Origin of the sequence: Marinobacterium sp. LSUCC0821, assembly GCF_012848475.1 — a bacterium.
Lineage (GTDB): Bacteria > Pseudomonadota > Gammaproteobacteria > Pseudomonadales > Balneatricaceae > Marinobacterium_E.
Map to the genome: position 1 here is coordinate 1,124,428 of NZ_CP051666.1, position 57,671 is coordinate 1,182,098.

52 protein-coding genes (2 of these 52 only partly in view) are annotated in these 57,671 nt (G+C 47.0%); 26 read left to right on the forward strand and 26 right to left on the reverse strand.

What is annotated here, in order from left to right:
* On the reverse strand, positions 1-8,318 hold the 5' portion of the coding sequence (locus tag HH196_RS05330; RefSeq protein WP_169451126.1) for an autotransporter-associated beta strand repeat-containing protein. It extends 7,687 nt beyond the left edge of the window; 8,318 of the gene's 16,005 nt are visible here — the first part of the coding sequence; its start codon is at positions 8,316-8,318; its stop codon lies off the left edge, out of view.
* Positions 8,319-8,353: 35 nt separating this feature from the next.
* The gene (locus HH196_RS05335) at positions 8,354-10,015 is read right to left on the reverse strand and encodes a ShlB/FhaC/HecB family hemolysin secretion/activation protein (RefSeq protein ID WP_211160823.1); all 1,662 of its coding nucleotides are present in this window, start codon (positions 10,013-10,015) and stop codon (positions 8,354-8,356) included.
* 168 nt (positions 10,016-10,183) lie between these two features.
* Between HH196_RS05335 and HH196_RS05340 the strand changes: the two genes are divergently transcribed.
* On the forward strand, positions 10,184-11,989 hold the full coding sequence (locus tag HH196_RS05340; protein ID WP_169451128.1) for a sensor histidine kinase KdpD: 1,806 nt from the start codon (positions 10,184-10,186) through the stop codon (positions 11,987-11,989).
* A 2-nt stretch (positions 11,990-11,991) separates the two neighbouring features.
* Positions 11,992-12,687, forward strand: a complete 696-nt coding sequence (locus tag HH196_RS05345) for a response regulator transcription factor (protein WP_169451129.1) — start codon at positions 11,992-11,994, stop codon at positions 12,685-12,687.
* On the opposite strand, the gene HH196_RS05350 is transcribed toward HH196_RS05345, so the two are convergent.
* The gene (locus HH196_RS05350; RefSeq protein ID WP_169451130.1) at positions 12,688-13,314 is read right to left on the reverse strand and encodes a transaldolase family protein; all 627 of its coding nucleotides are present in this window, start codon (positions 13,312-13,314) and stop codon (positions 12,688-12,690) included.
* A gap of 72 nt (positions 13,315-13,386) precedes the next feature.
* Here HH196_RS05350 and HH196_RS05355 point away from each other — a divergent pair, with 72 nt between their 5' ends.
* The 7 genes from HH196_RS05355 to HH196_RS05385 all read left to right on the forward strand — a co-directional run bounded on the left by HH196_RS05355 (position 13,387) and on the right by HH196_RS05385 (position 17,931).
* Positions 13,387-14,325 (forward strand): carbohydrate kinase, encoded by a 939-nt coding sequence (locus tag HH196_RS05355; protein WP_169451131.1) that lies wholly within the window; start codon positions 13,387-13,389, stop codon positions 14,323-14,325.
* 59 nt (positions 14,326-14,384) lie between these two features.
* Positions 14,385-15,365, forward strand: a complete 981-nt coding sequence (dusA, locus tag HH196_RS05360; protein WP_169451132.1) for a tRNA dihydrouridine(20/20a) synthase DusA — start codon at positions 14,385-14,387, stop codon at positions 15,363-15,365.
* Positions 15,366-15,402: 37 nt separating this feature from the next.
* The gene (gene tal, locus HH196_RS05365; RefSeq protein ID WP_169451133.1) at positions 15,403-16,356 is read left to right on the forward strand and encodes a transaldolase; all 954 of its coding nucleotides are present in this window, start codon (positions 15,403-15,405) and stop codon (positions 16,354-16,356) included.
* A gap of 198 nt (positions 16,357-16,554) precedes the next feature.
* Entirely contained in the window at positions 16,555-16,947 is a 393-nt protein-coding gene (gene tusD, locus HH196_RS05370; RefSeq protein ID WP_169451134.1) for a sulfurtransferase complex subunit TusD, read from the forward strand.
* Between the two features lie 3 nt (positions 16,948-16,950).
* The gene (gene tusC, locus HH196_RS05375) at positions 16,951-17,307 is read left to right on the forward strand and encodes a sulfurtransferase complex subunit TusC (RefSeq protein WP_169451135.1); all 357 of its coding nucleotides are present in this window, start codon (positions 16,951-16,953) and stop codon (positions 17,305-17,307) included.
* A complete protein-coding gene (gene tusB / locus HH196_RS05380) occupies positions 17,300-17,590 on the forward strand; it encodes a sulfurtransferase complex subunit TusB (protein WP_169451136.1) in 291 nt (96 codons plus the stop codon). Before tusC ends, tusB begins: the two co-directional genes overlap by 8 nt.
* Positions 17,590-17,931, forward strand: coding sequence for a TusE/DsrC/DsvC family sulfur relay protein (locus HH196_RS05385; RefSeq protein WP_169451137.1), 342 nt, complete (start codon positions 17,590-17,592; stop codon positions 17,929-17,931). The genes tusB and HH196_RS05385 overlap by 1 nt, the downstream gene beginning before the upstream one ends.
* 50 nt (positions 17,932-17,981) lie before the next feature.
* Here HH196_RS05385 and HH196_RS05390 read toward each other — a convergent pair whose 3' ends face one another.
* From HH196_RS05390 to HH196_RS05445, 12 genes are all read right to left on the reverse strand, one after another.
* A complete protein-coding gene (locus HH196_RS05390; protein WP_169451138.1) occupies positions 17,982-18,761 on the reverse strand; it encodes a TatD family hydrolase in 780 nt (259 codons plus the stop codon).
* Positions 18,762-18,802: 41 nt separating this feature from the next.
* Positions 18,803-19,153 (reverse strand): PilZ domain-containing protein, encoded by a 351-nt coding sequence (locus HH196_RS05395; RefSeq protein ID WP_169451139.1) that lies wholly within the window; start codon positions 19,151-19,153, stop codon positions 18,803-18,805.
* A 36-nt stretch (positions 19,154-19,189) separates the two neighbouring features.
* The gene (locus tag HH196_RS05400; protein WP_169451140.1) at positions 19,190-20,179 is read right to left on the reverse strand and encodes a DNA polymerase III subunit delta'; all 990 of its coding nucleotides are present in this window, start codon (positions 20,177-20,179) and stop codon (positions 19,190-19,192) included.
* Positions 20,176-20,802 carry a dTMP kinase gene (gene tmk, locus HH196_RS05405; protein ID WP_169451141.1) on the reverse strand — a complete coding sequence of 209 codons (627 nt, stop codon included), beginning with the start codon at positions 20,800-20,802 and terminating at the stop codon, positions 20,176-20,178. Before tmk ends, HH196_RS05400 begins: the two co-directional genes overlap by 4 nt.
* Positions 20,802-21,845, reverse strand: coding sequence for an endolytic transglycosylase MltG (mltG, locus tag HH196_RS05410; RefSeq protein WP_169451142.1), 1,044 nt, complete (start codon positions 21,843-21,845; stop codon positions 20,802-20,804). Before mltG ends, tmk begins: the two co-directional genes overlap by 1 nt.
* 117 nt (positions 21,846-21,962) lie before the next feature.
* Positions 21,963-23,201, reverse strand: a complete 1,239-nt coding sequence (fabF, locus tag HH196_RS05415; protein ID WP_169451143.1) for a beta-ketoacyl-ACP synthase II — start codon at positions 23,199-23,201, stop codon at positions 21,963-21,965.
* A gap of 83 nt (positions 23,202-23,284) precedes the next feature.
* Positions 23,285-23,518 carry an acyl carrier protein gene (gene acpP, locus HH196_RS05420; protein WP_169451144.1) on the reverse strand — a complete coding sequence of 78 codons (234 nt, stop codon included), beginning with the start codon at positions 23,516-23,518 and terminating at the stop codon, positions 23,285-23,287.
* A gap of 161 nt (positions 23,519-23,679) precedes the next feature.
* The gene (gene fabG, locus HH196_RS05425; protein ID WP_169451145.1) at positions 23,680-24,423 is read right to left on the reverse strand and encodes a 3-oxoacyl-ACP reductase FabG; all 744 of its coding nucleotides are present in this window, start codon (positions 24,421-24,423) and stop codon (positions 23,680-23,682) included.
* Positions 24,424-24,432: 9 nt separating this feature from the next.
* Positions 24,433-25,374, reverse strand: a complete 942-nt coding sequence (gene fabD, locus HH196_RS05430) for an ACP S-malonyltransferase (RefSeq protein WP_169451146.1) — start codon at positions 25,372-25,374, stop codon at positions 24,433-24,435.
* Between the two features lie 82 nt (positions 25,375-25,456).
* Positions 25,457-26,470: a phosphate acyltransferase PlsX gene (plsX, locus tag HH196_RS05435; RefSeq protein ID WP_169451147.1), complete on the reverse strand. Its 1,014-nt coding sequence runs from the start codon at positions 26,468-26,470 to the stop codon at positions 25,457-25,459.
* Between the two features lie 9 nt (positions 26,471-26,479).
* Positions 26,480-26,659: a 50S ribosomal protein L32 gene (gene rpmF / locus HH196_RS05440; protein ID WP_169451148.1), complete on the reverse strand. Its 180-nt coding sequence runs from the start codon at positions 26,657-26,659 to the stop codon at positions 26,480-26,482.
* A 34-nt stretch (positions 26,660-26,693) separates the two neighbouring features.
* On the reverse strand, positions 26,694-27,110 hold the full coding sequence (locus tag HH196_RS05445) for a YceD family protein (protein WP_248276900.1): 417 nt from the start codon (positions 27,108-27,110) through the stop codon (positions 26,694-26,696).
* Positions 27,111-27,344: 234 nt separating this feature from the next.
* On the opposite strand from HH196_RS05445, the gene HH196_RS05450 reads away from it, so the two are divergent.
* Positions 27,345-27,941, forward strand: a complete 597-nt coding sequence (locus tag HH196_RS05450) for a nucleoside triphosphate pyrophosphatase (RefSeq protein WP_169451150.1) — start codon at positions 27,345-27,347, stop codon at positions 27,939-27,941.
* A 20-nt stretch (positions 27,942-27,961) separates the two neighbouring features.
* On the opposite strand, the gene sppA is transcribed toward HH196_RS05450, so the two are convergent.
* Entirely contained in the window at positions 27,962-29,020 is a 1,059-nt protein-coding gene (sppA, locus tag HH196_RS05455; RefSeq protein ID WP_169451151.1) for a signal peptide peptidase SppA, read from the reverse strand.
* Positions 29,021-29,674, reverse strand: a complete 654-nt coding sequence (locus HH196_RS05460; protein WP_248276901.1) for an HAD family hydrolase — start codon at positions 29,672-29,674, stop codon at positions 29,021-29,023. It lies immediately after the preceding gene.
* On the opposite strand from HH196_RS05460, the gene HH196_RS05465 reads away from it, so the two are divergent.
* Positions 29,675-30,361, forward strand: coding sequence for a lytic transglycosylase domain-containing protein (locus tag HH196_RS05465; RefSeq protein ID WP_248276915.1), 687 nt, complete (start codon positions 29,675-29,677; stop codon positions 30,359-30,361).
* A 579-nt stretch (positions 30,362-30,940) separates the two neighbouring features.
* On the opposite strand, the gene rraA is transcribed toward HH196_RS05465, so the two are convergent.
* The 4 genes from rraA to ppsA form a co-directional block, all read right to left on the reverse strand.
* On the reverse strand, positions 30,941-31,426 hold the full coding sequence (rraA, locus tag HH196_RS05470) for a ribonuclease E activity regulator RraA (protein ID WP_169451153.1): 486 nt from the start codon (positions 31,424-31,426) through the stop codon (positions 30,941-30,943).
* Between the two features lie 40 nt (positions 31,427-31,466).
* Positions 31,467-34,517 (reverse strand): FAD-binding and (Fe-S)-binding domain-containing protein, encoded by a 3,051-nt coding sequence (locus HH196_RS05475; RefSeq protein ID WP_169451154.1) that lies wholly within the window; start codon positions 34,515-34,517, stop codon positions 31,467-31,469.
* 109 nt (positions 34,518-34,626) lie between these two features.
* Positions 34,627-35,484: a S1 RNA-binding domain-containing protein gene (locus HH196_RS05480; protein WP_248276902.1), complete on the reverse strand. Its 858-nt coding sequence runs from the start codon at positions 35,482-35,484 to the stop codon at positions 34,627-34,629.
* 88 nt (positions 35,485-35,572) lie between these two features.
* The gene (gene ppsA, locus HH196_RS05485; protein ID WP_169451155.1) at positions 35,573-37,942 is read right to left on the reverse strand and encodes a phosphoenolpyruvate synthase; all 2,370 of its coding nucleotides are present in this window, start codon (positions 37,940-37,942) and stop codon (positions 35,573-35,575) included.
* 164 nt (positions 37,943-38,106) lie between these two features.
* Between ppsA and HH196_RS05490 the strand changes: the two genes are divergently transcribed.
* Together HH196_RS05490 and HH196_RS05495 are read left to right on the forward strand one after the other, a co-directional pair.
* Complete coding sequence (locus HH196_RS05490) at positions 38,107-38,925, forward strand: pyruvate, water dikinase regulatory protein (RefSeq protein ID WP_169451156.1); 819 nt, start codon at positions 38,107-38,109, stop codon at positions 38,923-38,925.
* 31 nt (positions 38,926-38,956) lie between these two features.
* Positions 38,957-39,505: a hydrolase gene (locus HH196_RS05495; RefSeq protein ID WP_169451157.1), complete on the forward strand. Its 549-nt coding sequence runs from the start codon at positions 38,957-38,959 to the stop codon at positions 39,503-39,505.
* Here the strand turns inward: HH196_RS05495 and HH196_RS05500 are convergent.
* A complete protein-coding gene (locus tag HH196_RS05500; protein ID WP_169451158.1) occupies positions 39,502-40,704 on the reverse strand; it encodes a YihY family inner membrane protein in 1,203 nt (400 codons plus the stop codon). The two genes, HH196_RS05495 and HH196_RS05500, sit on opposite strands and share 4 nt — an antisense overlap.
* A 78-nt stretch (positions 40,705-40,782) precedes the next feature.
* Here HH196_RS05500 and arsC point away from each other — a divergent pair, with 78 nt between their 5' ends.
* The 4 genes from arsC to HH196_RS05520 are packed head-to-tail and all read left to right on the forward strand — an operon-like array spanning position 40,783 to position 43,748.
* Positions 40,783-41,130 (forward strand): arsenate reductase (glutaredoxin), encoded by a 348-nt coding sequence (arsC, locus tag HH196_RS05505; RefSeq protein WP_169451159.1) that lies wholly within the window; start codon positions 40,783-40,785, stop codon positions 41,128-41,130.
* On the forward strand, positions 41,130-41,723 hold the full coding sequence (wrbA, locus tag HH196_RS05510) for an NAD(P)H:quinone oxidoreductase (RefSeq protein WP_169451160.1): 594 nt from the start codon (positions 41,130-41,132) through the stop codon (positions 41,721-41,723). The genes arsC and wrbA overlap by 1 nt, the downstream gene beginning before the upstream one ends.
* 9 nt (positions 41,724-41,732) lie before the next feature.
* Positions 41,733-42,101 carry a DUF2069 domain-containing protein gene (locus HH196_RS05515; RefSeq protein WP_169451161.1) on the forward strand — a complete coding sequence of 123 codons (369 nt, stop codon included), beginning with the start codon at positions 41,733-41,735 and terminating at the stop codon, positions 42,099-42,101.
* A complete protein-coding gene (locus tag HH196_RS05520) occupies positions 42,102-43,748 on the forward strand; it encodes a SufS family cysteine desulfurase (protein WP_169451162.1) in 1,647 nt (548 codons plus the stop codon).
* Here HH196_RS05520 and dnaQ read toward each other — a convergent pair.
* Genes dnaQ through HH196_RS05535 form a run of 3 tightly spaced genes read right to left on the reverse strand, consistent with a single transcriptional unit; the run spans position 43,743 to position 45,654 of the window.
* Entirely contained in the window at positions 43,743-44,450 is a 708-nt protein-coding gene (gene dnaQ / locus HH196_RS05525; protein WP_169451163.1) for a DNA polymerase III subunit epsilon, read from the reverse strand. The genes HH196_RS05520 and dnaQ overlap by 6 nt on opposite strands.
* Positions 44,447-44,884 (reverse strand): ribonuclease HI, encoded by a 438-nt coding sequence (rnhA, locus tag HH196_RS05530; RefSeq protein WP_169451164.1) that lies wholly within the window; start codon positions 44,882-44,884, stop codon positions 44,447-44,449. Before rnhA ends, dnaQ begins: the two co-directional genes overlap by 4 nt.
* Positions 44,881-45,654: a class I SAM-dependent methyltransferase gene (locus tag HH196_RS05535; RefSeq protein WP_169451165.1), complete on the reverse strand. Its 774-nt coding sequence runs from the start codon at positions 45,652-45,654 to the stop codon at positions 44,881-44,883. The genes rnhA and HH196_RS05535 overlap by 4 nt, the downstream gene beginning before the upstream one ends.
* 76 nt (positions 45,655-45,730) lie before the next feature.
* Here HH196_RS05535 and gloB point away from each other — a divergent pair, with 76 nt between their 5' ends.
* The 9 genes from gloB (at position 45,731) to ahpF (ending at position 56,379) form a co-directional block, all read left to right on the forward strand.
* Entirely contained in the window at positions 45,731-46,504 is a 774-nt protein-coding gene (gene gloB / locus HH196_RS05540; RefSeq protein WP_169451166.1) for a hydroxyacylglutathione hydrolase, read from the forward strand.
* A 113-nt stretch (positions 46,505-46,617) separates the two neighbouring features.
* Positions 46,618-48,210 carry a LysM peptidoglycan-binding domain-containing protein gene (locus HH196_RS05545; protein WP_169451167.1) on the forward strand — a complete coding sequence of 531 codons (1,593 nt, stop codon included), beginning with the start codon at positions 46,618-46,620 and terminating at the stop codon, positions 48,208-48,210.
* Complete coding sequence (locus HH196_RS05550) at positions 48,210-48,449, forward strand: hypothetical protein (RefSeq protein WP_169451168.1); 240 nt, start codon at positions 48,210-48,212, stop codon at positions 48,447-48,449. Before HH196_RS05545 ends, HH196_RS05550 begins: the two co-directional genes overlap by 1 nt.
* Positions 48,450-48,553: 104 nt before the next feature.
* Entirely contained in the window at positions 48,554-50,341 is a 1,788-nt protein-coding gene (locus HH196_RS05555; RefSeq protein WP_248276903.1) for an extracellular solute-binding protein, read from the forward strand.
* Positions 50,342-50,351: 10 nt separating this feature from the next.
* Positions 50,352-51,443 (forward strand): microcin C ABC transporter permease YejB, encoded by a 1,092-nt coding sequence (locus HH196_RS05560; protein WP_169451169.1) that lies wholly within the window; start codon positions 50,352-50,354, stop codon positions 51,441-51,443.
* Positions 51,444-52,463, forward strand: coding sequence for an ABC transporter permease (locus HH196_RS05565; protein WP_169451170.1), 1,020 nt, complete (start codon positions 51,444-51,446; stop codon positions 52,461-52,463). It begins immediately after the preceding gene.
* Positions 52,463-54,067: an ABC transporter ATP-binding protein gene (locus HH196_RS05570; RefSeq protein WP_169451171.1), complete on the forward strand. Its 1,605-nt coding sequence runs from the start codon at positions 52,463-52,465 to the stop codon at positions 54,065-54,067. Before HH196_RS05565 ends, HH196_RS05570 begins: the two co-directional genes overlap by 1 nt.
* A gap of 104 nt (positions 54,068-54,171) precedes the next feature.
* The gene (gene ahpC / locus HH196_RS05575) at positions 54,172-54,738 is read left to right on the forward strand and encodes an alkyl hydroperoxide reductase subunit C (protein ID WP_169451172.1); all 567 of its coding nucleotides are present in this window, start codon (positions 54,172-54,174) and stop codon (positions 54,736-54,738) included.
* 93 nt (positions 54,739-54,831) lie between these two features.
* Positions 54,832-56,379 carry an alkyl hydroperoxide reductase subunit F gene (ahpF, locus tag HH196_RS05580; protein WP_169451173.1) on the forward strand — a complete coding sequence of 516 codons (1,548 nt, stop codon included), beginning with the start codon at positions 54,832-54,834 and terminating at the stop codon, positions 56,377-56,379.
* Positions 56,380-56,448: 69 nt separating this feature from the next.
* Here ahpF and HH196_RS05585 read toward each other — a convergent pair whose 3' ends face one another.
* On the reverse strand, positions 56,449-57,671 hold the 3' portion of the coding sequence (locus HH196_RS05585) for a SurA N-terminal domain-containing protein (RefSeq protein ID WP_169451174.1). The gene runs 631 nt beyond the window's last position; the window shows 1,223 of its 1,854 coding nt (coding positions 632-1,854); the start codon falls outside the window, past its right edge — the gene reads right to left on this strand; it ends in the stop codon at positions 56,449-56,451.

A 57,671-nucleotide genomic window follows, 5' to 3' on the forward strand; every position in this document is an offset into this window, starting at 1 on the left:
TTTGCTGTAGTCGATGTGGACTGTATCAATAAGTTTTTATTAACGGCGCTAGTGGTGTTAATAAAGCCGTAGTAGTTATCTGTAGTACCTGTAATGTCAATCGCGGTAGCTGCTGAACTATCAGACTGGATAACCATGTTATCTGAAATATAGAGTGCATATGTCGCAGAGGTAGTAGCATCAATATCGATTGCGCCAGGTCCGCTATCGATAATGTTATTACCTGTAGTGTAGATAGCATGACCGCTAGATGAGAGTCCTGTTAATGTCAGGTCACCATAAGAAATCAAAGAAGCATTTGTTAATTGAATACCGGTAGCACTAGCATCGGCTTTACCACCAGTTACAGTCAGAGAGCCGCCAGCTGTTGGATCTGTTAGATCATTTCCAGCAACAAGTGAACCACTTACATAAGCACCATAATTACCAACAGCTACTATATTAATATTTCCAGCAGTTGATTGGATTTTATGAATTGTTGATAGATTGGCTCCCCAGCCTGCAGACGAAGTACCATTAACATCAATACTCCCTGCAACCGATATTTGGTAATTCTCTTCAATCAATACACCGTTTGATGTCGAATGAGCACCGGTTGCTACGCCATTGAGTGAAAGATTACCAGTTGCGGTAATGCTACTAGTTCGGCTACTCCAACCCCATATTTCAACACCAACATTGTAATCTGAACTATCAGAGCCACCCACGCCATAAATAGATATATCATTACCGGTAAGGTCAGCAATATCTAAAACAACACCTTGAGCCGTAGTTGTGCTCTTACCTCTAATAAGAATATCGCCTGTCCCGGTGTTTACAGAGGTAAATTCATCAAGCTCAACACCGCGGTCACTATGTATTGAATAGTTATCAGGAATATTGTCCCCAGCTACTCCTCCATTGGCTCCATCATCAAGACCACCACCGATAACTAACTGGCCGCCATTTGTAGTAATAGAGTCCCAACCTGAAGGCGTAGTATTAACATTATCTTCATGACCTACACGAACATAGCCATCGGAATTGTTATCACTACCACTCCAATAGATCACATCTCCACCATTGGTGGTAATCGATGTACCTACTGAAGGGCTGTTATATTGATTTATATCGCCACTGGCTTTGACAAGAATATTTCCAGATATACCGCCAGAGCTGGTATTTAGATCCGCCTTAATCGCAATATCACCACCATAGATGGTTAACGGACCGGAAATATCAATACCATTTTCGATATGGACAATCCGAGTCATCCCATCTTTACCTAGCGTCAACCCACCGAGTGATTGATGGTTTTTGATAACGAGGTGATAGAAGTCATCAGTGCTGGTTGTAAAGCTATAATCAGACCCGTCTGACACACCATTCCAATCAAACGCGACTGCACCTGAACTACCATTTGCTCCGCCAATCATGTAATTGCCGAAGTCGGTACCGAAAGGCTTAAAGGTTAGGTGACCAGTGGTTGTAAGCGTTGTGAATGCACTTGTCCGATTCGAAGTCAGGGCACCATCGAATGCTAACTCATCAGAAATAAAGGTAATGTCACCTGAACCATTTGATATATCTATTGAGTCGCTATAGGCAGTTCGAATTGAAGTTGAACCAACTAATAAAATATCGCCGTTATTCGAAGTAATATCTGCGGATACTTTTACGATACCCCCATAGACATTCAAATCCCCAGCAATATCAATATCTGATCCCAGCGTAAGCTCTGAGCTATTGCCAGAGATTCCAATCGTTAAACCACTCAGTTTATTAGTGGTATCAAAGATCCAATTTGAGGTATCTACTGCACTAGTAAATGCTGCATCTTCTGGGCGGACAATCAGGATACCCGGGCCAACATAAGTGGTTTGGTTTGTTGGCGCGGTATTGTTTTGGAGAATCAGAGTACCACCCAGGATAGAGGTTGTACCTGTATGAGTGTTGTCGCCAGAAAGCGTTAGATCCCCAGTTCCAGAGGCCTTAACAACGTCACCGCTTCCACTAATATCGCCTGTGTAGGTGTAGGCATCACTGCGGTTGAAAATTACCAAACCGTTATTCGATAGATTACCAGCTAAAGCGCCCGTTGATGAACCATCACCTACTTCTAAGACAGCTTTGACCGTTTGTGTAAATACACCTTGCCCTGGACTTGCAGACGATGTGGTATCGATCGAAGTACTTGTAAGAGTCGTACCGCCGGAGTAATCAATCGAGCCCGTAAATTGAGTTTTAGAGGCTATGTAAAGCTGATCAATATTGTATCCGTCATTTCCAACCAACTCATCAGTTGCGATGCCTAAATATGGAGTTTCATTTGCTAGATCGACACCCAGCGCATTGGTATGACTAGCATAGGCTGTGCCTGTTGTATGAGGGCTAGATATATCAATTGCTGCTTCGACATCCGAACCAGATTGCTTAAGCTTTACAAAAACACCTTTAGTGTGCGTGCCGTCATATTGTTGAACTTGAAAGGTTGCTGTATTCGTAGAATCATCGTATTCAGTAAGATATATGCCTGCTTCAAGCGCTACTGAACCGATTCGTTTACCATCCATTCTTGAGCCAGCTAATCGATCTAATAACTCCTTAACGGTGATATTTGAAGCAATCGTTGTCCAATCAGTTGTTAGGAAACCTGTGTTATTTCCCGCAGTAGAAGTGTCAGGGTTCGGCGTCGAATCACCCCATAAAAGATAACGCGTACCAATGATTTCAACCGAACCAGCGCCTGTTATCGCATAATCAATCTCTTGATCTTTAGCTAGGTTGTAAACGAGTTTAAGGTTGTTGATAACTGAGCCAGAACCAAGTGAGCCGGTAGTACCGCCGTCACCCACTTGGAGAATACTATCACCACTGCTACCACCGGTACTTAGAGTGGTGTTTCTGTAGGTATTATCTGCAGCGAAAAGAAGCGTACCGCCACTGAACTTTGTAATGTCATTAGATCCCAAATTGATTGGATCCATGACGTTAATATCACCACGGGTATCAAATTTAAGATCAAAAGCACCTGAAATAGCATTACCAGATGCAACATCTAAAGTTAGTGTTCCTGCTGTAGCTTCAATCTGCGAGTTTGCAAGAAGAGTGATAGCGCCTGTAATTGTGTTATCACCAGAGATGTTACGAATAGCACCGTCTAAGCCACCTTCACCCGAGATTGAAATAGCATCAGCAAGCGTAATATCGCCAGATATCTCCAGGCGACCATTAGCTCCAACAGCCACCCCGCCAGCTGAGGTACCTAGAGCACTACTGTTTGATGCACCAAGTACACCGGCAGTAATAGTAGTAGTACCCGTGTAGGTGTTTACTCCACTGAGTAATAGCGATCCTAGACCCAGCTTTTCTACTGAACTTGCCGAAGAGATGATGCCCGATAATGTACTTGATCCAGTTGTATTGAACTTAACCGAGCCAGCCGCGATGTTAGCCGATGACTTCAGATCTAAATCATCACCATTAAAGGTTAACAAGCCTGCCGTTGTTACAGATGAGCCATCCCAACCAAAATAAGCTGTCTGTGCATCTGTATAGAAGCCCAAGCCTTTACTACCAGCTTGCCCACGATTACCCGTAATAGTTATCGCGCCGGTTTGCGAGTAGATCTTATTACTATCAACAGCTGTATCAAAGTTAATACCGAAGTCACTTGCAGACGAACCGCTAGCGTACGCATTACCGACAATATTGACGGCTCCACTATCAGTATAGATAGAGTTACCACGATGGATGTTGATACCCGCGGAGAATGTGCTATTCGAATAGGCACCACCCAGACCAGTAATCGCAACAGTACCAGCATGACTTGAGGTAATAGTGGTTCCTGTTAAGAGCTCTACACCCAAACTATGATGGGTAGCACCAGTTTGCTGGCCAGCACCCTTAATAACGATATTACCGCCCGCTGAAGTACCACCTGCGTTAAGAGTGGATAGATCTAGAAGAACACCACGAGCATAGAATCCAAATCCAGCACTGTTTGCATTTCCGTACGCGTAGCCATTGCCTGAAGTCCCGCCAGCTAGCGTGATATCACCGCCACTAGTTGTAATGTCTGAGCTGTAGACCTTAATTGCACCGGACTCATTACCGTCGTGATCAGAATTAAGCAGTACAGCACCACCTGACAGGGTTAAATCTGCCGCATTTATAAAGATGCTGTCTGAAGCATAAAAAGATAAATTTGAACTGGTCGTGATTGAAACATCTGCAAATGTATCAATGCTTGAACCATAAATAGTTATTGGTCCAGCAATAGTAATTGCCGAGGCAATATCCACATCAACATCAGTTGTACCGTCAGCACTTGATGCTGCTTTACCTACCGTTAGCCCCGATAAAGTAGAGCTAAAGTTAGAAGAACTAAGCGATACAGCCAAGGCAAAGTCTGAAGAGTGCGGCATGATCGATGCAGCACCAGATGTGTTGTACCGAACCGTCAATGTTGAAGGCAATACGTCAGTAACCAGAGACAGATTGCCTGTAGCGCTAGTTACGGCACTTCCTGATAGAGACCCTAAAACAATCTGATTACTTGCTGACCCTGCATCAATAATGCCTAGTGAACCGTTATTGAAGGCAATATTTCCACCACTACTCAGCAACCTGAGATCACCTACATAGCTACTGTAACCTATACGCGCATCACCGCTAGCCGCACCGTAGTTAGAAAGGGTTATACCGCCCCCATTCGAAGCGACAAAACTAACTACACCCATGTAATTAGCGCCCCAACTAGTACCCTGGGTCGAATCGAAATTAGCGTTTATTGCAGTTGAACTTGTATTAGTTGAAATAGCTGTAAAAGATGATTCAAAACCAGAATTTTGGCCGTGCATACCAAACACACCTGCTCGTGCACCACCAACAGCTTCACCTACAAGATTAATTTTACCTGAGCCTGCGTTGAGTGATACGGCTGCACCGGTGGTAATACCACCAAAGGTAGCGGCAGAAGAGCCATCTAATCCAGCACGACCGAAGATGGCAATATCACCTCCTGCCGTCGTGATACTTGTATCTTCTAGGTAAACACCGGTATCGAAGCTACCAACTCCACTGAGTGAGTAGCGATCGTCTGGATCTGTATCTGTTCCAGCTACTGCAAAACCATCACCGACCGTAATCGTATCACCTGCAGATGTTGTCCAGGTGGTAGCAGCACCACCACCTAACCAGACGCTACCACCGTTAGTAGTAATGCTAGAGTTTTTGTATAGGAAGATAGAACCAGTATGTGTAGAACTATCACTGTTCGACCAGAGAATGACGTTGCCACCATCTGTCGTTAAATCAGTGTCAACTCCGATTGTCAGATCAGATGTAGCTTTTAGAAGAATATCTCCTGCAGCACCCGCAGTTGAAGCAGATAAATCGGCTGAAAGTGTAATGTTATCGCCAAAAACTTTTACATTTCCTAGAGTAGTTATGTTGGATCCAATAACCTGATCCCCTGAACTGCTATCATTACCTACTGTTAGTGAACTAAGAGGCGTTACGGCCCCAACTACATCATTAAAATTAACGACTCCACCGTTATCAGAAATTGCAGATAAACTATAATCTCCATCGACTTTACCGTTAAATACAATTGAGCCAGCTCCACGTGTTTGAACCGTTATTGAAACCTGACCTGCTGTATTGCTTAATCCGTTGTCATTTATTGTAAGACCGAGAGTATTTAGAGATGTCCCACTACTTCCGAGGTAACCGCCTTGACCAGGAACTATATTCGAACCCAAGCTTTGGCCGGATATACCATCATCACCTCCGATAATACCGCCGCCGCCACCGCCGCCGCCTGAAACGCCCACGCCATTTATATTGTTTGAACTATCTCCAACAGTATCACCAGCCCCTGAAAAACTTGTATTCCCATCTACTCCAGAGGCTCGACCACCACCAGAGCCGCCAGAACCACCACCGGCAATTATTGTTGCAACAGTGCCACTGCTATTACTTATATTTAAAACAGAGGCCGCACCACCGCCCCCGCCTGAACCAAAATTACTGTGATTACTATCGTATGATGAATATGTCTGGGCCCTACCACCTGCACCACCATCGTATGCAGAGGTTCCATCAATGTTACTTAAGCCACCCACGCCCCCGCTTGCACTACCAGGCCAGACCGCGGTCGCGCCGTTACCACCTTGCCCACCAATTGCGAAAGCAATATCTGTAGCCACATTTGTAGTAAAACTGAAATCTAGTGACTGTCCATATGAACCAATACCACCTAAAGTCGTCGAGGATGTATCGCGATTCCATCCATTACCACCATCACCACCTTTACCACCAACAATGGAAATGGCAATTTCAGTATTTGCATCAAATGAAAGGGTAGTTAAAGCGGTACTGGTATAGGTAGTTGAACTACTTTGGAATAAACCTAAAGAATGAAGATTGATATTATTTACTAGCGTTACATCTCCATTATAAGTTTGGGAGCCTGCCGTAGTTATGTCAGATCCGAGACTAATAGTTCCAGTCGAACTCGTGATGCTTAAATTACCCTCAAGCGAGATATCTTCGTCTAGATCAACGCTGCGACTCGCATTCAACACCAAACTAAGCTTGCCATCGCCTACCGTATCAACCACGCCACCAACGTATGCGCCAGACTCAGGGTGGAGAATAATGTCTCTCCCAGAATCTAGTGTAAGTGTGCGATCCGATGAACCTGAGTAGGTTATTTTTCCGTCATTCTGGATGATGATGTCATAGCCAGAGACAGACTGAATTGTGACGTTGCTGCTGTTTAGCGCGCTTTCAAGAATTGAATGAGCAATGTAACTATTAGAGGTGTTATTAACACTGGATCCGTTACTTGTAATCAGATCCGGATCAGAAGATGTGTCGAGGATGTAGTCATTGCCCGATGCATTAATCACGACATGGTATGGATCAATAAGCCAATGACCGGATCCTCCAGTAGTCGATGACGTCGATACCTCTATACCATCAAGATTTATGGAATGCCCTGAAGTTTCAATCTGACCACCATTACCTTCTAAAGGACCACCTTTCGCAAACAGTGAACCGTATACACGCGTAACAGAATCAGATTTCGTTACATCCGACCAAACAACAATCTTACCGCCATCACCTGATTGAGTAGCACTCGCATCGAGCACAGCACCTGACTCAACGGTAACCTTGGATGCCTGCTGCAGTTCACCACTGCCCTGCCAATCACCACCAACGAGAATCTCGCCACCACCTGTTGCGCCCGTAGCATCTAGGTTAGCGGTAGATTCAATCTTGATGGCATCACCGGCAATCTCAATTGAACCGCCTTGTGCGGCATCCGAACTCACATCCACGATGCCCGATACAGTTACAGCACCTGAACCTGAATCTATTTCTACGTTCTTAGCTTTGATACTACCGCTGCTTGAAATTAGCTGAGGGACACCATCAACAAAAACCAGTTCATCAGCACTTTCATCAGGCGTATTAATGAGATCACGTAGTAGCTCTTGAGCAACATCCGCTTTAAGAATAACGGTGCCATTTTCAGCAACAATTGAGCCTGAGTTCTTAATAGCAGTTTTAACTTTGGCTGGATCAACCTCAATGGCGATAAGTTCAGAACCTGCAAAAGTAAGTCGTGCTGCATCGTCACCTGCAAGGACAACATCATCAAGACGCGCTGCGATATGGCCTTCGTTGATCACGCTTGGTGATAGCAGTGCAATTAGACCACCAGACAGTTCACCGCGGTTGATTATCTCACCGCTGTTACCTGTAAATTTGTAGTTACCAGATAGGTAATCTTCGTTAGCGATATCCAGTGTGGATGCTATCAGCGCGCCAACATCAACACGCGCTGTTTCACTGAATATCACACCGTTCGGGTTGATCAGAAGTACCTGGCCATTAGAGGTGATCTGACCAAAGATCTTAGATGCGTCGAGTGATTTAACACGGTTAAGAATCGACGATGCACTTGATGGCTGAGAAAAGTTAACGCTCGCCTGTGAACCGACGTTGAATGAGTTCCAATTAACAATCGCTTTATCGGTACTCTGAAGAACATTCATTGCATTGTCATTGGTGGTAATAGCAACTCCACCATGAACAACCTGCGCACCTTGCGGCAAAGTGGATGGATCTATCTCTTCGGCGTAACTAAAACTAGCAAACAGTGATGTACAAGCAGCCAGCAAACCTGCCAGTGTCATAGCGCCTGATTTTGAGGTGCGACGAACCCCACCGGTTTTCTTCTTGTGTTTGGCGAGTTCGCCACAAACTACAAGTCGACCCAGTGTTCGGCTCCAAACGATCTGAAATGTTCTGTTCAGACTATTCAAAACTCACCCGTCACCTAAACCTAAAGATGCCCCGTTTAGAACGGAATCATCACACTAATCCAGGCACGCACGTTTCGATGCGTACCGTCACTATCGTTACCGTCGTCCTGTGCAACAGGATTTCGACCAAGACGTGTTGCCACATCAGCATTCACCATAAAACCAGGCAGATTCCATGTACCACCGATGCCTACGCCACTTAATTGAACGTAGTTACCTGTAGCGGCCTCATCGTTCCAAGGGTTTTGGTTTTTCACTACAAAACCGTGATCGAAAAAAGTTCTACCAAGAAAGACCGGACCAAACTGACGCTGGTACTGAGCCGAGAAGAAATAACCATGATCACCTGTTGCCTCCCCACCTGGGTATGCGCGAACCGCTGGTAAACCTGCAATACCAAACTTCTCTCCTGAGTCTAGGTTGTTAAATGCAACCTGCCCCATCAAAGTTAGTGATAGTTGATCTGTATCATTAAGCGTTAGCGCTTGCTTCAGATTGAAACCAAATTTGTTGTAAAGACCATTTGTACTAGCCTCAGCGTTGGTTTTTGGATAGAAGAAGCCGGTAGTAGAAGTTAGGTTCACACTATTTACTGAATCGAATCCAAGAAATGTACTAGGCCAAGAGAAGACACCATTCAACGCAAGCACATCTGCTGTAACCTCGTCAGGCGTATCTTTGCGGGTCAATGAAGCAGTACCGGTAACATTCATATCGGTACTTTGCTTAAATGGCTTAGATAGATTTAGGAGATAGGTCCCAGAAATTGACTCAGGGCTACCCGAAATAGCAACGTTAACTTTGGTAATGTTAAGCCCAATTCGAGTGCCGTCCGAAAATAGTGGGTAACTTCCGCCTAGTGATTTAACAGTGAGCGCTTCAGACTTCATTAGCATGGCAGTCACTTGATCACCCACTCCAAATGGGCCGTCGATACTTAGCGAAGTCGTTGCCTGGTTGTAACCTGTTGCTCTGCCGCCGTTACCATCCAAAGACAAGCTACCACTTACCATTGGCGCATTAGCAGCATTGATTACAACGTCGGTTTCCCCCAGCTCTTCCCCTGCTCTTAGCACTGCAGATGCAGTAATGCCTGGAACAGCATTTAGGTTTTTAACCGAGTCCTCAAACTCAAGAATGCTGAAGGTGGAGCCAACCTTCTGACCATTCAGGATGAAGTCGCGAATACGATCATCTGGGAAACGAAGCTCTTCACCTTCCGCTACGCTCTTTTCAATTTCAACCTTACCCAAACGACCTTCAAAAATACGAATGATCAACTGCCCATTTTCAAGAGTCTGTTGCGGCAGAATCGCTTTGGCCCATAGACCTTGCTTCTGATAGAAAAAACCCACCTGATCGGCAAGGTTTTTCATTCGAGTAAAATCAAAATTTTGATTTAGCTGATTAGCAAATTCTAAATCCAACGCTAGCGTTGTTAGAGACTCGTTACCCTCAAAAACTATCTCTTTAATCAATACAGACTTGGATGGATCCAGAGGGGGGAGCTCAACTACCTTTTCAGGCTGCTTCGGAAAAGTTGGTAGCGCTAAGTCACGCATCTTCTGCTGCTCTAGGTCTCGCATAATGGAGCTAGCATCAGGAATGTTCATTGCAGAGGCTGACAAGGGAATGAGCACGGCAACTGCAGCAGCAACAAAAAACAGAATAAATCTTAAATTACCCAATAAAATCATAATCTTAAACGCCAATAAAATTATTCCACACGCTACAATCCATAGCCATGTCAATTTACTGGAGAATTTTATCAAAATGACATCTCAGGACCTTGCAAATACTTGCAATTAAACCTCAGGCATCTAACATCTGAACTGTAGACAGTTTTCGAGCAAACGCAGAAACCAATGCCCTTAATTTTCAAAGCAATAAATCACTATCTAATGTTCGTCTTTGGAGTAGTTTTATTATTCTCTAAACCGGTGTTAGCAGCAGAAAATCTAGAATTTGAGTGGCGTACAATTTCAAAAGAGAACGTTATATCTAAGTGGACTAATACTGATCGAGTTAACCTCGGGTTCACAGATTCAACACTAGAAGTAAAAATTGCGCTGAACCATGAAGACCCTCAAAACGAGGTATTAATACTCAATCCAACCTACCTAGATTTGATCGAAGTTACGGTAAACTTTGGCGATGAAAACTGGACTGAAAGCCATAAATTTGGGGATAAAAATACTCTTCCCAATGAGATTGATCAGGTAGCTGGCAGTTACTTCCTAAAGCTCCCACCCAACACAAACCAGATACTGATTAGAGTGTCATCGACAAGCTCAATCAATTTAAAACCCATAATTACAACGAATGCGAGATCAGAGCTTTTCAAACTAAAGAGCACAAGTTTACAGACTTTTGTCATTGCAATTATGCTTGGATCCGCATTAATTGGCCTGGTCACATTTTTCGCAACTCAATCAAAAATTTCACTATCGTTCGCTGCTTATCAATTCGTATGGGCTACGCTTTTAGGCGGAATACAAAGCCCACTTCCATTCATCTTATTTGAAAACATCCTCCCATTTAATGACAAAATAGTTAGCCTAGGTGCAATTGGTGCCGTCATTACTGGCTCCTTGTGCCATGCAACCATTTTCTGGCAACTTCTTAAAAGCAAAATACTCAGCTACACAATGATGGCGTCAGCTTCGATTGGGCTAGGTCTTTTAATAACTTATCTTTCCGGTCTAGAGCATTTAGCTCTTAAGCTTAATGTAACGCTGCTCTCAATTATTCCTATATTGATCATAGGATTCATATTGTTCCACAAGAGCGATGGATTAGAGCGAAGAGTCAAACATATATACCTTATTCTGATGATCTCCGTAATCGGCACTGGACTTTCGGGGATCGGGTTAGGGTCTATTTTTAATGTGACTTACATTCACGCTTTAATCACAACAGTATTGCTTGGATACATACTGAAAGTTGAACTTCAGCAAAATTTGGAGCAAGCCTTTGCGTTTGAACGTGACTTACTTATAGCTCAAAACAACGAAATCCAAACGCAAAAAAACCTGTCTGAAAGCAAAGCTTTTATCGCCATGCTTGCGCATGAAATCAAAACTCCACTCACAACATTGAGGTTCTTGATCAGTGGAAGTTCCAATGAAACAAGAGCAGAACAGCAGATTAACTCAATTGAAAATGTACTAAACCAAACACTCAGGGCATCAGATTTACCCAAATCTGATAATCCAGACGAGAGAATTTTGGTTGAGCCTTTAGCATTTAAATTATGGACGAAACTTAACAACGAACAGGCAAACAGAAGTCAAATAAATATTAAATTGAGTGACAATTTCGAAGTTTTCACCTCTCAATTTGTATTGGATATCATTCTTACCAACCTACTTTCAAATGCGATCAAATACAGCCACCCCGACAAAACAATTCGTCTTTTCGGTTGGAAAACTAAGGAGCAATCTATTATTTGCATCAGCAATTTTTCACCTACACTAGACAGTAATGAGCTGGATCAGATATTTGAAAAATATTGGCGATCGCCCGATGCAAAAAGATCACGCGGGACAGGGTTAGGATTGTGGATTGTCAAAGAGCTATGTGAGCGAAATAACATACAGATCGAACCGAAACTAACAGGAAAAAAATTTCGTATTTCACTCACGTTTTCCAATAAATCCAAGGAGTCATAATCTTGCATAAACGTAATATCGTCATTTGTGAAGATGATGCTTTTTTAGGACCTACGCTAAACAATTTTCTTAGCGATCTTGGATATAACGTAATCCTAACAACCTGTTCCGAAGAGCTTGATCAGGTCTGTAGTGCGATTTCGCCGGATGTTTTGATTTTAGATAGACAGCTTCCGGGAGAGTGGGGACCTGAAATTGCATTGCGTTACCATGCAAACTCTCCTGAAGTAGCCATCATTATGATGAGTATTGACGATTCTGTTGAGAGCCAAGTGGATGGTTATAACAAAGGCGCAATGATCTATCTTCCTAAACCCTTTCAACCTGTGGCTTTGGAAGCTGCTTTACGGGGTATTTTCTCGAATAAAAGCATCACCGAAAATTTCAAAAATATTCAAATCACAGAAGATAACGAGTTGATTCTTGAGGGCGGTGCACATGTAGCACTCAACAGAAAAGAGAGTGCAATCTTAAGACTAATGACTCTTAGGAAACCCAAACTCGTCGAAACTTATGAGCTACTCGAGCTATTAGCTGATTCAGATGGTGAACTACCCCCTAAATCAGCAGTAGAGGTTCTCATAAGCCGACTGCGTAAGAAACTGAAAGACAACAGCATTGACCGCGATATGTTGCAAATTAAATCCGAGCACGGATTGGGTTACAGCATTCAAGGACGTATCACTGTCAAGAAATGATTAGCCTTTTGCGGCCTCTTCAAACTGAGCAATCGCAGCTTCAGTCATTTGATCACTCATCAGATCATCTAGAAGAGCACCTGGTATGGTAAAGCAGCGATGACCAAGACCGACCAAATGTTCAAATTGCTCAATAGAGCGAAGGCTTGCAACAAGTACTTTGGTGTTCTGACAAGCCGTTCTTAAGCCTGCAAAAATAGCTTCAACATCTCTGTCAGATTCCGCCAACCGAGCATAGTAAGGAGCCGCATACGCAGCACCCAAACGCTCGGCCGCAGCACCTAAGTGAACTGAGTAGACCCCAGTGATCGTGGTACGTGAAGGGACACTTAATTGGGATGCTAGAGAGAAGCCCTTCTCATTGGCCGGAATCTTAACGATGGTGTTATCACTAATTGAAAGAATCTGCTCAGCCATACCCTGCCAATCATCGCCAAATACCTGCAGTTGCAGATGATCAAACCCTAAATCCATCGCCTGATCATGCAAGGATTTGTAGGTATCAATAGAGCATTTAAGACCGGCACGCTGGATCAACAACGGATTTGTTGTCACTGCCGAGAATAGACCTGTGGTCGATACTCTCTTCCAATCTTTTGTATTTGCACTATCAAGTAACCATTCCATCGGGGTAAAATTCCTTCAACTAAAGTCGGGTCTCATTATAGGCCCTAAGCAACGATTTCTTAAGGAGTTTTCATGTTTCTTTGCTGTGGCGATGCTCTATACGATGTTTTTCCAGGTGATTCTGCCTCAACTGGTCAGATCACGCTAAACGCTACCGTTGGGGGCTCACCACTAAACGTAGCCATAGGCCTTGCCCGCATGGGAAATCCAACTGGCTACCTAACAGCAAACTCGAACGACCCTTTGGGCCAGAAACTTGCTAACCACCTAGATGCAAATGGCGTAGAGACGAAATTCCTTGCAAGCAGCAACCTAAACACGTCGCTGGCGATGATAGCTCTAAATGAGAACGGCCACCCAGCCTACTCTTTTTACATTGACGGTTGTGCGGATGTATCACTCTGCAAAGAGCAGTGTCCTGACCCATCACTTTTCAAAGCAGTCTCACTCGGTTCCTACAGCACAGTGGTTGAACCAGGCGCTAGCACACTAGAGTGGTTTGCAGGTGAAGCACGCAGTGCCGGTGCGTTAATTGCATATGATCCAAACGTGCGACCAAGCATCCAGCCAGACCCATCAGTGTGGCAGGCAAAGGTTGATCGCCTAGGCAAAATCGCGCACGTAATGAAGATGTCTGATGAAGATATCGAGTTCCTATCTCCAGGCAGTTCAATCGAAGATTACGCTAGAACTTGTTTGGCACTAGGTCCTCGTTGGGTATTTGTTACCCAAGGGGGTGAAGGTGCGCATGCATTCGGTGCCAATGGCGAGTACTTCCATACCGCAGCTCCAAAGATTAAGGTGATGGATACTGTCGGTGCAGGCGATACCTTCCAAGCGGGCCTCATCCACGAGATTTTCCAGCAAGGCGGTGTTTCAAATTTGAATAACCTAGATGCGGCAAAACTTATCAAGTTTGCAGCTCATGCAGCAGCTGTGACCTGTGAGCGTAATGGTGGTGATTTGCCAACGCTTGCAGCTATATCAGAACGCTTTGGCGATTTATCATAATTAAACAACGGGGTCATAGTAGTCTATATAGACTACTATGACCCCTGCATACGATATTGATGAGTAAAAACAGCTTCTCCAGAAAATTTTCAGTAGCGCCAATGATGGATTGGACGACGCGTGATTGTCGCTTTTTCCATCGATTGATGTCACAGCACACGCTTCTCTATACTGAGATGGTGACGACTGGTGCTTTGATTCATAACGACCCTGCACGTTGGCTTGATTACAACACAGAAGAGCACCCTATCGCCCTGCAGCTTGGAGGCAGCAGTCCAGCCGATCTAGCTAAGTGCGCTAAGTTTGCCGAAGAGTGGGGCTACGATGAGGTCAACCTCAATGTGGGTTGCCCTTCGGATCGCGTTCAGAACAATATGATTGGCGCCTGTCTGATGGCGCACCCCAACCTTGTTAAAGAGTGTTTAGGGGAGATGCAGGCGGCGGTGTCCATTCCTGTCACTGTTAAGCATCGACTTGGCATTGATGATCTGGATAGTTATGAGTTGCTAGAGCAGTTTGTTGAGACCGTTGCTGAAAGTGGCATCACTAGCTTTACTATCCATGCTCGTAAAGCGATTCTCGATGGTTTAAGCCCTAAGCAGAACCGCGAAGTTCCGCCGCTCATTTATGACTATGTCTATAAGATCAAACAGCGCTTTCCTGAACTTGAGATAGTGATTAACGGCGGCATAAAAACGTTGGATGAGTGTGATGAGCACCTTCAGCATGTCGATGGTGTGATGATTGGGCGTGAGGCCTACCAGAACCCCTACCCACTTTTAAGCCAAGTCGATTCGCGTCTATTTGGTGAAACTGGCACACCGATTGCAAGGCTTGAGGTAGCGGAGCGCTTCATACCATACATTGAACAGACCATGGCTAAAGGTGGTTCGTTATACGGTGTTGTTAAACATCTTCTTGGGCTATTCCATGGCGAGCGCGGCGGCAAACAGTTCCGTCGCTATCTAAGTGAGAACGGCCACAAACGCGAAGCAGGTGTTGAGACCTTCCGCGAAGCACTAAAATTTGTAACCGATTAAATTTAATCTGATCTGATCAGTAGCAAGGATGATAGAGATGAATCAGCTAGAACAACTTAAAAAGATGACGACTGTTGTTGCCGATACAGGTGACATCGATGCTATTCGTCAATTCGCTCCTCAGGACGCAACCACTAACCCTTCTCTGCTTTTAAAAGCGGGCCAAGATCCTAAGTACGCACAGCTTCTTGAGCAGTCACGCGCATGGGCAACTGCACAGGGCGGCAGTGATGCAGAGATTCTAGCCAATATGACTGACTACCTAGCGGTTTTAATTGGCAGTGAGATTACCAAGATCGTACCGGGCTACATCTCTACCGAGGTGGATGCTCGCTTCTCTTTCGACACTCAGGCAACACTGAAAAAAGCCTACCGTTTGATCGACCTTTACGAAGCACAGGGTATCTCTAAAGATCGCGTACTAATTAAGATCGCATCGACTTGGGAAGGTATCCAAGCGGCACGTGAGCTAGAGAAGAACGGTATCCGTTGTAACCTGACACTTCTGTTTGGCTTTGCACAGGCACAGGCTTGTGCTGATGCGGGCGCTTTCCTGATTTCACCGTTTGTAGGTCGTATTCTCGACTGGTTTAAGAAACAGAATCCAGAAGCAGACTATGCCGGCGAGAACGACCCTGGTGTGCAGTCTGTGACACGTATCTACAACTACTACAAAGCGAATGGTTACAACACCGTTGTTATGGGCGCCAGCTTCCGAAACACTGGTGAGATCATCTCGCTTGCAGGCTGTGATCGTCTAACCATTGGCCCAAGCCTACTTGAAGAGTTAGCAGCTTCTACTGCACCTATTGAGCAGCGCCTGGTTGCCGCTTCGGCTTCAAGTTCAGATGCAAAATCTGCACCTTCTGAATCTGATTTCCGCTGGGCGATGAATGAAGATGCGATGGCGACCGAGAAACTTGCAGAAGGCATCCGTAACTTCGCAGTTGATCAGGTTAAGCTTGAGAAACTTTTGGCTGCTAAGGGCTAAAACTTTTTAGGTTCGGGGTCATCCCTTTGGGCTGATCCCTCCTACATCGAGATGCTCTTGAACATCGGGGGTCAGAGTCATCTATGGATGACTCTGACCCCGTTTTGTTTCTATAGATGACTCTGACCCCGGCTTTTTGACCCCGTTTTGTTTGCTGTTCTATGTCTCAATTAGTAATTAATTGATACTATCCTGCTTATGAAATACACCCTCGTCATTCATGCCGCGCCGATCGATCACCAAGGTAGTCATACTGCTTTGAGATTCGCGCATGCATTGCTGGCTGCTGGCCACTCAATTGAGCGAATCTTCTTCTACGGCGCAGGTGTTCATAACGCAACATCGCATTCTGTAGCGCCTCAAGATGAGCTCAACCTGGCTGATGCTTGGCAAGAGTTTATTGCTGAGAACACCTTAGATGCTGTTGTGTGCATCGCTGCTGGGGTTCGTCGCGGACTTATCAATGAGACCGAAAGTCGTCGTTATGGAAAGGCTGGTGAGAACCTGGCCAATGGCTTTGACCTTTCTGGTTTAGGGCAGCTTGTTGCCGCTAGTGTCGAGTCTGATCGCGTTGTTAGCTTTGGACATTAAGCGATGAAACAGTTTCTTATCATCACTCAATCCGCACCTTATGGTTCAAGTAGAGCAAAAGAGGCGACTGACTTAGCACTTGCCACAGCGCTCTTTGACCAACAGGTTGCAATGCTTTTTATGGGTGACGGTGTATACCAGTTAATAGCCAACCAGAACCCGCAAGCAATTGAGCAGAAGAACCTTGGCGCAATGCAACAGGCGCTGCCTCTTTATGATGTTGAAGCACTCTATGTATGTTCTGAGTCACTCAAAGCTCGAGGCCTCGCAGCAGACGATTTAGCCATTAACGTGACCCCCCTCTCAAACGGCGAGATAACTACGCTTTTTAACGCTCAGGATCACATTTTTAATGTCTAACGAAACACTACACATTTTGAGCAAAGGCCCTGGAAGTGCTGATCTTTTCAGCAAGTGCCTAATGACACTTAATGAAAATGACCACCTTTTGCTGATTGAAGATGGAGTCTACTGGGCAACTAAAGGTGTCGCTGAGGCGTTAGATTCGATTCCCTGTTCAGTAAGTCTACTCAAGGCGGATCTTGAAGCTCGCGGTGTTTCAAATACCCTTGGCAATGTTGTGGATGACAATGAGTTTGTCAATTTAACCGCTAACTACAAACGTTCAATCAGTTGGTTCTGATGAGTGGTACCGATACTTTGCTAGCAACTGTTCCTCTTGATGAGGAGGGCTATCTTGAGAATCTATCTGACTGGAGTGAAGAGCTAGCCCTAGCCTTCGCTCAGACAGTCGATATCGAAATGAGTGATGCGCACTGGGAGCTGGTGAAGGCGATGCGAGACTTCTACCATCAGTTTGATCTTTCCCCTGCAATGCGCCCTTTTGTGAAGTATGTCGGCCAGACTCTAGGAGCTGACAAGGGTAAGAGCATCTACCTTATGCAGCTTTTTCCTGGCCAAGGCAGTCCGGTGAAGCGGATTGCGTTGATTGCTGGTTTACCAAAGCCTGATAACTGTTTGTAAAAGCCTGATAACTGTTTGTAAAAGCGGTCGGCGCCTCTTCGAGTAGCCTCCTACACAGCGCGCTTGAATAGACGATGGAAGTTATCTGCAGATCGCTCTGCAACCTCCTCTAATGAGATTCCACGCAGTTCAGCAATACACTTAGCAACCTCAGCTACATGGCCTGGCTGGTTTGGCTTACCGCGGTATGGGATAGGAGCCAGGTATGGGGAATCGGTCTCTATCAGAAACATATCCAATGGAACCGCTTTCACCACTTCACGAAGATCAGCTGCATTTTTGAAGGTGATAATGCCTGAGAATGAGATCATAAAACCCATCTCAATCGAGCGCTGAGCCATCTCAAGCGTCTCTGTAAAACAGTGCATGACACCCGCTGTTTTTGGATCAGCATGGTCCGCCATCACTTTTAGCGTCTCTTCACGCGCATCACGCGTATGGATGATCACCGGTAGATCCAACTCTGACCCCAGCTTCAAATGATTCGCAAAACTCTGCTCTTGAATCTCTTGCGTGTCAGCAGTGTAGTAGAGATCCATTCCAGTCTCACCAAGTGCAACAACACGACTGTTCTCAGCCACGGCTGCACGCATCTGCTGCTCGTTCCAAGGACTCTCCACCACATGACAGGGGTGAATACCGACCGAAGCGTATACATCTTTTTGCCCCTCGATCGCATTGAGCATATTGGGATAGAGGTTCATATCGATACCCACACAGAGCATTTTCGATACTCCTCTAGCACGCGCATCATCAAGCAGTTCACTTAACGAATTGTTATGTTTAGAGAGATCTAGACGATCGAGATGGCAGTGTGAATCGATAAACATGTTAAAACCAAATTGAATGTAGGTGTGTATTTGAGTAGATATTAGAGAGTATAGGTGCGACGCCCTGACTCTTGAGAGCCGGCAAGATAGGTCTCAATTTTCTTTAGTAGCTCAGTCTCATCAGCCGCTAACTGAACGCCAATACCAGTCACCTTACCACCCTGTGCACCGGCAGGTGTTATCCAAACCACCTTGCCAGTCACTGGAATTTTATCAGGCTCACCCATGAGTGAGAGTACGAGAAAGACCTCCTCACCCAACTCATAGTGATCTGCAGTTGGGACGAAGAGACCGCCCTGCGCAATGAAAGGCATGTAGGAGCGATAGAGATCCTCCTTGGTATGGATAACCAAACCAAGAACACCATGATTTTCAGTCGCTGAGTCACTCATCTACTTACTCGCCTCTTTACTCTTCGATCCTAGCTTTTAGCTCTTAGCTCTTAGCTCTTTCCAGTCAAACAGCAGACGCTCTAACAGCAGCTGTTTATTTGGGTTCAGGTGGCGCTCAATCATTGATAGCTCTTTCTGAACTGATTCATAGAGAGCCATAACACGTGCTGGTGTCGCTTGTTGCGCAAGTGCGCTAACCATCTTAGCCATGTCACGATTAACCCTTGGAGCCTCATCCTGAGCAAGCTGTATTCTGACGATATCACCGATCAGTGATAGCCACCAGATTAAGGGTAGACGCAAATCTTCCTTTTGCATCGATTCGGCAAAGCTAATCGCAGATGTTCGGCCACGTAGAACATCCGCAAGGCCTGACATAAAACTCGCACGCTTATCGCGCATACCCTCTTTCTGCCATGTCAGTGCTGTCATGGGTGCGCCCTGCGCGAGGGAAAGCAGTCCTTCCGCCTCTTGAGGGGTTAACTCGGCTTCACGTGTTAACCAAGGAATGGCACTGTCATGAGGAGGTAGCGAAAACTCGATACGCTGACAGCGACTGCGAATGGTCGGCATGATCTTACCGAGCTGATCGACCACCAACAGAATCAAGGTATTCTTACCTGGCTCTTCCAGCGTTTTAAGGAGTGCGTTGGCAGCCGAGATATTCATCTCCTCCGCTGGAGATACGATTAATACTCGGTAACCACCCTGTTGAGCGGTACTGTGTAGCTTGTCTATGGTCTCGCGAACCTGATCAACCTTAATCACCTTACCCGCCTCTTCAGGCTGAAGATGGATTAGGTCCGGGTGAGTGCCATATTTAAGCAGCTCACAGGTTTTACAGCTGCCACAGGGCTGGTCACCTAACGGCTGATTACAGAGCAGGCGGTTCGCCAGATACTCTGCAAATTCACGTTTACCGACCCCTCTAGGTCCAGTTAGCAGCAGCGCATGAGGAAGACGCTCACGATCAATCAGTGAGGATATCTGACTCCAGCGCTCTGCATGCCAGGGAAGTAGGTTCATGCCCCAACACCCATTTGCGCAAGTGCTGCAGCTATTTGAGCCTGAACTTCAGGCAGTGCTGGTGCTGCATCAATAACCTGAATTCGTCCTTGTGAAGCTGCTGCGCGCTCCAGATAACGGGCACGTACACGCTCGAAGAACTCAACCTTCTCCTGCTCAAAACGGTCAAGCGCGGCTCGCGCACGGGCACGCGCCATGCCCACTTCCACTGGAAGATCTAACAGTAGTGTTAGGTCGCTTTGCAGTGAGCCAAGCACCATCGACTCAAGGGTATTAATGATCTGTTGATTCATCTGACGACCGCCGCCCTGATAAGCATGGGTCGCATCAATGAAACGATCGCAGAGTACCCATTTGCCAGCAGCTAATGCTGGTTTAATAAGTTGTTCTAAATGTTGTGCACGGGCTGCAAAAACTAAAAGCAGCTCACTCATTTCACACACCGTCTCATCGGAAGGTGTCAAAAGCAGTTCACGTATTTTTTCGGCGAACTCTGTACCGCCAGGCTCTCGGGTCACAACTAGCTCTATCCCAGCGGCTTCAATGCACTCTTGGATATAGCGAAGATTGGTGGTTTTACCAACCCCTTCTCCGCCCTCTAGTGTGATGAACTTACCTACCATTAATTTGCCTCTGGTGATGAACGATAATCGCTGCGGCGCTTTAACTGATACTGCCGCACTGCTTTGTTATGTTGTTGTAGTGTATCGGAAAACTGGTGGGAACCATCACCTTTTGCAACAAAATAGAGTTCACTTCCCTGCTCTGGATGCATCACCGCGCGAATAGCATCCGTGCCGACCAACGAAATAGGTGTAGGCGGCAAGCCTTTGATGACATAAGTGTTGTATGGGGTGGGCTGCTTTAGGTGCTTACGAGTTAGGTTACCCGCATACTGATCACCCAAACCGTAAATCACCGCAGGGTCTGTCTGCAGGCGCATATTGCGATCAAGCCTGCGCATAAACACCCCAGCAATCTTTGCTCGCTCAGCCACTAGACCTGTCTCTTTCTCTACGATAGAGGCCAGAATCAACGCCTGGTAGGGATTCTCTAACGGCAACTGAGTATCACGCTGCTGCCACTGTTCGTTAAGGCTTTGCTTGAGCGCTTCATGAGCACGCAACAGAAGTGTTCTGTCACTTTCGCCACGCATAAAGTGGTAGGTCTCAGCTAAGAAGAGGCCTTCGGCAGACTCAAAATCGAGATCTAACTCTTCTGCTAGTGATTCCGGACTAGTGGCACTCAGGGTATGTTCAATTAGATCATTCGCAGCCAGTGATTTGAGTAGCTCCTTAACGGTAGAACCCTCGATTAGTGTAAGAGGATAGAGAACAGATCGTCCCTCCCTCAGCTGTGATAACAGCTCACCAAGGGTTTCGCCTGGTTCAATTCGATATTCACCAGCACGAATCTCCGCAAGTTCAGGTTGAAGCTTAAACAGCAGTTTGAGAAGTGTTGGCTGATTTAGCCAAGCACGTTCTTGAAGGAACTGATTCAACTTTGCGCCGTTAAAACCTTTAGGAACTGTTATTAGGGTGGGCTCAGTTAAAGAGAGGGTCTGCTCAGGTAAAGAGACTACTCTGTCATAGAGGTATGCTGCGGTACCTAGAAGAAGTACAAAAAGAGTTAATAGAGTTAGCGCGAGACGAGATGTTAGTTTCATTGTGATGAATCCAACATTAGAGAAAGACTAGTTAATCGGGTCTCGCAAGAGTGCATAGGCCAACTTTTTGAGCGTTTATGAGGTAGCTAAGGAAGTCTTAGCCACCTCATAATGGGGTTAGATCTTGTTGAAAACCAACGAACCGTTGGTACCACCAAACCCAAATGAGTTTGAAATTGCTGCAAAGATCTCCGCTTCCTGAGCGTTATGAGCAACGTAGTTAAGATCACAACCCTCTGATGGGTTATCAAGGTTGATCGTAGGCGGCGCTACTTGGTCACGCAAAGCCAACACACAGAATGCAGCTTCAACTGCACCTGCAGCCCCTAGAAGGTGACCGATCATCGACTTAGTTGAGCTCATACGGACATTAGCTGCAGCGGAGCCCAGCACTTTCTTAGCGGCATTTGACTCAGCGATATCTCCTGCCGGTGTCGATGTGCCGTGAGCGTTAATGTAGTTGATTTGATCCTGGTTTAGACCAGAGTCTTTAACTGCATTGCTCATCGCTAGCGCAGCACCTGCACCATCTTCTGGTGGTGAGGTCATGTGGTACGCATCATCACTCATACCAAAGCCACTGATTTCACAGTAGATTTTGGCACCACGCGCTTTAGCGTGCTCGTAAGATTCAAGCACTAGCATGCCAGCGCCATCACCCAAAACGAAACCGTCACGATCACGATCCCAAGGACGGCTTGCCGCCTTTGGATCATCATTGCGAGTTGATAGAGCACGTGCAGCGGCAAAACCACCAAGACCTAGTGGAGTTGTTGCCATCTCAGCACCACCCGCAACCATTACATCTGCGTCGCCGTATTGAATCATACGCATTGCATGGCCGATGTTATGGGTACCTGTCGTACAGGCAGTGGTGATAGCGATATTTGGTCCACGAAAGCCGTACTTAATCGCAAGGTTACCCGCGATCATATTGATGATACTGCCAGGAACAAAGAAGGGAGAGATTCGACGTGGTCCCGATGCATTTAATACATCGTGAGTATTTTCGATCATTGGAAGACCGCCAATACCCGAGCCAATTGCACAACCAATGCGCGTTGCGTTCTCTTCAGTCACTTCAAGGCCAGAGTCTTCGACAGCTTGAATCGCTGCAACCATGCCGTATTGGATGAATAGATCCATCTTACGACCCTCTTTAGCATTCAAGTAGGGCTCTAACTCGAAGTTTTTAACCGACGATGAAAAACGCGTCGTAAAGTTAGATGCATCGAAATGTTCGATGGGGGCTGCACCACTCTTGCCTGCAAGAATGCTCTGCCAAGTTGACTCTACTGTGTTACCTACAGGAGTTAACAAACCTAGGCCAGTCACCACGACTCTTTTACGGGACATCAATATCTCTCCAGAAGACTAATAAAAGAAAAGCCGCAACTACTATTACGCAGGTGCGGCTTTTCTACCGAAGGCAGTTCCGATTACTGGTGAGCGTTCACGTAATCGATTGCTAGCTGAACGGTAGTGATCTTTTCAGCTTCTTCGTCAGGAATTTCAGTTTCGAATTCCTCTTCTAGAGCCATCACAAGTTCAACTGTGTCAAGTGAATCAGCGCCTAGATCTTCTACGAATGAAGCTTCGTTAGTTACTTCTTCTTCTTTTACACCAAGCTGTTCAGCGATAATTTTCTTAACGCGATCTTCAATATTGCTCATATCGATTCCTATTATGTTCTACATCCCTTTGTACCGAAGGAGTCGGTACATCAAGAGATTCTATATAATTCACTACCCAAGATACAAGCTCAAATAGCGATAAGTTAATCTGCCAGCAATTATCCGGAAATACGGACAAATTACAAGTTTTATAGGGCTTTTTAGCCCATATACATGCCACCATTTACGTGAATAGTTTCACCTGTCACATATCCACCAGATTCACCACATAGGAATCCGACAACGGCAGCGATCTCTTCAGGCTGACCTAGACGTGACAATGAGATCTGAGACTGCAACATCTCTTTATGAGCTTCAGGCAGATCCGCTGTCATATCTGTATCGATAAAGCCTGGAGCAACACAGTTTACGGTTACATTACGGCTACCTAGCTCACGCGCAAGGGCACGAGAAAAACCTTCCATACCCGCTTTTGCTGCAGCATAGTTAGCTTGACCTGCGTTACCCATAGAACCAACTACCGAGCTCACGCTTACGATACGACCCCAGCGTGCTTTAGTCATGCCACGCAGAACACCTTTAACCATGCGGTAAACAGAGGTGAGGTTAGTGTTAATCACTGAGTCCCACTCATCATCTTTCATGCGCATCATCAGGTTGTCTTTGGTAATACCCGCATTGTTAACAAGGATAGTGACAGCACCAAACTCTGCTTGGATTTGAGCAATAACTGCATCAACTGATTCAGGATCAGCAACGTTTAACACTACGCCTTTACCGGCATTACCTAAAGCTGACAGGTAGTCAGAGATCGCTTTAGCGCCACCTTCACTTGTAGCTGTACCAATAACAGTCACACCCTGACCAGAGAGGTTTTCAGCGATCGCTTTACCGATACCACGTGTTGCACCAGTTACCAGCGCGACTTTATTTTCAATACTCATTTGAACTCCTTAGGCTTCAGGCTGCTCAAGCGATTTTTGCAACCCAGCCAAATCGCCAATATTTAAAACAGTTAATGCACGGTCAACTTTCTTGTTCAAACCAGAAAGCACTTTACCAGGACCACACTCAACAGTTGTAACAACACCTAGCGCAAGCATCGCCTGGACACTCTCAGTCCAACGCACTGGGCTATATAGTTGCTTCACAAGTAGGTCACGTAGTTCAGCCACATCAGATGAGGTGCCTGCGTTTACATTATGAATAAGTTTGATTGATGGAAGTGTCACTTCAATCTCTGAAAGCGCTACGGCAAGCTGCTCTGCTGCAGGCTTCATTAATGAACAGTGAGAAGGGACCGAAACTGGCAGCTCAACAGCGCGTTTAGCACCCGCCTCTTTACAGGCTTCAATACCGCGAGCAACAGCCGCTTTTTCACCTGCAATTACAACCTGACCTGGGCAGTTGAAGTTAACCGCAGAAACCACTTCACCGGCAGCTGCTTTTTCACAAGCCGCCACTACATCTGCATCTTCAAGACCAAGGATTGCAGCCATTGCACCAGTACCTGCTGGTACAGCCTGCTGCATCAACTGTCCACGCAATCTAACCAGGCGAACACCATCAGCCAAGGAGATAGAACCGGCACATACTAGCGCTGAATATTCACCCAAACTGTGACCAGCGATAACCGATGGAGTAGCACCGCCCTGCTGTAGCCAGAGGCGCCAAAGCGCAACGCTTGAGGTAAGCAGTGCAGGTTGAGTATTTTCAGTGCTATTTAGATCCGCTTCAGGACCCTCTTGAACAAGCTTCCAAAGATCATAACCAAGCGCATCAGACGCTTCAGCAAAAGTCTCTTGGATGATTGGGTAATCAGCCGCTAAATCAGCCAACATACCAAGTGTTTGAGATCCCTGACCTGGGAATACAAGAGCAAGTGTTTGAGACATACCGTCCTCTATGACAAGACACCCCTAAGGGTTTATTAAAACATTCGAAGCAGTTTACATGATCCAGCCTGAATCGACACCCTCACGAACGTGAAGCGAGATATTGGCTAACATCATTTTTAATTTGGGAGATTAGATCTTTCTGGAGGGCATCAAGGGTTCGGTCAATCGCAGCACCAAACTGTTTCGAATGCACCCCGCCATGACTCTTAACAACTAATCCGTTTAAACCTAAGAATAGCGCGCCATTTCGAGAACCTACGCTGAGCTGACCAGACAACTCTTTCAAGACTGGCTTAGCCAGCCAGGCGATGACTCGACGGTAAAGCGAAGAGCTAAAACCTTGATGTATACGTTGGCGTATCAATCTAGCTACACCTTCACTGCTTTTTAGAGCGACATTACCCGCCATACCATCACAAACGATGAGATCAGCTTCACCTGAGTAGAGATCTGAACCCTCTACAAAACCTACGTATTTAACATCAGAAAGCTCGGCAATAGCAGCAGAAGCATCGCGCAGCGTCTCATTGCCTTTGCTCTCTTCAGAGCCTACATTCAATAGACCTACTCTAGGCTCAACACCCTGCTCTACACGCACCAATGCACGACCTAGCACCGCATACTGTACAAGCATCTCTGAAGTGGAATCGATATTCGCACCAAGATCTAACACCTGGCATTGGCCATTATGAGTTGGCACGGCAGCTGTTATTGCAGGACGCTCGATACCTTCAATCATACCTAGAGTGCGTCGTGATAAAGCCATTAAAGCACCAGTGTTACCTGCGCTCAATGCAGCACCACATTCGCCCTCAGAAACGAGATTAAGGGCAATTTGCATTGAGCTATCAGCACCATCTCGCAGGGCAGATTTAACCCGAGAATCAGACGCAATAACGGATGAAGCGTGTTTGAGTGAAAGTCTTGAATGAGTGCGACCTGAGAGAATCTCAGTGAGAGTTTGCAGATCACCTACAAGAACCAACTCAAGGTTGGGATGGCGATCTAAAGCTTCGAGTGAAGCCTGAATAGTAGTGCGGGGACCGAAGTCCCCGCCCATTGCATCGATGGCGATGCAATATGTTTGTTGCACGGCTAGATCTTACTCGTCGCCTTTTGCTACTACCTGACGACCGCGGTAGAAGCCATCTGCACTCACGTGGTGACGACGGTGAGTTTCACCTGTAGTCTGGTCCACTGAAAGAGTTGGGTTACCAAGTGCATCGTGTGAACGACGCATATCGCGACGTGAACGTGACTTTTTGTTCTGCTGAACTGCCATGGTTTTTACTCCTGGATCTAATCTTTGCTAGCGATTACTTTTTAAGCGCCGCTAGCACACTAAATGGGTTCGGTTTTTCCTGCTCTACTACTGGCATCTCATCTTCACCGAAAGAAGTCTGAACTGAACAATCGTCGTGGTAACAAACCACTGGAAGACTCAGTATCAACTCCTCTTCAACGAGGGTTGAGAGCTCTACTTCCTCATCCAAAAGAAGAGGGTCGTAGTAGCGCGGTAAATTCTTGGCCTGCTCTTCGTTTAGCACTACTGCTAAATTAAATTCCGCGTCCAAGTTCAATGTCACTGGCTCCAAGCAACGCTGACAAAGCTGTTTTACTTCAGCGTGCGCCTGACCACTTACTGTTCTGAGCTTCTGCTCATCTACAGCAAACTGCAGCTCGACACTGACTTCTCCGTTGGCATCGACCAGCAAAGAGGCTAGCTCGGGCATATTTCCTAGGGAAATAGAGCCTTCGAGTGTCACTTCCCGCTCGGCTAATTTCCGGGGGTCGACTTTTTTCGGAAGAGGGCCGTACGACATAAGCGCGCAATTCTAGGGATCTAGCGTCCAACTGTAAAGAAATAACTGCGATATTTTACCCTTTTTTAGAGGGTTTTGCTGAAGCAATAGGCTATTATTTAGCGATTACTGATAAACATCTTCAATTTTAGATTTTGATTGATCATGAAAAATGAACAGCAGACTATCGTTTTAGCCTCTAGTTCCCGCTATCGCAGGGAGTTGCTGGCAAAAATCCTGAGCAACTTTGCGACTTCAAATCCAAATATTGACGAATCGGCTAAAGATTTAGAAAAACCCTCAGAGCTAGCACTTAGGCTCGCTATTGAAAAAGCTGAAGCCCTAGCTAATGAGTTTCCAAACGCTTTGATTATTGGCTCAGACCAGGTTGCACAACTTGGTAACCAAGCCCTAGGCAAACCAGGCACCCACGAGCGAGCAATAGAACAACTTCGACTCTGCAGCGGACAGACTGTCTACTTCTACACAGGCCTTGCTCTGCATAACAGTGCACTAGGCGTGACTGAGTCTTTTCTAGATTGTGTTGAAGTGAAATTCCGAGAACTCTCTGAAACCGAGATATCCAACTATATCGAACGAGAATCACCACTCGACTGCGCAGGTAGTTTTAAGTGTGAGGGTTTAGGCATCACGCTGTTTGAGAAGATACATTCGAATGACCCTAACAGCCTCGTCGGTTTACCTCTGATCGAGTTAAACCGAATCCTGATAAAAGCAGGGGTTAACCCCCTGCTTCTATAATTCGGCTATTCTGATAGAGATCAGTGAAGTCTTGGTGAGCTACTAACACCCAGAGTCTGTAAAAACTCTGCAGCTACACCAACACCTAAACGTTCTGCCAGACGCTCAATAGCATTTGGACGGTAGGTGTAGTCGACTAGGCGCTCGGTTGCGAACGATTCTCTCGCGACCGAACTTGCGCTACCGAGTGAATCTATCAGACCCAATTGCAGAGCCTGTTCACCTGTCCAAATTAGACCACTGAACAATTTAGGGTCATCTGACAGTCTATCACCCCTACCGACTTTGACAGCGTCGATAAACTGTTTGTGGGTTGTATCCAGAATAGATTGCCAGAACTTCTTCTGCTCTTGGCCTAAAGGCTGAAATGGATCAAGTAGCGCTTTGCTCTCGCCAGCCGTCAATGCCCGACGCTCCACCCCAAGCTTCTCCATCAGATCTACAAATCCAAACCCTGATGAGATGACACCAATCGATCCCACTAAGCTGGCTTTATCAGCAACGATAGAATCGGCCGCACTAGCGATGTAGTAACCGCCACTGGCACCTATGTCACTTATAACCGCAACAATCTGTTTTTCTGGGTAGATTGCCCTTAGACGACGAATCTCATCATAGACATATCCAGCCTGAACAGGGCTTCCGCCAGGGCTATTGATTCGAAGCACAACCCCAATGGATGCATCCGACTTAAAAGCATCTCGCAGAGCGCCAACAATAGTATCGGCACTCGCCTCAGCGTCATCTGCAATGACCCCTTTAACCTCAACTAGGGCAACATGCGGCTCGCTTTGCACATCCATCGCATCGACACCACTCTCCCAAAGCAGAGTACCGAGCAGTGCAAATAGGTAAATTAGCGTGAGCGATTTGAAAAGAATCCCCCAACGACGAGTTAGCTTCTGCTCACGATTAACGTTATCGATAAGACGCTCAAGAAGTCTCCAACTTTTACTATCAATATCTACCCTATTCTCACCCGTTTCTTTAGCGGGCTGGGTAACAGCGGAGGTGTTTACTTGTAACTGCTCTTGTTTAGTATCAGAACCCGAAGTTCCCCATGGATCGTTTTCGCTCATCTACCTCTTCTCCGTTAGCCAAGAGACTACTTCGTTAAATGTGTCGGCCATTAAAACAGGTTTATGGTTATCTAACCGCTCTTTTGAATGGACACCATAACTCACCGCTATACGATCCATCCCAATGTTTTGTGCCATCTCTAAATCATAGACGGTATCCCCAATCATTACCGCCTCCTCAACGCTCAATTGAGTCTCTTCAAGGATCTGATTGAGCATTAACGGATCTGGCTTAGAGAGGGTCTCATCCGCACATCGTGTGGTCTCAAAAAGGCTTTGAAAGCCTGAATCACCTAGCGCCCTATTCAAACCGCGACGGCTCTTACCGGTCGCCACTGCCAAACGAAAGCCATGCTCAGCTAACTTGTGCAGCCCGTGCGATACACCATCAAACTGATTTACAGGAGTGCTATTTAACTCTAAAAACTGGCGACTATAGGCTTCACGAAATGGATCGACCTCCGAGTCGCTAATCCCTTGCATCACCTTTTTAATCGCTTCAGGCAGACCAAGACCTATAATGTCTCTAACGGCATCATCGGAAGGCTTAGCGTAGCCAAGCTCTTGAGCTGCCAACTGAAAACTGGATACGATACGGGCAGCAGAATCGATAAGCGTGCCATCCCAATCAAAAATAAGAAGCTTGTATTGCAAGTGAACCTCTTGCTGGAGGAGATCTATTTGAAAATTAACTGCGCTCTACTCATAAGCTTTGCGCTGCTCTTGGAAACCATACTTAATAGCAACTCAGCTGTTGCGGAGACAGTGTATAACACCCCTTCCAAAAATGAGAGCGGAGACCTAATTTTCAAGTTTAGAAATAGTGACGGGGTCCTATCCTTCAGTGACAGACAACCCAGGGGCACAACGCGCTACGAACTTTTAAAGTTCGACTGCTACGCATGCCAACAAAACAATCGAACCAATTTCAGCACAACACCTCTTGAGTTGGTTAAGTACCGAACTGAAACCAAACAGGCGGCCAAACAGAACAATCTTCCCGAAGCACTTATCCGTGCTGTAATTCACGCTGAGTCAAACTTCAAAGCCACTGCACTATCCAGCAAAGGAGCCCAAGGGCTAATGCAGTTGATGCCGACAACTGCACAAGAACTTGGCGTTACCAACCCAAATAACACATCAGAAAATATCGCCGGTGGCAGCCAATATCTCGCTCAACAACTCGCCCGCTTCAATAACAACGAACGCCTCGCACTCGCCGCCTACAACGCCGGACCCACAACCGTAGAACGCCACAAAGGCGTCCCACCCTACCCCGAAACCCAACGCTACATCGAACGCGTCCTAACCCTAAAATCCCGCTACGAAAAAGCTCTTTGAATTAAGTTCTTGATATTGAATCGACCTGTGACTTTTAAGCTAATAAGCAGAAGCTTCGTCCTGAGAATTCCAACACTTCTAAATATTTCCGCAAGACTGTTTAACACACCGGGCGCTCAGAAACGATTTCAACGCATCTCAACAAAGTCTAAAACAACTCAGTGCGCGAAAGAGAACGCAGGGAATAGCCCAGCTCTTGCCAAGCTCTCTGACAAAGCAATGTGTTGTTTTAGACGAGCCCGAAGGGAAATTGAGAGGTGATGAAAACGTTGAGGAGCAACCAAAACCCAATAAAAAACCGCAGACCGAATAAAGGGGGAGGATCGATCTGCGGCTAGCGGTAGGTACCACTTATATTGGAGGCTTCAAGCTGGTGATTACCAAAAGGGACAAGTAAATTAATTTATCCCGCTTGTGAGAATGTAGACACTCTGTGATGTCTTTTAGTTCCCGAATTTTTTAAATTTTTTCGAAAAATTTTAGAAATCGTTAAATAACAACAACTTAAGGGATGAAAAAATTTGGTCTTGAAGTGGGTAACTTCAAGACCTGAGATGCTAACTATTTGCTGATTAAAAATCAATCAACACTCAGCTCTTTTGCACTTACCAATAGCCCGTTATTGTCTGCGTAAAGGTACTCACCAGGGATGAAATCTACCCCGCCAAATCGCACTGTTACGTTCAATTCACCGATCCCTTTTTTCTCGGTCTTGAGCGGGTGACAACCTAGCGCCTGAACCCCTAGGTCTAAATCACCGATCGCATTTACATCACGAATACAGCCGTAGATTACAATGCCTGACCAGCCGTTTGTAACTGCCTTCTCTGCCAACATGTCGCCCAACATAGCGCGTCGCATTGAACCGCCACCGTCAACCACTAGGACACGTCCCTCACCTGGCTGAGCAACCTGTTCGCGCACTAGAGAGTTATCTTCAAAGGCTTTAATCGTCACGATTCGACCACTGAAACGCTCTTTACCACCGAAGTTACCCAACATCGGCTCTAGGATACGCACATCCGCTTCATAACGGTCACAGAGTTCTGGGAGTAGATCTTCCATATATGTCTCCAGTATCGACTTACTCTTAAAAGGTAAGTTTCTATTTCAGTAGTTTCAAAATTGCTTGCGCTGGATGCTGCAAATGCACTTCATCAAAGCGCTTAACCTGTGAACGGCACGAGTAACCGGTTGCAAGTAGCTCTTCACGATCTTCTGCACCTTGGACAATTGGCTGCCAGCTCTGAGCATAGATCTTCTCTGAGGTATCACGATTATCGGTTTCGTGGCCGTAGGTACCTGCCATGCCACAACAGCCTGTAGCAACCACCTGAAGTTTGAGTCCCAAGGCTTCGTAGATCTGTTTCCAGTTTGCAATCGAAGGTGCTGCATTGGTCTTCTCAGTACAGTGCGCCATCAACTTAAAGGCTTTATCAGAGGCGAGTTGAATATCGTTAAACTGTTCGATATTAGATGCCAACCACTCCTGCAACAGCGCCACTTTCGGTAAATCACCCTCAACAACCTGTGCATACTCTTGTCGATAGGTCAGTGTCATTGATGGCTCTACACCAATCAAGCTGACACCCTGGGCTTCGAATTGACGCAACATCGCAACATTTTCATTAGCAATTTTAGCAAAGCGCTTCATAAAGCCATGAACGTGCAACGGCTTACCATTAGCAGCAAATGGCGCGATCAATACATTGAAGCCTAGTCGCTCAATCATCTCGGCAATATCGATGACTAGCTGTGATTCAAAGTAGCTGGTAAAGGCATCTTGCACGATAACAACCGTATTCGCTTTTTGATCCGCAGGAATAGCGGCAAGCGCCTCGACCGAAGCGAGTTGAATGCCCTGCTGATCCATCAACTTCTTCAACGTTAGGGTACAGATTGATGGGGAGTCGACCATCCCCATAAAGCGCGCGGTGAGTTTCTGCAGTAGTGGATTATTCATCGCCCAGTTGTACGGTGCAGGAAATTTCGCCAACCATGGCAGCATCGACTCAAGGCCTGCCACCATGTAATCCTTCATAGGACGCATGTATCGGGTGTAGTAGAGCTCTAAGAAACGCGCACGGAAGTCAGGCACATTGACCTTGATTGGGCACTGGCCAACACAGGACTTACAAGCCAAACAGCCTGACATGGCATCGTACACTTCGTTAGAGAAGTCATACTGCCCCTGCGAGCGTTTAAAAGTATTTAGAAGACGCTTCGGTAAACCAAGCAGTGATGGAGTTCTGCGTGACGCTTCAGCGTAACCAGCAGCATCGACACCGCGTTCAGCCAATAGGCGCAGCCATTCACGTACAAGTGAAGCACGCCCTTTAGGCGAGTGAATTCGCTCACGTGTGCCCTTCCACGATGGACACATCGCATCGTTGGGATCGTAGTTGTAGCAGGCACCATTACCGTTACAGTGCATGGCTGAATCGTAGGCTTCACGAGCAGTTTCAGGCACCTGACGATCCTGTTGGCCACGCGTAGGCACGGCATCAACTTTAAGCAGTGCTGCACCCTCAATTGCAGGAGTTGCAATCTTGCCTGGGTTCATCTGATTGCGCGGATCGAATGCCGCTTTAATCTGTTGTAGTACTGGGTAGAGCGGGCCGAAAAACTCTGGAGCGTATTCAGAGCGAACACCCTTACCATGCTCACCCCACAATAACCCTTTATATTTTTGAGTCAGAGCTACCACTTCGTCGGTCACTTCACGAATAAGGGTCTCTTGCTCTGGATCTTTCATATCGATAGCAGGACGCACATGCAGTACACCTGCATCAACATGTCCGAACATACCGTAGGTCAAGCCGCGTTTATCAAGGGCAGCACGGAAATCCATGATGTAATCTGCAAGATTCTCAGGTGGAACTGCAGTGTCCTCGACAAATGGAATAGGACGTTTAGAGCCCTGCGCATTTCCAAGCAGACCTACCGCACGCTTACGCATACCCCAGATCTTATTGATCTCTGCTGCGCCCTTGGCAACAGTAAAACCAAAGCTCTTGCCAGGCTGGCCACTCACTTCCGTCAGATGTGCGCAGAGCTTTTCGATCTTCGCGTCGATCTCAGCCTGATCATCACCTACGTACTCAACGAGGTTAATACCTTGAATAGCTGGCTCACCTTCATTTGCTGGGAAGTAGTTAGCCACCGTATCCCAAGTGATATCCTGCATCGCAAGGTTCAGAACCTTAGAGTCGACTGTTTCGATTGAAGCGGGCTGCCACTCCATAAGCGCATTCGCATCACGCATTGACGCTTCAAAACTGTCATATTTGATATTTACTAGTGCCGACACTTTCGGAATCGGCAGCACGTTCAATTTCGCTTCTGTGATGAAGGCTAAAGAGCCCTCGGCACCACAGAGGATTGAGTTGAGGTTGAAACGGCCCGATTCATCACGAATGTGCGCTAAATCGTAACCAGTCAAACAGCGGTTCAGTTTAGGGAAGCAGCGCTCAATCTCATCTGCATGGTCACGACTTATGGCATCCAGCATTCGGTGTATCTCACCGATTTGGTCGTCACGTGCCGATATCTCTGCAAGCTCTTCATCGGAGATAGGGCCTGAAGTCCAACGCTCACCACCTAACCAGATAGAGCTCAGTTCAAGCACGTGGTCTCGGGTTTTTCCGTAGAGCACAGACCCCTGTCCAGAGGCATCAGTGTTTATCATACCGCCCACAGTGGCGCGGTTGGAGGTTGATAACTCTGGCGCAAAGAAGAGTCCGTAAGGTTTTAGAGCGGCGTTCAACTGATCTTTAACCACACCAGTTTGAATACGCACCCAACGCTCTTCAGCATTGATCTCTAAAATTTGATTCATGTGCTTGGAGATATCAACGATAAGACCATCAGTCAGCGATTGACCGTTGGTTCCAGTACCACCGCCACGCGCACTTAAGACCAGATCCGCGTACTCAGCTTCAGCAGCCAAACGTGCAATAAGGGCCAAATCATCAGCATGACGAGGATAGACAACGCCTTGTGGCAACACCTGATAGATAGAGTTATCAGTCGCCAAAACCACTCGGTTTGCATAGTCAGGGTTGAGATCCCCGGCAAACCCTTCTCTCTTGAGTCGCTCAATAAACGACAGGTAGAGCTGTTGTGTGGTGTTGATTTTATCTAAGCGTGGAATCATCTCTAATCTCAAAAATCAAAATGGGTTTGAAATATGCATCTATCCTGAAGAGGTAGCCGCATTGAATCAAACGAAAAAAATTAACTCTCAATTGAACCTAATTGATAGTTCAAAGCAGGCGAATACCGCGATCATCCTGGGCTAACTTACCCTCTTTAAGGAGCTGACCAATCGCCATTTTGAACGCCTTCTTACTACATCCAAAACGATCATTGATAGCAACTGGATCACTCTTATCACCCAAGCTGCAGACACCACCATGTGCTTCTAGATCGGCTACGATCTGTTCCGCCAAGGAGCCTACACGTTTGTAACCCGGCGCTTGCAGCATGAGACCAACACGACCATCGTCACGGACCTGCTTGATATAACCAGGAATACGCTTACCCAAACTCAGATGCTGAGTTAGATCCTGACGGTGGATAAGCCCCTCAAAACGGTCATTGATAATGCAGAGCATCCCTATGTCAGTCATACGCCATGGCAGAACTTCAACTACCATATCTTTGGCAAGCTCAGATGTATCCACCTCTAGGTAACGATCCGTTTTAGTGGTAGCTGCCAGGCGCCCGGTATTATCGATATAGATAAATACGTTAACCCATAACCCTTCAGTCACAGGCTTCTGCTGTTCGCCAAAGGGAAGAAACAGATCTTTCTGCAGCCCCCAATCAAGGAAGGCACCCACTTGAGTTACCGAGGTGACTTTTAAACGGGCGAACTGACCAAGCTCTGCCTTGGGGTGACGCAGCGTTGCGATCTCTTGATCTTCAGTATCTAAGTAGATGAACACACATAGCTTATCACCCGGTTTAGTACCCTCTGGTACCTCCCCTTTAGGCAATAAAATACCGCCACCATCACCGGTATCTAAATAGACACCGTAGGGACTTTCACGAAGTACTTTAAGCTCGTTGCGCTTACCTAACTCAAACACAGGCATCTCCGCCAAAATTTCAAAAGACAATCATACCGCTTTCGATCATTTTTTTCTGCGCAAAAAAGAAGGCCGCACTCAATTGAATTGAGCACGGCCAGAGTGTGAATCGATTCAGTTACTTGCTGTCGTTAGCAAGGTAGAACCAGGTATCCATCACTGAGTCTGGGTTTAGAGAGACAGAGTTAATACCCTGCTCCATCAACCAGCGCGCAAGATCTGGGTGATCTGACGGGCCCTGGCCACAGATGCCGACATATTTACCCTGCGCCTTACAAGCTGTAATAGCCATCTCAAGCAAACGTTTCACGGCTTCGTTACGCTCATCAAATAGGTGTGCGATCAAACCCGAATCACGGTCTAGACCCAGCGTTAGCTGAGTCAAATCATTAGAGCCGATTGAGAAGCCATCGAAGTACTCGAGGAACTGATCTGCTAGAAGTGCGTTAGATGGGATCTCACACATCATGATGAGGCGCAGACCATTCTTACCGCGCTCCAAGCCATTCTCTGATAGCAGCTCGACAACCTGCTTCGCTTCACCCGGTGTACGAACAAACGGCACCATGATCTCAACGTTAGTAAGACGCATCTCATCACGAACACGTTTAAGCGCACGACACTCAAGCTCGAAACAATCACGGAAATCTTCAGAGATGTAACGCGCAGCACCGCGGAAGCCCAGCATTGGGTTCTCTTCATGCGGCTCAAATGACTGCCCACCGATAAGGTGACCATACTCATTCGATTTAAAGTCAGACATGCGAACAATGACCTTCTTAGGGTAGAAGGCTGCTGCTAGCGTAGAGATACCCTCTGCGAGTTTATCTACATAAAAATCTACTGGTGATGCGTAGCCAGAGATGCGACGCTCAATCACCTGGCGCACATCACGCGGCTGCTCTTCTAGATTCAGAAGCGCTTTAGGGTGCACACCGATCATGCGGTTAATGATGAACTCAAGACGCGCTAGACCAACACCTGCGTTAGGCAGCGACTGGAAGTCGAAGGCGCGATCTGGGTTGCCGACGTTCATCATCACATCAAACGGAAGTGTTGGCATCTGCTCAACATTGTTAGTTTGATGTTCGAACTGCAGCTTACCTTCGTAAGCACGGCCAGTATCACCCTCTGCACAAGAGACAGTGACATCCTGACCATCGGTCAATTTCTCAGTTGCGTCGCCACAACCGACAATCGCCGGAATGCCCAATTCACGTGCAATGATTGCGGCGTGACAGGTACGACCACCACGGTTAGTGACAATTGCTGCAGCACGCTTCATAACAGGTTCCCAATCTGGGTCTGTCATATCAGTTACTAGTACATCGCCCTCTTTAACGTTGTGCATCTCATCTAGTGACTTAACAAGACGAACAGTTCCGGCACCGATGCGGTGACCGATTGAGCGGCCTTCAACAAGAACCTTACCCTTCTCTTTCATTAGGTAACGTTCAATAACCGTTTTCTGGGTCTGGCTGCGCACAGTTTCAGGACGAGCCTGGACAATGTAGAGCTGACCATCATCTCCATCACGCGCCCACTCAACATCCATTGGACGGCCGTAGTGGTTCTCGATGATCACAGCGATGCGCGCCAGCTCTTCAACTTCATGATCTTCGATACAGAAACGATTTCGATCTGCGTAAGGGACATCGATAGTCTCAACTGCTTTACCAGCACTATGCTCGTCTGTGTAGATCATCTTGATCGCTTTCGAACCTAGGGTACGGCGAAGGATCGCCGGAGCATTCTGTTTAAGCGTTGGTTTGTAAACGTAGAACTCGTCTGGGTTTACTGCGCCCTGAACGACTGTTTCGCCCAAACCATAAGCCGCAGTGATAAACACAACGTGCTGGAAACCAGATTCGGTATCCAACGAGAAGAGCACACCAGATGCACCAGTTTCAGAACGCACCATGCGCTGAATACCTGCAGAAAGTGCAACCTCAGCATGAGTAAAACCTTTATGCACGCGGTAGGAGATAGCGCGGTCGTTGTAGAGGGATGCAAACACCTCTTTGATTGCGTGTTTGATGTTGTCCAAACCACGAATATTCAGGAAGGTCTCCTGTTGACCTGCAAAGGATGCATCTGGAAGGTCTTCTGCAGTTGCTGATGAACGAACAGCGACACTGATCTCTTCCTGCCCTGCCAACATCTCTGCGTAGCCAGCATCGATCGCTGCTTCAAGCTCTGGCTGGAACTGCGCATCCATAATCCACTGGCGAATCTCTTTACCTGTCTCTGCAAGAGCACGTGTATCATCTGCATCCAGCACATCAAGACGGGCATTAATACGATCAGCAAGACCACCATAAGCCAAGAACTCACGATACGCTTCAGCCGTTGTTGCGAAGCCACCTGGGACTCGAACGCCCGCTTCACTTAATTGGCTGATCATCTCACCTAGAGATGCGTTTTTACCACCAACCTTATCTACGTCGGTCATGCGTGCCTGATCGAGGCGAATTACATAGTCTGTCAAAGCCCTGTCTCCAAAAAGTCGTGTGCTTGATACAACGATTCAAATGAACCATTGAGCCACATAGTAGTGAAGCGCAACTAAAATAAAACCCCTTTTAAAAATGTAATTTCGCTACAAAAATCTCTAATATGAGTCTAAAAAATAGCGTTATAAGAGCTTAAATAATGAAACGAACAGCCTTTTTCATCTCCGACGGCACCGGTATTACTGCAGAAGTTCTCGGAAACAGTCTCCTCAGTCAGTTTGAAGATGTTGAGTTTGAGGAGGTCACGCTCCCTTACATCGACACCGAAGAGAAAGTTAAAGCAACCGTAGATCGCATCAACACAGCGGGCGCACAAGATGGTGTGCAACCTATCGTCTTTGACACCTTCGTGAACGCCGAGTTTCGTCAGATGATTGCCGAGGCTAACTCTTTCAATATCGATATCTTCTCAACCTTCTTGAAGCCGCTTGAACAAGAGCTAGAGACCAAATCGACGTACACCATCGGTAAATCACACGCCATCAATCAGATTGATCGATACAAGGCGCGTATCGATTCAGTCAACTTCGCGCTCGACAATGATGACGGTGCACGTACTCAACAGTATCAAATGGCTGACATTATCTTGGTCGGCGTATCACGATGCGGCAAAACCCCAACCTGCCTCTACATGGCGCTGCAATATGGTATTCGCGCCGCTAACTACCCGCTAACAGAAGAGGATATGGAGGCTAACGATCTTCCAGAGGTCCTTAAACAGCACCGCAGCAAACTCTACGGATTAACAATTGATCCATTCCAACTTGCTGCAATTCGCAATGAACGCCGCCCCAATAGCCGCTACTCGTCACTGGACCAGTGTGATTTCGAAACTCGCACCGTAGAGCGCTTCTTTAAGCAGAACGGGATGTCATCGATTAATACGACAAACTTCTCAATAGAAGAGATCGCGACTCGAATCATGGCGGATGCTGACATAGCACGCCGCATTGTTTAGGACTTTTTAAGGAGCTTTTTAGGAGAGAGCAATGACCCTTGATACGCACAGAACCACGCTACTTGTCATAGATATTCAGGCCAAATTGGCACCTGCGATTGCTGAGTCAGAGATTGTTATCAAAGAGTGTGAAGATATCGTCCAAGTGGCGCAGTTGCTTGAAGTAGAGACCATCTATACCGAGCAGTATCCTAAGGGGTTAGGAGCTACCGTACCTGAACTTAAATCTCTACTTGAGACGAGTGCAATTCGACTCGAGAAGCTCAGCTTTTCATGCATGAGCGAGCGACGTTGCCATGCAAAAATTAGAGATCTACTAAAACCTCAGGTTGTTGTTTGTGGCATGGAGACTCATGTCTGTGTGCTGCAAACTGTGTTAGAGCTGATTGACGAAGGTTACGAGGTCTTCGTAATTGAAGAGGCTGTTAGCTCACGCACACTCAAAAACAAGCAGCTCGCCCTAGCGAGAATGGAAGCCGCTGGCGCTCAAATCATCTCCAAAGAGATGGCGATCTTTGAGTGGCTAGGTTCGGCTGAACACCCTAGGTTCAAGGAGATCAGCAAAAACTTCGTTCGTTAATTGCTAAACAGCTCACTTAACTTCACTGCAAAAATCTCTTCGCGTGCAAGTTTAAGACGACTAAAGCGCTGCTCAATATCCGCCTGCCAAGCTGTTTGGCTGCAGTGATCTAATGCGGGCAGCGGGTCTAACTCATAGATATCTGCGAGTGTCAGCGAGTGCAGATCTCGTTTCAAAATTAGAGTCCCCTGAGCAGTCTCCGTGAACAAGCTTAAAGCACGGCAGCGCTGAATCACCTCATGCAGCACTTCCGCTTTGAGGCCAGACAGTTTCGACAAGATCGCTTTTTCAGATAGTTCACCACCGCGCTGCTGCACTTCATATAAAAGCTCAATTATACGAAGCGCTTCGATGAACCAACGTTTACTGGATCGCGGCTCTGACGCACCGTAAGTCAGGATTCGACTGAGCACCGCGCCTAAAAGCACAACACACCAAGAGAGATAGATCCAAACAAGGAATAGTGGCACCGCTGCAAAGGCACCATAGATCAGTTGGTAAGAGGGAGAGTAGGCAACAAAAAGTGCAAAGCCACGTTTCGCCAACTCAAAGAGAAGCGCAGCGACCAAACCGCTAATAATCGCGGCTTGCGCAGGAACATGGGCGTTTGGAATCACGGCATAGATAAGTGCAAAAGCGCCTGCAGTCATCAACCACGGCAACAGATTGAGAAGCTTAAATCCTGAGATTGGTTCGAAGCTATCTAACTGTGTGACACCAACGAGATAGCTACTTAAGACTATTCCAGCACCGACAAGAATAGGACCAAGAGTCAGTACTGCCCAGTAGGTTAAAAATGAGCGCACACCTGAACGCGTCGTTTTAACCTTCCAGATTCGGTTAAAGGCTGACTCGATATTTTTCATCATCAGCAGCGCCGTGATAAATAGAAACAGCGCACCCACCACCGTTAGGGATTTAGCTTGGTTGGCAAACCCGGCAAGATGCTCCTGAATTTGAATTCCAGTATTAGGCAGAAAATTCTCAAATACCCAACCCTCTATCTGTGCCCCCACCTCTTGCGAACTGGGAATAGCCGCCAACATCGCATAGCTCACGGTCATCAACGGGACAATTGAGAAGAGCGTGGTGTAGGTCAGCGCTGCGGCATTGATAACCCCCTGATCTCTGAAAAATGTACGTATGACAGTGAGCAAAAATTGACTGAAGGTTACACAACGTTGTGCCAAATGACTCAAGGCGATCTCCAAACTGGTTAGACGCGGGATGCTCTTATACAATAGCCCAATTATTCGACATAACAACTAGGATTCAGCATGCCAATCACGATTCTTCACAACCCTCGCTGTTCAAAATCTCGACAGACGCTGGCACTTCTTGAGGAGCAGGGCATCACCCCAGTTGTTCGTGAGTATCTTAACGATCCACTGACCAGCGAAGAGCTAGAAACCCTTATTTCAAAGCTCGACCTTACAGCAGCAGCCTTGGTTCGCAATAAAGAGGATGAGTTCAAAGAGGCGGGATTAGACCTTAAGAGCAGTAGTGATGCTGAATTCATCGCTGCAATGGTTAAATACCCCCGTTTGATGGAGCGCCCAGTCGTCATTAACGGCGATAAAGCAAGAATTGGACGCCCACCTGAGCAAGTACTGGAGATCATCTAGTGTCCCCTTTTGTTCTGGTTCTATTTACCAGCCGTCACGGCTCAACTCGCGCGCTTGCTGAGCACATTGCGGCCGGAATTGAGTCGACTGGTATAGAAGCAAAACTGAGAACAGTGCGGGCTCCGGGCGTTTCGGAAGAGGCTTTAGCACATGTCGACGGCACACTCTATGTTGAAGCGCAGGACCTGAAAGAGTGCTCAGGGTTAGCACTTGGCAGCCCTACCCGCTTTGGTCAAATGGATAGCAATCTCAGTGCTTTCATTCAAAACACCACAACGGAGTGGCTATCGGGTGAATTAATTGACAAACCGGCGACGGTATTCACCTCAAGCAGTTCGATGCACGGAGGCCAGGAGAGCACTCTACTCTCGATGATGCTACCGCTGCTCCATCACGGCATGTTAATTAGCGGCATCCCATACAGCTCAGAAAAACTTCATTCAACGACCAGTGGCGGTAGCCCATACGGCGCCAGCCATGTTAGCGGTGAAGCTGGCAATGCAACAATGACTCAGGATGAGAAAACTCTCGCGTTTCAACAGGGTGTTCGTCTTGGAAAATTGGCATCAACACTTGCGTCACAGAGAGGGTAAGGAGTACCCATGACTATTGCTGTTAAAGCTAAATTCAGCGGAGTGATCACCAAGATCACCTTCGCTGCGCTCATCATATTTTACGCCATACGCTTTCTTTGGCTTGCACCTAGCGCATCCGACCATCCTTGGGTGATTTGGCTAATCTACACCCTACCCCTGATTGGCTTTGCGCCTGCAGTTTTCCGCGGCACTCCTCGGCCACACGCTTGGTTATGTTTTGTGTTGCTACTTTATTTTCTAGGCGCTGTTGTGACCGCTATCCAACCTCACTTAGCGATCTTCGGCTGGATAGAGTCTCTACTTCTTATGACACTCTTCACCTCGGCCATGTTATTTGCTCGTTGGCAGAGTCGTTTCCTGAGAGAACAGGGTTAAATGGATAGCCAATCACTGCGCAAACTGCGTGCTGATTTTCCAATTCTAAGCACACGTTTTGATGGGCAACCCCTTGTCTATTTTGATAATGCAGCAACGACACAGAAGCCTCGTCAGGTAATTGATGCGATAACCCAGTTCTATCGCAAAGAGAACGCTAACGTTCACCGTGCTGCTCACCGTTTATCCAGCAGGGCAACCGAACATTTTGAACAGGCGCGTGATGCAGTTGCACGGTTTTTAAACTGCTCTTCTGAAGAGGTTATCTGGACACGTGGCACCACAGAGAGCCTCAATCTAGTTGCTCAAAGCTACTTAAGGCCGCTGCTTAAAGCGGGTGAGACAGTCCTGGTTATGCAGAGCTCACACCATGCAAACATTGTTCCTTGGCAACAGGTGACCCAGAGCTGTGGTGCAAATCTGCAAGTCATACCCCTAGACGAGGCAGGAGATGTTGACCTCACTGCCTATCAACAATTTCTAGAGACAAACCCAAAACTGGTCGCTTTGACCCATGTTTCCAATGCGCTGGGTACGATCTACCCTATCGCGGAGATGGTTCGCATGGCCAAAGAGGCAGGCGCAACGGTTGTTGTTGATGGCGCGCAAGCAGTTCCACACCTGCAAATAGATTTAACCCAGCTAGGTGCCGATTTCTATGCCTTTTCCGGCCATAAGCTTTTTGGACCTACAGGCATCGGCGTGCTCTATGGCGTAAGTCATCTACTTGATTTAATGCCTCCCTGGCAGACCGGTGGCGAGATGATTGAAAAGGTCTCCTTTGATGGCACGACCTTTACCTCGGCACCACTGAGATTTGAAGCAGGCACACCCGATATCGCAGGTGCTGTAGGTTTGAAAGCGGCGGTCGAATATCTCGAGAAACAAGATAGTGATGCCCTGTTCGCTCACGAAGCCGAACTTGCCAAGTTTGCTCGCCAACAGTTATCGCTACTACCTGGAATTAAACTTCTACCGGCTGGGAGTGAACAGGTTTCGGTCATCACCTTTACCCATATGGATCTTCACGCTTCAGATATTGCAGCCCTACTTGATGAATCAGGTATCGCGGTGCGAGCTGGAACACACTGTGCACAACCCCTACTTACTGCCCTCAACATTGAGTCAGCAGTTCGCGTTTCCCTCGCCTTTTACAACAGTTTGGAAGAGGTTGAACACCTCATTTCAATACTGGAAACAATAGTATCTAACACTGCCAACAGCGCTGAAACTATTGAAGAGTCCAATACCTTTTTCATCGAGAAAAGAGACGACTTAATCAGGGCATTAAGCGAGACAGGTAGCTGGCCAGAGCGCCTCAATCTGCTGATGAAGCTAGGTACATTAAAGGGTAAATATAGCCAAACGGTCCGCATCGCAGCGAATGAGGTCGTTGGCTGTGCCAGCCGTACTTGGATCGAGTTGAGTGCAAACGACGGTCAGATTTCAATCAAGGGAGACTCTGACAGCCGTCAGATTAATGCGCTGATACATCTCATTAGCGAAGGGCTTGAGCGATCGTTGAGCGTGGATCAGATTAGGGCAGAATTGGATGCGCTGGGTCTAGAGCGTCAACTCAGTCGAACTCGAGGCAACGCAATTCAGACCCTTTTAAAACGAGTAGCGGCGCTTAGCCTAAAACTATAGGTTGCGCCACACAGCTCCGTCTGACTTTTTATCGAGCAGATCGAGAAAAGTCTCATGCGCGGCTAACTCTTCGTCAGATGCTTTAATGACTTGAAGACCTTCAACAAGATCTGCTGCAACACGACGAATCTTTTCACCACCCTCTCCGTCATCCTGACCATCGACAGAGAGAATTAACGAAGTTTGGCCGCCGGTAAGGGCGAGATATACGTCTGCTAGGATCTCTGAGTCGAGAAGTGCGCCGTGCAGCTCACGGTGACTGTTATCGATAAAGTAACGGCGACAGAGTGCATCTAGGCTGTTTTTTTGGCCTGGGTGTTTCTTACGAGCCAACGCCAAACTGTCGGTGATGGTACAGATATCTTCAATCTTCTCATCGATACCATTGCGCTGAAACTCTTTGTTGATGAAGCCAACGTCGAACGCTGCGTTATGAATGATCAGCTCTGCGCCACGAACAAACTCAACAAACTCAGCAACAACCTCACTAAATTTCGGCTTATCTTCCAAGAACTGATTGGTGATACCGTGAACCTCAATCGCTTCAGCGTCCACTTCTCGATCGGGCTTAATGTATTGATGATAGTTGTTGCCTGTAATGCGTCGAGCGACCATCTCAACACAACCAATCTCAATAATGTTGTGACCCTCATCGGGTTCAAGACCTGTAGTCTCGGTATCAAGTACGATTTGACGACTCATGCTGCTTGCTCCTCACAACCTCTGTTAGCCAACTGATCGGCACGTTCATTACCGGGATCGCCGCTATGTCCTTTGACCCAACGCCACTCAATTTTGTGAGGTTCTGCCGCTTTATCTAAACGCTGCCACAACTCAACATTCTTAACAGGTTTACCTGTTGAGCTGCGCCAGTTTTTCTTTTTCCAACCGAATATCCACTCAGTAATTCCCTGACGCAGGTACTGTGAATCGGTATAGAGAACTACATCAGAGCCGCGTTTTAAACACTCAAGCGCTGCTATAGCTGCCATAAGTTCCATGCGATTGTTGGTCGTCTCAGGTTCTCCGCCCCACAACTCTTTCTCAGCATCACCATATTTGAGGATTGCTCCCCAACCGCCCGCTCCGGGGTTACCTTTACAGGCCCCGTCTGTATAAATCGTTACTACTTTCAACTTCTATTTCGCCTAACGCCTGTCGATGTAGCTTTGGATTCTATCACTCTCAACGGCTCAAGTAGACGACGATTCCACACTGGACGCAGTGGCGTCATGCCAGCCACATCTTTACGCGCAGTCATAAGAATTAAATTACCTGTCGATAGAGGGATAGGTTTAATCAGTGTCTTCAAAAAATTGAAACGGCCACGCCAGCGACTGTTTTCGATAGGATAGATGTAGCTATCAGAGTGGATATTCATTGATGTTAATTGCAGCAGTTTGAACCAGTCAGTCAAACGACTGGCGCCCAAAAGACGCCCAGACCAAGGAGCTGCAATCGCTCGCTTAAACTTACTATGCAAACCAAACAGACTGACTGGATTGAAACCCAGAAGAATTAAGTGGCCACCCGGTCTTAATACTCGAGCAGCCTCACGCAGTACCTGATGCGGATCCTCTGAAAACTCTAACGCGTGATGCAGCACCAGTATATCGATAACAGCAGATTGCACAGGTAGCTCTTCTGGCGTTGCTATCAGCGAATTCTCCTCCATTCCCAACTCTAATTTGGGCGCGACCATCACCCCATGACGAGCGCGGGCAGAATCACAGAACCATTGGCGACCATCCAGGGTCACCTGAAGAAGACGATTCCCCTGTACATTAAGCAAGGCGCGCTCAATCATCCTGCGTTCGGTAGCTAGAAGAGATTGGCCCAGCTCAGTGTCGTACCAAGCCTGAAGTGCACTCGCTGGGTCTTTAGATTCAATGGAGTCGAATACCATTCTGCATCCTTAGATGTTCAACTTACTGATCATTCTATTGTAACCTTAGGTGATAAATCAGCCCCAGGAGCCAGAAATGTTCACAACCTCACCCCTTGCCGCTTTTGATGATAACTATATCTGGATTCTTGAGGATCAAGAGAGTGACAAGGTTGCGGTGGTGGATCCGGGCGATGCAAAGGTCGTGCAGGCTTACCTCGCCAGAGAGAACAAAACGCTGGCGGCTATTTTGATTACACACCACCATGCCGACCATACAGGTGGTGTGAATGAATTGGTCGCACAATTTTCAGCCCCCGCTTATGGCCCCGACCACTCTCGTTTTAATGGTGTCACGCATCCACTGCACGGGGGCGACAACATTCATCTTTTCGGGACTGAACTTAAAGTACACGAGGTGCCGGCACACACACTCGACCATATCGCTTACAGCTTCGAAGGCGAAAACCCTGGGCTATTCTGCGGCGATACCCTCTTTTTAGCTGGCTGCGGTCGACTTTTTGAAGGCGATGCTAAACAGATGCAACGAGCGATGGACATCTTCTCCAACCTGCCTGATGAGACTGCTGTGTTCTGTACACATGAATACTCACTTGCCAATTTAAAGTTTGCGCTAGCGGTAGAACCCGACAATGCGGATATCCATGAGGCTGTGCGACGTTGCACTGAACTTCGAGAGAAGAACCTTCCGACCCTGCCAAGCAGGATTAAAACTGAGAAGTTGATAAACCCCTATATGCGCACCGATATACCTACCGTGATTGCAGCAGCCAATGGCTGGAGCTCTAAAGAGAATCGCGATCGGGTCGAAGTTTTAGCGGCACTTAGAGAGTGGAAAAATAGTTTCTAATCGTCGCCAAGATATTCCTTAACAGAATATGAATAAAATTGACCCATGCCCCCCAAATCGGTAGACTTCTGCCATCTTAAAATAGAGATGGCACAACTGTCACAAAGTACCCAATGGCAAACTTCAAATCGACAATTCTGGTAGGCGTTGCAGCACTCGTGCTAGCTGGCTGTCAAACCGCCCCACAAAACCAGAACGCAAGTCGTGCAGTAAATGTTGAAGAGTCTGAGCCGGTACTTGTAAAGCGCTCGATTCCAAAGGTCGAAACCAAATGGGAAGAGGCGCCTCTTAAATCGGTTTTATTGGAGCTCGAAAAAGATCCTAAACGTGCCGACCTATGGGAGATGACTCGTGAGCACATGAGTTTCGACCCACACCTAGATAACACTCTCGTTAAGAACCACATTGAGTGGTACGCCTCTCACGACAAATACTTAAACCGCCTTACCGGTCGCGCATCTCGATACTACTACTACGTTTTGCATGAGGTGATTAAGCGCGGCATGCCTTCAGAGATCGCCCTGATTCCTGCGATTGAAAGTTCATACGATCCATTTGCAAAGTCGCCAGCTAAAGCTTCAGGTGCTTGGCAGTTTATGCCTGCGACGGGTGATCATTTCGGTCTAAAGCGCAACTGGTGGTACGACGGTCGTCGCGACATCATCGCCTCTACCGATGCAGCACTCAATTACCTGCAGTACCTGCATGACTATTTTGATGGCGATTGGCTACTTGCCGTTGCGGCCTACAATGCTGGTGAGGGCACTGTTGGACGGGCCGTTAAGCGCAATAAGAAGGCAGGTAAACCTACCGACTTCTGGAATTTAAAACTTCCACGCGAAACTCGTCACTATGTTCCGAAATTGCTGGCGATCTCTGAGATTTTCCGCAATCCAAACAGTTACGGATTAGAGTTTGCACCACTGGCAGATAAACCCTACTTTGAGATTGTAGATATTGAGAGCCAAATTGATCTGTCGCGTGCAGCTGAGCTTAGTGGCGTTGATATTGATGAGATCTACAAACTTAATGCCGGATTCTCGCAGTGGGCGACAGATCCAGAAGGTCCTCACCAACTGCTAGTCCCAGTTGAAAGTGCAGCAAAATTCAAAGTAGAACTTGCAGCACTAGAACCAAGTGAACGTATTAGCTGGGCTCGTTACGAAGTTAAATCGGGTGATAGCCTATCGGTGATTGCTAAGCGCTTTAACACCAATATCAACACCATTCAGACATCAAACAATTTGAAGGGCTCGTTCATTAAGATCGGCCAATCTCTGCTAATCCCTTCTGCTCTGGTTGATGCATCGCAGTACACATTAAGCTCAGTGCAACGTCGTGATAAACGTCTGACGGCTGCTGCACCATCTGGCAAACAGAAAGTTATTCACACCATCGCAGCTGGCGATTCCCTTTGGGCACTTTCTAAGCGTTACGATGTTTCAACCAAGTCGATTGCGCGCTGGAACAACATGGGTACCAAGAGCACGCTGAAAATTGGTGACAAGTTGGCTATTTTCATTGAGTCGCAGACACCAACTTCAGCCAGCGAGTACCTAGTTCGAAAAGGTGACAACCTCAGTCTGATAGCACAGCGATTAAACGTCAGTGTCGAAGAGCTGCTGAAGTGGAATGATCTGACCGTTGATTCACTGCTAATGCCAGGCCAGCAACTTAAAATTGCGCCTAAACCAGAGCAGGGTTAATGGACACTCTCGGCATCGCCATAATTGTAATATCTGTTCTTTTAGCAGTTATCTTTAAGGTGGTGATTCTGAATCGTATACATCAGTGGATGGATAACGATCTCATTAATAGCCTTTCTGAAGGCGACTCTGCGCTTAAAGCTAAGCTAACCTCCCTAAACAACGCTCTAGCCTCACAAAAAGTTAAACGCAACGCGCGTCATCAGCAGCTCGAACAAGCAGCTAAAGAGCACAACTAATTCAATACGTTGCTGCAAAAGTGGTTGAAATTTTTAGCCCACTCCCCCATCTTTCTTTATTAAAGAACTATGTCTCGACGTCAGAGACTGAATGGGAGATTGATGTGATTCGCAAAACCCTTACGTTAGTTGTTACCACAGCCCTTCTATTCTCGAACACGCTGCTTGCACAAGAGATTCCAGCGAGTCATGGCATTGCAATGCATGTTGACCTAAAGTACCCAGCGACCTTCAGTCACTTTGAATACGTCAATCCCGATGCACCCAAAGGTGGAACGCTTCGCCAAGCGGTAGTTGGAACCTTTGATAGCTTCAACCCTTTTATCATTAAAGGAAGCTCTGCAGATGGTATCGGCTTAACCTTTGACACATTAATGACTCGCTCACTCGACGAGCCATTTACTCAGTATGGGCTTATCGCACAATCCGTTCGTATGCCAGAGTCACGACGCTGGGTAGAGTTTGATCTGCGCCCTGAAGCGAAATTTTCAGATGGCTCGTCTATCACCGCTACCGATGTCGTGGAGACATTTAGACTCTTGCGTGAGGAGGGCTCTCCCTTCTACAAAGCGTATTACCAAGATATCTCAAAGATTGAAGCACTATCAGAGACCAGCGTTCGTTTCGAGTTTGGTGAAACCGAGAATCGCGAGCTCCCCTTGATTATTGGCGAAGTCCCTATTCTCTCGGCAAGTTATTGGCGCGATAAGGAGTTCTCTAAACCCTCTTTAGAGCCAATGCTTGGATCTGGACCCTACACTGTAGGCAGCTTCGAAGCGGGCCGTTCTATCACTTATGTTCGAAATGATTCTTATTGGGGCCGTGATCTTGCAGTGAATCGTGGTCGTTTTAATTTCGACCAGATGCAGTTCGATTACTACCGTGACGGTACTGTAGCACTTGAGGCGTTCAAGGCGGGTCAATTTGATTTTCGCGAGGAGAACTCCTCAAAAAATTGGGCAACTGCTTATACAGGACCAGCTCTAGAAGATGGCCGCATCAAGCGTGAGTTGGTTAAAGATGCAAACCCTGCGGGGATGCAGGCTTTTGTGATGAACTCGCGCCGCGCTCAATTCAGTGACAAAACCGTGCGTGAAGCGATCGCCTATGGATTTGATTTTGAGTGGACCAATGCCAACCTCTTCTATGATGCTTACACTCGCAGTCATAGCTACTTCTCTAACTCAGAGATGGCAGCCACTGGGCTACCATCCGAGAAAGAGCTTGCGATACTTGAGCCCCTTAGAGGCCAGATACCTGATGAGGTATTTACAAAGGTCTATAAAGCACCAACAACCAAGGGTGACGGTCGTAACCGTAACGAGCTTCGCACAGCACTTAAACTTCTTAACAGTGCCGGCTGGAACCTAAAAGATGGAAAGCTAATCAACAATGCAGGTGAGCAGTTCAAATTTGAAATCCTGCTAGTACAGAAGGATTTTGAGCGCGTAGTCGCGCCGTTTATCAAGAACCTTGAGAAGCTGGGTATGAGTGTCAGCATTCGAATCGTCGACGTTTCACAGTACATCAACCGTCTTCGCAGCTATGATTTCGATATGGTTGTCGGTAGTTTTGGTCAAAGCAGCTCACCCGGCAACGAACAGAGAGAGTTTTGGGGAAGTGAAGCCGCTCAGCAGGAGGGGAGCCGAAATATCATCGGTATTCAGGACCCTGCTATCGACAAACTCATTGAAGCCCTGATTCAGGCGCCCAACAGAGAGCAACTAGTGCTGCATGCTAGAGCGTTGGATCGCGTGCTGCAGTGGAATCACTTTGTTGTACCACAATTCCACATCGGTTCACACCGCATCGCCTATTGGGATAAGTTTGGTTTCCCCGAAGTGCGACCAACTTACTCACTGGGTATCGATACCTGGTGGTCAAAGAAGTAGTAACTAGCGCATGGCTGCCTATATTTTCAGACGCCTGCTGTTGATGATTCCGACGCTGTTCGGAATCCTGCTGCTCAACTTTTTAATCATTCAGCTCGCTCCTGGCGGACCTGTCGAGCAAGCACTTGCCCACATGCAGGGCTTTGCCGTTGATGCGACCAGCCGTATCGGCTCGGGTGAGCGCAGTGATATCAGTGCCGACAGCAGCAGTGGTGACTCAAAATATCGTGGTGGTCAGGGCATGGATCCTGCACTTGTTGCGGAAATTGAACAGCTCTATGGTTTTGACAAACCACCTCACGAGCGCTTCTTCAAAATGGTAGGGGACTATCTTCGTTTCGATTTTGGGCGCAGTTTTTTTAGTGACAAACCAGTGGTCGACCTAATTATTGAGAAGATGCCAGTCTCAATCTCCCTAGGCTTATGGACCACGCTGATCACCTATCTTGTCTCTATACCTCTAGGGATACGAAAAGCGGTTAATGATGGCTCCTCCTTCGATATCTGGAGTTCCAGCATCATCATTATTGGCTATGCGATTCCCAACTTTCTATTCGCTATTCTTCTGATCGTACTCTTTGCCGGCGGCACCTACTTTGAGTGGTTTCCACTGCGTGGCCTCACCTCTTCCAACTTTGAAGAGCTGACCCTGCTTGAAAAGATTGGAGACTACTTCTGGCATCTAGCTCTACCGATTGTTGCTTCGGTCATCTCGAGTTTTGCAACGCTCACCATGCTGACTAAAAACGCTTTTCTCGATGAGATTCACAAGCAGTATGTCCTGACTGCACGAGCTAAAGGGCTAACTGAGAAGAAGGTACTCTATGGGCATGTCTTTCGAAATGCGATGCTGCTCATCATTGCCGGCATGCCTGCAGCGTTGATTGGCATTTTCTTTACCGGTTCGATGCTTATAGAGGTGATATTTTCACTCGATGGACTGGGGCTACTCGGCTATGAAGCGGTCATTAATCGCGACTACCCAGTCATCTTTGGTACCCTCTATATTTTTACCTTAGTGGGTTTGGTACTGAAACTTGTTTCAGATGTCACCTACACCCTGGTCGACCCGCGTATCGATTTTGAGAGTCGGGAGGGGTAGATGAGTTCAGTCGTCACGCAGCGACGTATAGCCCGTTTCAAATCAAACAAGCGCGCTTACCTATCACTATGGATATTTGGCGTTCTGTTTATCCTTTCACTTTTTGCTGAACTCATAGCGAATGACAAACCTCTGATCATTAAGAGCGATCAGGGCATCTTCTGGCCAACTTTTTTTGAGTATACCGAAACCGATTTCGGGGGTGATTTTGATGCGCCAGCTGATTATCGAGATCCCTACTTTCAAGAGCTAATCAGCGAGCATAACGGCTGGGCAGTTTGGCCCATCATCCGATTTAGTTATGACACCATTAATTACGATTTAGAGCAGCCCGCCCCCTCCCCACCAACAATGACAAATTGGCTGGGCACCGATGATCAAGGACGTGATGTCACTGCGAGGCTGATATATGGATTTAGACTCTCGGTTCTTTTCGCCACTATCTTGACCCTTGCAAGCTCAGTTATCGGTGTTGCAGCGGGTGCTCTGCAGGGCTATTACGGCGGCAAGCTTGATCTTATTTTCCAACGATTTATTGAGATCTGGTCTGGCCTGCCGGTGCTATTTCTACTGATCATTCTGGCCAGTTTAGTTGAGCCAAACTTCTGGTGGTTGCTCGTCATCATGCTGCTCTTCTCATGGATGAATCTCGTAGATGTGGTACGTGCAGAGTTTCTTCGAGCTCGCAATCTTGAGTATGTGCGTGCTGCTAGGGCTCTAGGCCAACCCAATCTTGTAATCATGTACCGCCATGTTCTGCCTAACGCTATGGTAGCGACACTGACCTTTATGCCGTTCATCTTCAACGGCTCCTTAGTGACATTAACAGCACTCGATTTTCTTGGATTTGGCCTACCGCCTGGCTCGTCCTCCTTAGGTGAGTTGGTCGCCCAAGGTAAAGAGAATCTCCACGCTCCCTGGCTGGGAATGACTGCCTTCTTCTCACTATCGATCATGCTGACACTTCTCATTTTCATTGGCGAGGGTGTGCGTGATGCCTTCGACCCGAGGAGAGTGTGATGAACAAACCTCTACTCAAAGTTGAAGATCTAACAATACAGTTTGAACAGCAGAGTCCGGCAGCCGTTAATAAGATCAGTTTTGAGATCAACCGCGGCGAGTGTGTCGCTTTAGTAGGTGAGTCAGGATCCGGTAAATCTATTAGTGCGCTTTCGCTACTGGGGCTTCTTCCAAAATCTGCTGCAATCAAGAGCAGTTCTATTCAGTTCGACGGCACTGAACTAGCAAACGCCGACGAAAGAACATTGCGGGGGCTAAGAGGTAGCCGAGTGGGATATATCTTCCAAGAGCCCATGACCTCGCTTAACCCTCTTCACACGATCGAGAAGCAGATTGCAGAAACCTTGCTGTTGCACCGAGGCATAACAGGAAAAGCGGCTCAAAATCGCACCCTGGAGCTTTTAGAGCTTGTTGGGTTACGTGATGCAGCTTCACGGCTTAAATCCTATCCGCATGAGCTATCTGGCGGCCAACGCCAGCGTGTCATGATCGCAATGGCTCTTGCTAATGAACCTGAGTTACTGATTGCTGATGAGCCAACCACTGCGCTTGATGTCACCATTCAACAGCAGATTCTTGAGCTGTTGGCAGATCTGCAAAAACGTTTAGGCATGGCGGTACTGATGATTACTCACGATCTCAATATCGTGCGCCGCTTTGCAGATCGCGTCTACGTCATGAGGTCGGGCGAAATTGTTGAAAGCAACGAAACTCTCCAGCTCTTTGATCATGCCACCCACCCCTACACTCAGGAGCTTATCGATGCTGAACCTCAGGGTTCACCGGAGCCTATTAAAACTAACGCAAACCAATTACTAGAAGCATCTAAAATTCGTGTCTGGTTTCCAAAAACAGGCGGACTTTTTAAAACTGTTTATGACCACATCCGTGCGGTGACTGACGTTGATGTCGAGCTCAAGTGTGGGGAGACACTGGGAATTGTCGGCGAATCGGGTTCTGGCAAATCGACGCTTGCACTGGCCCTGTTGCGACTCATAAAGAGCGAAGGCGCGATAAAACTCAATGGCGCAGATATCCACCATTTCAACCAACAACAAATGCGTCCTCTTAGAAAGGATATTCAGATCGTATTCCAGGATCCATTTGGCAGTTTAAGTCCACGTATGACCATCGAGGAGATTGTCGCTGAGGGGCTGGAAGTCCAGAGTATGACAAATGCTGCAGAAAGGGAGCAGCGGGTTATTGAGGCTCTAGAAGACGTACAGATAGATCCAAGTTTCAGGGGCCGCTACCCCCATGAGTTTTCAGGTGGCCAACGGCAGCGTATCGCCATCGCACGAGCATTAGTACTTCGCCCTCAACTCATTGTGTTGGATGAACCAACATCTGCATTGGATCGCACGATTCAGAAGCAGGTCATTGATCTATTACGCGGTTTACAGAGTAAGTATGGTCTAAGCTATCTCTTTATCAGCCACGATTTGGCTGTCATAAAAGCGATAAGCCACCGTGTTATGGTGATGCGACAAGGTGAAGTGATAGAGAGCGGTTCAACCGAGCAAATTTTCAATTCGCCAATTTCAGCCTATACGAAAGAGTTGATTGCAGCCTCAGGGCTTGAAAAAGGGTCACTAGAACCATAAATAAGAAAAACCTATTAGGTTAGTAGAAACAATTAATTTCTACTTTCAAAATAAGCTAACTATTATGAGACTCATCTCATTAACTAACAGACGGAGATCAAACAATGTCTAGCTACATCAACCAAGAAGTTAAACCTTTTAACGCTACAGCTTTCCACGCTGGCCAGTTCGTTGACGTTTCAGAAGCAGATCTGAAAGGTAAATGGTCAGTAGTTTTCTTCTACCCAGCAGACTTCACTTTCATCTGTCCAACAGAACTTGGTGACCTAGCTGACAGCTACGCTGAATTCCAGAAGATCGGTGTTGAGATCTACGCTGTATCAACTGATACTCACTTCACTCACAAAGCATGGCACGACTCTTCTGAGACTATCGGTAAGATCAACTACCCAATGGTAGGCGACCCAACTGGTCAGATCTCTCGCAACTTCGACGTAATGATCGAAGAAGCTGGTCTTGCTGAGCGCGGTACTTTCGTAATCGATCCAGAAGGTAAAATCCAGATCGTTGAGATCAACTCTGGTTCTGTCGGCCGTGACGCTTCTGAGCTTCTTCGTAAGATCAAAGCTGCTCAGTACGTAGCTGCTCACCCAGGTGAAGTATGTCCTGCTAAATGGAAAGAGGGTGCTGCAACTCTAGCTCCTTCACTAGATCTAGTTGGTAAAATCTAACCACTAGCTCTTCGCTCGAGGCTGCAATCGCAGCCTCGACACCCCTCTTTTCTCTTAAATATCCTTAGTTAAATTTTTTGCGTGAGGTCCATCATGTTAGATGCTTCTATTGTTAAACAACTCGATCAATACCTCGGCTTCATGAAACAGCCAATAGAGATCAAGTTAGCTTCAGATGATTCAGCTAAAGGTATTGAACTACGAGAACTGGCAACGACGCTTGCAGAGCGTAGCGACAAGATCACACTCAGCGAATGGAGCCATAAACGTGTGCCATCGATGGGTATCTGTGCGCAGGGCGAATCTGAGCCACGCGTAATCTTCTCTGGTATCCCTATGGGCCATGAGTTTACATCACTTATTCTCGCCCTTTTGAATGCTGGCGGTCACCCAAGCCGCGAACCTGAAGAGGTTCAAGAGCAGATTAAAACACTTGAAGGCGAGATGCACTTTGAGACCTACATCTCGCTCTCTTGCCAGAACTGCCCCGATCTAGTTCAAGCGCTCAACCTGATGGCGCGACTCAATCCCAACATCACCAGCACAATGATTGATGGTGCCATCTATCAGGATGAGGTTGAAGAGCGCCAGGTGATGGCTGTTCCTGCCGTTTACCTAAACGGTGAACTCTTCACCCAGGGCCGTACAGAGCTTAAAGAGATGCTCGCTAGACTTGATACTGCCGGAGCGGCAAAACAGGCTGAAGCGCTCTCTGAGCGCGAACCATACGATGTTTTGGTTGTTGGCGGCGGTCCAGCAGGTGCAGCGGCAGCAATCTATGCTGCTCGCAAAGGCATTCGTACAGGTTTAGTGGCAGAGCGCTTTGGTGGTCAGGTACAGGATACTGTAGGGATTGAAAACCTAATCTCTGTACCTTATACCGAGGGTCCAAAACTAGTCTCTAGCATGGAGCAACATGTCAAAGAGTACGATGTCGATATTATTACATCGCAGCGTGCCAACAAACTTAGTGAGTTAAATGGATTACATGCGATCACTACAGAGAGCGGCGCCACCCTAAAGGCCAAGACATTAATCTTGGCGACAGGGGCTCGCTGGCGTGAACTGAACGTTCCCGGTGAAGCTGAGTATCGCGGCAAAGGGGTAGCCTACTGCCCACACTGTGACGGCCCGCTCTTCAAAGGTAAGCGTGTAGCAGTGATCGGTGGTGGTAACTCAGGCATTGAAGCAGCAATTGACCTTGCAGGAATCGTAGCTGAAGTTACTGTTCTTGAATTTGGCGATACCCTGCGTGCAGATCAGGTACTGCAGAACAAAGCGAACTCAATGCCAAATATCACTATCATCAAGAATGCGCAGACGACTGAAGTGACCGGTGATGGTAATAAGGTCAACGGCATTACCTATAATGATCGCGTGTCAGGCGAATCTCACCACATTGAACTTGAGGGTATCTTTGTTCAGATAGGTCTTGTGCCAAACACTGAGTGGCTAAAAGAGAGCGCGCTGGAACTGACTAAGTTTGGTGAAATCCAAATTGACGCCAAGGGCGCAACAAACCTAGCAGGTGTGTTTGGTGCTGGCGATGCTACAACGGTTCCTTACAAACAGATTATTATCTCGATGGGCGCCGGCGCAACCGCTGCTCTGAGTGCATTCGATCATCTAATTAGAAACTAACTAAACTAATTAGTAAGTCCAAAAAGAAGGCCAGCATGATGCTGGCCTTTTTAGTGGGTCTGTTGAAGTTTAGTTGATCTTAATCTCAGCTTTAGACTTCAACTGATTGAAACGCGCTTGGAAGGCTGCACTACCCTCTGCAGTCGCTAGCATTCGAGCAATTTGCGAGCGCAGTTCTGGCTGAATAGCATCCGCAGACTGGCCAACCGCATCCACAGTTACCACTACTGCACCACCGTCTGCTGTCGCAACAGTCGCGTAGAAGCGAGAATCACCCTCTGGGCGCGCAAGAGCAAAGGCTGCATCAATTACAGCAGGCTCTAGGCCGTTTTGCGCACCACGCACAACAGCAGAATAGGTAGTCCAATTCAACTTCTCACCCGCTTTTGCTTTCTCAACAGTTTGCTGGGCAAGGGTCATAGCCTGTTCTGCAGCGCGTTGCTGTTTAAGTTCAGCAACTAGGTTCTCTTTAACCTCGTCTAGAGCAAGTGTGCGAGCAGGAATAAGCTCCTTCAGATGCATAACCAGAGTTCGGCCAGAGTTTACCTCGATTGGATCAGAGTTTAGCTTCTCTTTAAGTACCATATCAGCAAAAGCAGCTCGAATCACCTTCTGCTCAGCAAAGTCTCCTTCACCACCCGCACGAGAGAATGGCGCTGAAGTTTCGATTTTCAGACCGAGCTCATCAGCTAGGGCAAATAGATCTCCCGAAGAGAAAGCTAGATCGGCTAAACGCTCCATTGATGTTACGTAGAGCTGTTCTGCATTCTGCTCAGCTACTTGCTGACGTAACTCCTCTAGCATCTCTGCTTTAGAGGGAACTTCAGCTTTACGAAGGTCATTTAATTTAATGAGGTGGATACCAAACTCCGTCTCTACCGGTGCAGATACCTGACCCACCTGAAGCGAGAATAGTGCATCATCAAATGGACCTTCGAATAACCCCTTGGTTAGGTAACCCAATTCACCACCTGAACTTGCAGAGAGCATATCCTGAGAGTTTGCTTTCGCCATCTCAGCAAAGTCAGCACCTGCATTGATTTTCGCCAATAGCTCTTCAGCTTTAGCTTTAGCCGTTGCAGCATCCTGCTGGTCATTCACTTCAAATAAAATGTGAGAAGCTAGTCGCTCTTCTTTAGCATCAAATGTTGATGTGAATTGCGAGTAGGCACTATTAATTTCTGCATCAGTGACAGAGGCAGTATCAACGAACTGATCACGCGTTAGTGCTACATACTGAACAATAACCTGCTCATCTGTTGCCAATGAACCTTTGCGGGACTCATAGAGAG

What these genes read in the sequence shown, in the direction of transcription:
- HH196_RS05335 (WP_211160823.1), bottom strand. Translation starts at nt 10,015, where the DNA reads ATGATTTTATTGGGTAATTTAAGATTTATTCTGTTTTTTGTTGCTGCT.
- HH196_RS05340 (WP_169451128.1), top strand. Translation starts at nt 10,184, where the DNA reads ATGCCCTTAATTTTCAAAGCAATAAATCACTATCTAATGTTCGTCTTT.
- HH196_RS05350 (WP_169451130.1), bottom strand. Translation starts at nt 13,314, where the DNA reads ATGGAATGGTTACTTGATAGTGCAAATACAAAAGATTGGAAGAGAGTA.
- HH196_RS05355 (WP_169451131.1), top strand. Translation starts at nt 13,387, where the DNA reads ATGTTTCTTTGCTGTGGCGATGCTCTATACGATGTTTTTCCAGGTGAT.
- dusA (WP_169451132.1), top strand. Translation starts at nt 14,385, where the DNA reads ATGAGTAAAAACAGCTTCTCCAGAAAATTTTCAGTAGCGCCAATGATG.
- tal (WP_169451133.1), top strand. Translation starts at nt 15,403, where the DNA reads ATGAATCAGCTAGAACAACTTAAAAAGATGACGACTGTTGTTGCCGAT.
- tusD (WP_169451134.1), top strand. Translation starts at nt 16,555, where the DNA reads ATGAAATACACCCTCGTCATTCATGCCGCGCCGATCGATCACCAAGGT.
- tusC (WP_169451135.1), top strand. Translation starts at nt 16,951, where the DNA reads ATGAAACAGTTTCTTATCATCACTCAATCCGCACCTTATGGTTCAAGT.
- tusB (WP_169451136.1), top strand. Translation starts at nt 17,300, where the DNA reads ATGTCTAACGAAACACTACACATTTTGAGCAAAGGCCCTGGAAGTGCT.
- HH196_RS05385 (WP_169451137.1), top strand. Translation starts at nt 17,590, where the DNA reads ATGAGTGGTACCGATACTTTGCTAGCAACTGTTCCTCTTGATGAGGAG.
- HH196_RS05390 (WP_169451138.1), bottom strand. Translation starts at nt 18,761, where the DNA reads ATGTTTATCGATTCACACTGCCATCTCGATCGTCTAGATCTCTCTAAA.
- HH196_RS05395 (WP_169451139.1), bottom strand. Translation starts at nt 19,153, where the DNA reads ATGAGTGACTCAGCGACTGAAAATCATGGTGTTCTTGGTTTGGTTATC.
- HH196_RS05400 (WP_169451140.1), bottom strand. Translation starts at nt 20,179, where the DNA reads ATGAACCTACTTCCCTGGCATGCAGAGCGCTGGAGTCAGATATCCTCA.
- tmk (WP_169451141.1), bottom strand. Translation starts at nt 20,802, where the DNA reads ATGGTAGGTAAGTTCATCACACTAGAGGGCGGAGAAGGGGTTGGTAAA.
- mltG (WP_169451142.1), bottom strand. Translation starts at nt 21,845, where the DNA reads ATGAAACTAACATCTCGTCTCGCGCTAACTCTATTAACTCTTTTTGTA.
- fabF (WP_169451143.1), bottom strand. Translation starts at nt 23,201, where the DNA reads ATGTCCCGTAAAAGAGTCGTGGTGACTGGCCTAGGTTTGTTAACTCCT.
- acpP (WP_169451144.1), bottom strand. Translation starts at nt 23,518, where the DNA reads ATGAGCAATATTGAAGATCGCGTTAAGAAAATTATCGCTGAACAGCTT.
- fabG (WP_169451145.1), bottom strand. Translation starts at nt 24,423, where the DNA reads ATGAGTATTGAAAATAAAGTCGCGCTGGTAACTGGTGCAACACGTGGT.
- fabD (WP_169451146.1), bottom strand. Translation starts at nt 25,374, where the DNA reads ATGTCTCAAACACTTGCTCTTGTATTCCCAGGTCAGGGATCTCAAACA.
- rpmF (WP_169451148.1), bottom strand. Translation starts at nt 26,659, where the DNA reads ATGGCAGTTCAGCAGAACAAAAAGTCACGTTCACGTCGCGATATGCGT.
- HH196_RS05445 (WP_248276900.1), bottom strand. Translation starts at nt 27,110, where the DNA reads ATGCCCGAGCTAGCCTCTTTGCTGGTCGATGCCAACGGAGAAGTCAGT.
- HH196_RS05450 (WP_169451150.1), top strand. Translation starts at nt 27,345, where the DNA reads ATGAAAAATGAACAGCAGACTATCGTTTTAGCCTCTAGTTCCCGCTAT.
- sppA (WP_169451151.1), bottom strand. Translation starts at nt 29,020, where the DNA reads ATGAGCGAAAACGATCCATGGGGAACTTCGGGTTCTGATACTAAACAA.
- rraA (WP_169451153.1), bottom strand. Translation starts at nt 31,426, where the DNA reads ATGGAAGATCTACTCCCAGAACTCTGTGACCGTTATGAAGCGGATGTG.
- HH196_RS05475 (WP_169451154.1), bottom strand. Translation starts at nt 34,517, where the DNA reads ATGATTCCACGCTTAGATAAAATCAACACCACACAACAGCTCTACCTG.
- HH196_RS05490 (WP_169451156.1), top strand. Translation starts at nt 38,107, where the DNA reads ATGAAACGAACAGCCTTTTTCATCTCCGACGGCACCGGTATTACTGCA.
- HH196_RS05495 (WP_169451157.1), top strand. Translation starts at nt 38,957, where the DNA reads ATGACCCTTGATACGCACAGAACCACGCTACTTGTCATAGATATTCAG.
- arsC (WP_169451159.1), top strand. Translation starts at nt 40,783, where the DNA reads ATGCCAATCACGATTCTTCACAACCCTCGCTGTTCAAAATCTCGACAG.
- HH196_RS05515 (WP_169451161.1), top strand. Translation starts at nt 41,733, where the DNA reads ATGACTATTGCTGTTAAAGCTAAATTCAGCGGAGTGATCACCAAGATC.
- HH196_RS05520 (WP_169451162.1), top strand. Translation starts at nt 42,102, where the DNA reads ATGGATAGCCAATCACTGCGCAAACTGCGTGCTGATTTTCCAATTCTA.
- dnaQ (WP_169451163.1), bottom strand. Translation starts at nt 44,450, where the DNA reads ATGAGTCGTCAAATCGTACTTGATACCGAGACTACAGGTCTTGAACCC.
- HH196_RS05535 (WP_169451165.1), bottom strand. Translation starts at nt 45,654, where the DNA reads ATGGTATTCGACTCCATTGAATCTAAAGACCCAGCGAGTGCACTTCAG.
- gloB (WP_169451166.1), top strand. Translation starts at nt 45,731, where the DNA reads ATGTTCACAACCTCACCCCTTGCCGCTTTTGATGATAACTATATCTGG.
- HH196_RS05545 (WP_169451167.1), top strand. Translation starts at nt 46,618, where the DNA reads ATGGCAAACTTCAAATCGACAATTCTGGTAGGCGTTGCAGCACTCGTG.
- HH196_RS05550 (WP_169451168.1), top strand. Translation starts at nt 48,210, where the DNA reads ATGGACACTCTCGGCATCGCCATAATTGTAATATCTGTTCTTTTAGCA.
- HH196_RS05560 (WP_169451169.1), top strand. Translation starts at nt 50,352, where the DNA reads ATGGCTGCCTATATTTTCAGACGCCTGCTGTTGATGATTCCGACGCTG.
- HH196_RS05565 (WP_169451170.1), top strand. Translation starts at nt 51,444, where the DNA reads ATGAGTTCAGTCGTCACGCAGCGACGTATAGCCCGTTTCAAATCAAAC.
- HH196_RS05570 (WP_169451171.1), top strand. Translation starts at nt 52,463, where the DNA reads ATGAACAAACCTCTACTCAAAGTTGAAGATCTAACAATACAGTTTGAA.
- ahpC (WP_169451172.1), top strand. Translation starts at nt 54,172, where the DNA reads ATGTCTAGCTACATCAACCAAGAAGTTAAACCTTTTAACGCTACAGCT.
- ahpF (WP_169451173.1), top strand. Translation starts at nt 54,832, where the DNA reads ATGTTAGATGCTTCTATTGTTAAACAACTCGATCAATACCTCGGCTTC.